Raw genomic sequence first — 57,671 nt, 5'->3', positions numbered from 1 at the left:
TCGGCCGCCTTGTTGCCGATCGACATGGTCAGGGTGGTGGAGCCGTGATAGGCGTTGTAACGCGCGATGATGTGCTTCTTGTGCGGCTTGCCCCGGCAGTTCTGGTAGTACTGGACCAGGCGATAGGCAGTATCGACCGCGGTCGAGCCGCCGGTGGTGAGGAACACATGGTCAAGATCACCCGGGGCCAGCTGGGCGAGTTTCTCGCACAGCTCGATGGCGACGGTGTTGGCCATGTCTGAAAACGGATTGGAATAGGCCAGCTTGCGCACCTGGTCGGCGATGGCCAGGGCCATTTCCTCACGGCCCAGGCCAATGTTGGTGCACCACATGCCGCCTACCGCATCGAGGAAGCGCTTGCCCTCGGTGTCACGGATATAGGCGCCCTCCCCGGCAACAATGTTCAGCGCACCCTGCTCGCGGTGCTCGTCGAACATGTGATAGCCGTGCATGTAGTGGGCCTTGTCGGCCTCCACCAGCGGATCACGGGCAAAAGGGGTTGCGACAGCGTTGTTTGACGTAGCCATGGTCTGTTCCTTGGCGATGGGAATTGGGGGGCATTCAAAAACCGGTCTTGACCGTGCTCCAGACCCGGGTGATCGCGCGCATATCCCGGGCGTCCTGGGTTTTCTGGGCAAACAGGCGCTCGCGGGTGGCGTCATCGGGATAGATCGCCGGATCGTTGCGGATGTCCGCCTGCACCAAGGTCGTGGCCGCTGCGTTGCTGTTGGCGTAGCGGATGTAGTTGGTCACCTGCGCCATGGTCTGCGGCTGCAACAGAAACTCGACGAAACGATGGGCGTTGGCGCTGTGCGGCGCATCTTTGGGCAGGTAAAGGTTGTCGAACCAGATCAGCGAGCCTTCCTTGGGGATGAAGAACGACAATTTGATGTCTTTTTTCGCCTCCTCGGCCCGGGCCTGGGCGATGGCGTAGTCACCCGACCAGGTCAGGGCCATGCACACATCACCATTGGGCAGGCTGGTGAGGTAGTTCACCGAGTCGAATTTCTTGATAAAGGGGCGGATGTCCAGCAGCAGCTTTTCGACGGCCTTGAGGTCAGACGGCGCCGCGCTGCGTGGGTCTTTGCCCAGGTACTTGAGCGCCAGCGGGATCACCTCGGTGGGCGCGTCCATCAGGGTCACGCCGCAGTCGGCAAAGCGCGAGACGATCTTCGGGTCGAACAGCATGGCCAGCGAACCGATCGGCGCATCGGGCATGCGCGCTTTGATCTTTTCGACGTTGTAGGTCACCCCGTTACTGCCCCAGGTATAGGGCGCGGAGTATTTCAGGCCCGGGTCATAACCTTGTAGCGCCTGCACCACTTGGGCGTCGAGGTTGTGCCAGCTCGGCAACTGTTGCTTGTCCAGCGGCTGGAACACCCCGGCCTTGATCAGTGGCGGCACCAGGGAGGCGTTGAGCATGACCAGGTCGTAGCCGGAGCGGCCGGTGAGCAATTTGGTCTGTACGGTTTCGTAGCCATCGAAGGTGTCGTAGATCACCTTGATACCCGTGGCTTTCTCGAAATCGGCCAGGGTGGTTTCGCCGATGTAGTCCGTCCAGTTATACAACCTGAGTGTATTGCCGGTATCCACTTCAGCGGCCAGGGTGGCCGTGGCGGTGGACGCCAGCAACACACTGCACATCACCTTCAGTGCCTTGCGCATAGCAACTCCGTCGTGTGACTGCTCAGGGTGAGCCGATGGACTTACTATCAGGTGATTCGCGGGTGGCGACCATAACCCGAATGGGTGGGTGGGCAAAAAGCCTCAAGCCAACGGATACAGCGCCTCATCAAACTGCGACAAGCGCACAAACGCCAGCGGCTGGTCATCCGACAAGTGCTGCAGACGCTGCTGATAACTTTGCAAGAAGTCTTTGCGCGCCTCCTCACTGATATACGGCACATGCCAGGCCACAAATGGCTCCAGCACATCAAAACCGACATACGCAAGGGTGCCACGCAGGATCGGCCGCAGCATATCCTCCAGCGGCCCATGGATCGCCCCTTCGCCGAACATGTGCTCGCGCCCGCCGAGGGTCACGGTCACCAGGGCTTTTTTGCCGACCAGGCCGCCCTGGTCGTAGAAGCGCTTGCCGCCATAGCAGACACCGGACACCAGCACCCGGTCGATCCAGCCCTTGAGGATGGCCGGGGCCGAGAACCAGAAGATCGGGAAGTTCAGCACCACCAGGTCAGCCCACAACAGCTTGTCCAGTTCCTGCTGGATATCATCGGCAATCGAGCCGCTCTTGACCCCCAGACGCTGCTCCAGAGCATAGACCAGGTACTCAGGGTTTTCCCGGGAGCCGAAGTCCTCGGCACTGGCCACCGGATTCCAGTTCATCGCATACAGGTCACTGACCTGCACTTGATGGCCCTGGGCCTGGAAGGTTTCCACGGCTTTGTCGCGCAAGGCAGCGGTGAAGGATTGCGGCTCGGGATGAGCGTGAACGATCAATACATTCATCAGGGGTTTCCTTAAACAGGTTGCAGCGTAGGAGGGGCAGCGCGGCTGGCCCGAAGCAGAATTTCACTATTCACACAGGTCATGCTCAGCACATCAAACCTGCACAGCCTTGACCTCGACGAACTCGGCCAGCCCCTCCTCGCCCCACTCGCGGCCGTTGCCCGACTGTTTGTAGCCGCCGAACGGCGCCTGGTAGTTGAATGCCGCGCCATTGACGAAGCACTGCCCGGCACGCAGTTGCCGGCCCAGCTGCAAGGCGCGCTCGCGGTCAGCCGCCCAGACAGCGCTGGACAAGCCAAACGGCGAATCGTTGGCCAAGGCAATGGCCTGCGCTTCATCGTCGTAGCGGATCAGGCACAGCACCGGACCGAAAATTTCCTCCTGGGCAATGCGCATGCGGTTATCAACATCGGCGAACAGGGTTGGCTGCACATAGAAACCCCGTTCGAAGCCCAGCGCACTGTCTCCACCACAGAGCAAGCGCGCGCCCTCTTCCTGGCCGATGCGAATGTAATCCTGCACCGTACGCCGCTGCGCCGCTGAACACATCGGTCCTAGGAAACTCTGTGGGTCTTGCGGATCGCCCATGACCAGCGTGCAGGTCTCGGCCAGAGCAATTTCCACGGCCTCGTCATAGCGGCTGGCAGGCAGCAGCATGCGGGTCAAGGCGGTGCAGGTCTGCCCGGAGTTGATCATCACGTCCTGTACGCCATAACGCACGGCGGCTTCGAGGTCAGCATCGGCAGTAATCAACAGCGGTGATTTGCCGCCCAGTTCCAGGCACACCCGTTTCACCGTCGGCGCGGCGGCCTGGGCCACGCGCACACCAGCGCCGGTGGAACCGGTGAAGGACACCATGTCGATCTGCGGATGCCGGGCCAGCGCCTCACCGACTTTCGAGCCGGGCCCGCTGACCAGGTTGAACACCCCGGCCGGCAAGCCGATGGCTTCGATCATCTCGGCCAGCAAGAAGGCATGCAGCGGGGTTTCCTGGCTCGGCTTGACCACCACCGTACAACCCGCCGCCAAGGCAGGAGCCAGTTTGCCGATCAACTGGTGCAGCGGATAATTCCACGGGTTGATGAACGCGCAGACACCAACGGCTTCGCGGTACACCAGAGAATTACCGACCTCACGCACTTCGTCCATCAGGCCGGCCAGTTCAACGTACTGCTCAAGCCCGACGATCGGCCCGTCCACCTGCACGCTACGACACCACTGCACCGGCATGCCCAGCTCAGCGGTGATGACGCTGGCCATCTCCTCGGCACGCGCTGTCAGTTGTGCGGCCAAGGCCTGGATGTAACCGGCTCGTACGCTCGACGGCGTGCGCGACCAGTCGGCAAATGCCTGGCGCGCGGCCGCTACGGCGCGGTTGACGTCCTCTTCATTGCCCAGTGGCACCCGACCTGTGACCATCTCGCTGGCCGGGTCGATCACCTCCGCCATGCCCTGCCCGCACGGCACCTGCCAGCGGCCATCGATAAACAACCGTGAATACTCACGCATGGGCCTTGGCCTCCATCAGTTCAGCCGCGCAGCGGGCAATGCGCTGGCAGGCATCGCGCAGCGGCTCGTCAGCCAGCACCAAGCCCAGACGGATATGCCCCGCCGCACTCGGGCCAAATGCTTCACCGGCCAGCACCGACACGCCATGACGGTCCAGCAAGCGGTTGGAGAAATCCTGAGCGCTAAGGCCGGTTTCGCGGATATCGACCATCACGAACATGCCGCCATCAGGCTTGAGTGCCTTCAGGCCCGGACAATCGGCCAGACACTGGCAAACCAGGTCACGGCGCTGACGGTAGGCTTCGCGCATTGCCAGCAACTCTGGCAACTGTCGCTCCAGGGCCACTACGGCGGCGTCCTGGATGAAATCCGGCGAGCCATAGAGCATACACAGTGCCAGGTTTTCCAGATGCGCGGCCAAGGCTGTCGAGCCCACCACCCAGCCTACCCGCCAACCGGTCATGGCATGGGACTTGGACAAGCTGTTCAACGTCGCCGTGCGTTGCGCCATGCCCGGCAGGCTACCGGGGCTGATGTGTTCGCCTTCGTACAACAGCTCGCTGTAGACCTCATCGGAAATCAGCCACAGGTCGTGGCCAATGCACAGTTCGGCCAGCGCCTCCCAAGTCGAACGCGGCAGGCTTGCGCCGGAGGGATTGTGTGGGCTGTTCAAGGCCAACGCACGGGTGCGTGGGGTGATGCGCGCAGCGACATCCTCGGGGCATACGCGAAAGCCGTTCTCCGAGCGCACCGGCACCGGTACCACGGTCGCGCCACAGGCACCGAACACGGCTTCGTAGGTGACATACATCGGTTCGGCGACAATCACCTCATCGCCAGGGTTGAGCACGCATTGAGCGACACAGAACAGCGCGCACTGGGCACCCGCCAGCACCGTCACCTGATCGGCGCTGACCACTTGGCCGCTACGCTGCTGGTGACGACGGGCGATGGCCTGGCGCAGAGCCAGTTTGCCGCGCACGTCCGAATAGTGGGTGTGGCCGTTGTGCAGGCTGTCGATGGCGGCCTGGACGATAGGCGCCGGGGTGTCGAAGTCCGGGTCGCCGACCGACAGCAAGAGAATGTCTTGCCCTTGCGCCTGCAGTTCGAGGGCGCGGTAGTGAATATCCCAGGCGGCGGCGCCGTCACCGGCAATGCGTTGGGTCAGATCGGAAAAGCGCATGGCAATCTTCCTGAATGAGGTTGGACGTCAGCGAGCGCAGGCGTGCTTGAGCTCGATCAGGGTCACGCTGTTGCGGGCAAAGCCTGCACGCAGCTCCTGTTGCAGTTCATCGAGGTTGTGAGGCTGGGCCACGGTGCAGCCGAAGGCCCTGCCCAACCCGGCAAAGTCGGGATTACGCGGCAGCACGCCGATCGGCTCGATATCCAGGTTGAGCATGTCGTCGCGGATTTGCCCCAGCGCGTCGTTGTTCCACAACAGCACGACCAGAGGACGGTCCAGTTCTTCTACAGCGGTGGCCAGTTCCTGAGCGGTGTAAAGAAAGCCACCGTCGCCGACCAGCACCAGGCCTGGACGGTCCTCAGTGGCGAACATGCCGCCAATCCCCGCAGGCAAGCCATAGCCCAGGGTGCCGTAACCGGTCGGGTGCAACCAGCTGCGCGGCGCCCGGCTGGCGAAGACATAGTTGCCGGTGTAGGCCAGCTGGGTCATGTCGGTGCTGATGAAGGCGTTGTCGGGAAGCTCGGCCGCAACCCGGTCGAGAATCGCCTGATGGATTGTCTGCAGCGGGCCATGTCCGGTCTTGACCGCCTGACGCAAGGCAGCTACCGAGGCAATGGCCACCTCGGGGTCACGCTTGATGTCCGGCAAGTGCTCCAGCAACGCGCCCACGGTGAGCCGCGCATCGCCCTGCAAGGCCAGTGCGCAGGGATAGAAATCGTTGAACTTGCGCGAGTCGATATCCACCCGCAACAGCTCGCCATTGAGCGGCAGGCGTTCACGCCAGAAGTCGGTGTCGGCCATCTCGGTGCCCACGGCCAGCACTACGTCAGCTTCAGCGATCAGGTTCCAGCCAGGTTCGACACACAGACTTGCACCAGCATTCAGCGGCGCCTCCGGGACCAGCAGACCTTTGCCGGCGACGCTGGTGAACAGCGGCGCCGCCAAGCGGGTACTCAGCTGTTGCAGCGCGGCGGCCGCCTGCAACGCACCGCCCCCGGCGATGATCATCGGCCGTTTGGCCGCCGCCAGCTTGGCCGCGGCCTGCTCCAGCACACTGCTGGCTGGCAGGCCGCGGCCGGGACGGCGAACTACCTCACCGCTCCAGTCACGCTTGACCGGCGCCGCCAGCACATCCAGCGGCACCGAAATATGCACCGGGCGTGGCCGTTCACTGTCAAACACCGCATAGGCGCGGGCAATCAGCTGCGGCAAATCCTCGGTGCTCAAGGCCACGGCGGAAAACGCCGTGATCGGCGCAGTCATGCCGCGCTGGTCCTGGGTTTCGTGCAGACAGCCCCAGCCCTTGCCCAGGCTGGCGGTGTGGTTAACGCTGGAGATCACCAGCATCGGAATCGAGTCGGCGTAAGCCTGGCCGATAGCCGTGGCGGCGTTGGTGACGCCCGGGCCGGTGATCACGAAACACACGCCGGGCTTGCCGCTGACCCGCGCATAGCCGTCGGCCATGAAGCCTGCGCCCTGCTCATGGCGGGTCAGGACGTGACGAATGCCGCTGCCGGGCAAGCCACGGTACAACTCCAGGGTATGCACCCCGGGAATGCCGAACACCGTGTCGACACCGTAGTTGGCCAACAGGCGGACCAGGGCCTGGCCGCCGGTCAATGGAGTGTTGTGCATATTGTGCTCCTTACGCCTGGCCGAGGCGAATCAACGCATCGACCGCGGTGGTGCCCTGGGCACCGACCATTAATGGGTTCACATCCAGCTCCAGCAATTGCCCGGCGTTTTCGCAGGCGTAGTCGGCTACGGCGCGGATTGCTGCGACCAGAGCGTCCAGGTCGGCGTGCTCGCGACCACGGAAACCCTGGAGCAGACTGGCGCTGCGCAAAGCGAGTACGGCAGCGCGAATGGCGCCGTCGGTGGTTGGCAACAGCAGGGTCTTACTGTCTTTGAGCAGCTCGACGAGGATGCCACCCGCACCGATCACCAAAGCCAGGCCGAAGTCGTTCTCACGCTTGATGCCGACGATCAGCTCGGCCAGCGGCGCGCTGGCCATAGGTTCAAGCAACACCTGGTCAAACGGCACATGCGGCGCATAAGCGCCAATTCGTGCGCGCATCTGATGCAGTGCGTGGTCCAGCGCTTGCGCGTCACCCAGGTTGAGCGCCACGGCACCGGCTTCGGTCTTGTGCGGCAACTGCGCACTCACGGCCTTGAGCACCAATGGAAATCCCACGGCCTCTGCAGCCTTGGCTGCCTGATCGGCGGCGCTCAATACGCCTGCCGGAACAGGCAAGCCGAAGGCCTTTAATGCCTGTTTGGAGTCCCATTCGTTGAGCAGTTCGCTGTCACCTTCGAGCACTTGCGGACACACCGGCACCAGCGCCGACTCGCCAAGATCGAGCAAGGCCTGACGCCGGCTTTGGTAGGCGGCGATCCGTCCCCAAGCCGCCAGTCCGTCCTCAACCCCTTGCAGCGCCGCGATGCCATGGCCGTGCAGGCGCTCGCGGGCACTGGCTGGCAGCAGTTCGGGGAAGGCCGAAGTGACAAAGCCGATCTTGCCGTGGCGCTTGAGCGCTGCGCTGTACAACTCAAGCAGAAGGTCGCATTCCTTGCGCTCGCCGGTGAACTCGGCCGGATAGTCGAGCACCAGCATTGCCGCGTCGGCGTCGCTACGCAGGGCACTGTCGAGCATGCGTTCAAGGGCCGCGCCGTCGCCCCAGATCGCCGTGGTGAAGTCCAGCGGGTTGACCAGGTTGGCGTAAGCCGGCAGCACCTGGGCCAACTCATCGACCTGACTGGCCGCGAGTTTCGGCAGGCCCAGGTCATTGCGTTCGGCGTAATCGGCGATCAGCCCGGCGTCGCCGCCGGAACAGGCCAGGGCAATCAGGCGGCGACCTTTGGGCAGGTTGCCACAGGCGGCAGCCTTGAGAGTTTCGGCAAAACTCACCGGGCCGCTGACGCGGATCACCCCCAGGCGCTGGAACAGGCTGTCATAGAGCGTATCGGAACCGGACAACGAGCTGGTATGACTCAGCGCCAGTTCGGCGCCGATCTGCGATACTCCGGTTTTCAGGGCAATGATCGGAATGCCCTTCTCCAATGCCTTGTGCGCCGCACGGGCAAAGCCTGGAACGTTTTTCAGCCCTTCAAGGTGCAGGCCGATGGCGGTCACCCGGGGTTCGTCCAGCAGCACATCCATCAGTTCGGCAATGCCCAACTGCGCCTGGTTGCCGACCGAGGCCATGTACGCCACCGGCAAGGAACGGTCGCTCATCGACAGGTTGTAGGCGAAGTTGCCGCTCTGGGTCAGGATCGCCACGCCCTTGTCTACTGTCTTGCCGCCGTGAGCCACCGGCCACAACGCGCTGCTATGCAGATAGTCGAGCAGGCCATAGCAGTTGGGGCCAAGCAACGCCATGTGCCCTGCGGCTTTGAGCAGTTGTTGTTGCAGCGCCTGGCCTTCGGCGCCAGCTTCGGCAAAGCCCGAGGCATAACAGATCGCCCCGCCGGCGTCGATGGCGGCCAGCTCGGCGACGCAGGTAAGCGTCAACTCCCGGTTGGTAGCGATGAACACCGCGTCAGGGCCGCACGGCAGCTCGGCGACACTGCGCACACAAGGGATGCCATCAATGCTGTCATGCTCAGGGTTAACCAGCCACATCTGGCCCTGATAACCGCCTTCGGCACAGCGTTTGAACGCCCGCGCCATGCTGCGCCCACCGACGAATGCCAGGTGACGCGGCGCCAGCAGGCGCTTGAGATTGTCACGAATCGACTGCGACATAGGAATTCTCCGACCCGATCAACGCAACAGAGGGCGCAACAGTTCGCGGGAAATAATGTGCCGCTGAATCTCCGAGGTGCCCTCCCAGATCCGCTCGATCCGCGCATTGCGCCAGATCCGCTCGACCGGACCTTCATCCATCAGGCCCATGCCGCCGAAAATCTGCACGGCCTCGTCGGCGACCTTGCCCAGCACCTCACTGGCAAACAGCTTGGCCATACCCGCCTCGCCATCGGTCATGCTGCCCTGATCCATCTTCCAGGCGGTATGCAGGGTCAACAGCTCGGCGGCGCGGATCTGCGTGGCCATATCGGCGAGCTTGAACGACACGCCCTGAAAGCTGCCGATCGGCTGGCCGAACTGCTTGCGGTCCGCCGCCCATTGCAACGAAACGTCCAGCGCCCGCTGGGCCTGACCGACACAGTTGGCGGCAACCAACACCCGCCCGGCGGTCAGCCAAGCGTTGGCCACTTCCCAGCCCTTGCCCACTTCGCCCAGCACTTTGCTGGCCGGTACACGGCAGTCGTCGAAGAACAGCTCGTAGGTGTGATAGCCGCGGTTACTCACGCACTTGGGACCGCGGCGAATGGTCATGCCGGACGTGCCACGGTCGACCAGGAAGGCGGTTACCGCGTTGCGTTTGCGGCCGTTGTGCTCATAGGTGTCGGTCACGGCGAAGACAATGGCGAAATCGGCGTGCCCGGCATGGCTGATGAAGTGCTTGCTGCCATTGAGGACGAAATCGTCACCTTCGCGTACAGCACGGGTCTTGATCGCATTGGCGTCAGAGCCGGCACCCGGCTCGGTCAAGGCAAAACAGTCAACCTTCTCACCCTGGATGCACGGCAGCAGGTAGTCATTGATCTGCTCACCCTTGCACGCCATAAGAATCTTCGAAGGACGCGCGACAAACACATGCACCGCCCATGACACCTTGGACAGTTCACGCTCGATCAGCGCCTGCGACAGGTAATCGAGCCCACCGCCGCCGACCTCCTCGGGCATGTTGAAGGCATAGAAGCCCGCGGCAATGGCCTTGCCACGAATCTGCGCGGCCAGCTCCGGCGACACCTCGTCGGCGCGATCCACCGCCTCCTCATGGGGCAGCAACTCTTTGGCGACAAAACTGCGTACCGCTTCCACCAACATTTCTTGTTCTTGGGTCAGTTGGAAATTCATGGCGTGTTCCTGAAGAAGGTCGTGTAAGTATTTATTTGCCAACAAATGTTGCTGCGCGCTTCTCGACAGATGCACGCAAGGCTTCAGCGCCATCCTCGCTGCGTCCGCACAACAACCCGGCGGCAAGCTCGGCCTGCAGTTGCTCGCTGAGCGTGCGCTGGGCGCCGTCACGGATCAGGCGCTTGGTCTGGGCGAAGGCGAAGGTCGGGCCGTTGGCCAGGCGTGCGGCCAGTTCTGCGGTAACAGCCAACAGCTGGTCATCGGCGCACACCTCGCCCACCAGCCCGGCGCCCAGCGCACGTTCGGCGCCCCAGAGTTCATCAAGGAACAACAGACGTTTGGCCTGTTCACTACCGATCAGCCGCGGCAAATGCCAGCTGGCACCGGCATCGGGGCTGTAGGCCATGCTGGTGTAGCCCGCCTTGAACCGGGCCGACGCGGCGGCCACCCGCAAGTCGCAACACAGGGTCAAATCCATCCCGGCACCGACAGCGGTACCGTTGATGGCGGCAATCGTCGGTTTGTCGAGGCTGTGCAGGCGTTGCATCAAAGCGTGGGCGGTCTCGGTCCAGCCATAGCTTTCCAGCGCGCCACGCGCCTCGGCTTCAGCCCATTCGGCCAGGTCCGCCCCGGCACAGAAACTGCGCCCGCTGCCGGTCAGCACCACCACGCGCACCGCAGGGTCGGCGTTGCAATCATCGAGCAAGGCATGGAGCTTTTTCAGGCTAGGGATGTCCAGGGCATTGCGCTGGTCAGGGCGGTTGAGGGTGATCCAGGCAACGCCGGCTTCGACTTTACTCAGCAGAGATGGGGAACCAGTCATGGGAGGCCTCGAATTATTGTGGTTGGCGTGAGGGGTAGGACTTGAGGCCATACTAAACGAGTGTTCAACAAGGAGACAATCGGGAGAGAATAGTGATGTAACAGATGAAATTACACACATAAATAACTGTTTTTATTAGTAATAAATTAGCTATCGCATCAAGTGATCTAACCGCTGTTACAACTTCGCACAACTGATAACTCTGCCGCCGAAAGCAAGAGCGAAGCGAATTGTGCTTTTGATACTGATCTGCTTTTGATCTTGATCCACCCGCCCCGTTAACCAGTAGGGCTGAGTGGAGGTGTCGTAGAGTTACTTGCAACTCGTCGCTCGCAATGCCCCGTAGCGGCACCGGAGCGAAGAGACCCGAAGCGCAGCGTAGGGCCCCTGGTGGGGCGAGAATTTTTGGTTACTTTTTTCGACTGAAAAAAGTGACCCACCGTTGAACGGAAAGGTGATTCAGCGCCACGTTGGCAAATGGATATGTCCACAAATCTGAGGGCCTCATCGCGGGGCAAGCCCGCTCCCACCGGGTAGATCAGCACCCACAGACTAGCCAGCGCCTGGTCCTAGGACCTATCCTACGCAATCTGTCGGCCTCAGTAGCTTGCCCGGGGAAGGTCTTCACACTAGGCTCGCTCGGTCACTGAATATTCGGTGATCGGGTTTGGCGACCCGGGAAAAGATACTGACAGAAAGCTTCCATTTTTAATGGCGGCTATGTGTGGGAGGGTTTCGGCCCTGCCGGTTTTTCCAGTGTCTTCCGGTTCGCCAACCCGCACATGGCTGCCACCCAATCGTTTGGCGACGGTGCAGTGGTGGCTCCTTCAAAGACCTGGAGTTGACCATGAAAAAGCCCGTCCCCGATCCTCCCAGCCTGCACCTCATTGAAACGCTCGAGACCGACGTCCCCTGTTGCCCGGAACATCCGCCTTTGTTCAGCGTACGTGCTGGCGTCAGTGCTGAAGATGCACTGGTGCATGCGTTGCTGTACCTCAGATGCGCCCGTACCACCGTTATCGAAGCCATCCACCACACCAGCAAGGAGGGACGAGGCTTTGTCTAGTCCACCCAGCATTCGGTGGAGATGGCCATGGCGCTGCTTGATGCATTGCTCGATGGGATAGAAGAACGACAGTTGGAAGCCAAGCAGTTTGAAGTGCAATCAACGCCACAAGCGTAAATCTGTCCCATTGGGACGGTGAGTCAACTGACGTCATCGCGGGGCAAGCCCGCTCCCACCGAGCGAACCCGGTGGGAGCGGGATGCGTTAAACCGACGGCGCCAACGCCACCTGCCGCTTGCGATTGATGAAGAAGTACGCCGCATAACACACTGCGATAAACCCAAAGCCCCAGTACAACGAAGGCCGCTGCGTCTCATCCAGCGCCAGGAACACAAACAACGAGCTGCACAGGGTGATGCACAACAGCGGCACCAGCGGATACAACGGCGCGCGGTACTTGAGCTCGCTGAGCTTGCCGCCCTCGCGCAGGAACGCCTTGCGGAACCGATACTGCGCCAGGGCGATCACGATCCAGGTCACCGTCCCGGACATCCCGCTCACCGCCATCAGCACCATGAACAGCGTGTCGGCAGCAATGAAGCTGGTCATCAATGACACCAGGGCAAAGCACAGGGTGATGCTCAGCGCCCGCAGCGGCACGCCACGTTTGCTCAACGGCGACAGGCTCTTGGGCGCCATGCCGGTCTTGGACATCGCCCAGAGAATCCGCGTCGAGGCATACAGCCCCGAGTTACCCACCGACAGAATCGCGGTGAGGATCACGAAGTTCATCAGGTCCGCCGCATACGGAATGCCGACCATGTCGAACACCTGCACAAACGGGCTTTCCATCAAACCGGCCTGCTGCCACGGAACAATGGCCGAGAGCACCACAATCGCCAACACATAGAAGATCAATACGCGGAACACCACGTTGCGTACAGCGCGTGGGATGCTCTTTTCCGGCTGGTCGGTTTCACCCGCCGCCACCCCCATGATTTCGCAACCCTGGAAGGCATAGACCACAGTCATCATCACCGCGAACACCGCCGACAAGCCGTTGGGGAACAGCGAATCGCCAATCAGGTTGCTCATCATCGGCGCCGGCGCACCGCTGGTCAGCGGGATGGCACCGAAGATCACCAGCACCCCGACAATAATGAAACCGAGGATCGCCGCCACCTTGATCCCCGAGAACCAGTACTCGGCCTCACCAAAGGCGCGGGTGGCCAGGGCGTTGAGGCCGAACAGCACCACCACGAACAGCGCTGACCAGTACCAGATCGGCACTTCGGGGAACCAACGCACCATCAGCATGCCCGCTGCGGTGAACTCCAGGCCCACCGTGGTGGCCCAGCTCATCCAGTACACCCAGCCGATCATGAAGCCAGTGGCCGGACCAATGTATTTGGTTGCGTGTGCCTGGAACGAGCCGGACACCGGCATCTGCACCGACAGCTCACCCAGGCAGACCATCACCAGGTACATCAGAAAGCCCGCCACCAGATAAGCCAGGATCGCGCCCACCGGCCCGCCCTGGTTGATGGTCACCCCCGAGCCCATGAACAGGCCTGTGCCAATCACGCCGCCCAGCGACAGCATGAAAATGTGCCGGCTCTTCAGGGCCCGGGTCAGGTGAATGCCTTTACGTTCGGTAGATTCGCTCATGTCGGCACCTCAACAGTGGCGCAGGGGCGAAAGGGACAGGCGATAGCGCGGGGACAGATCAGCTTTACGGCAGTTCATTATTATTATCTCCAATAAGCTTCGAAGACCGCGTGCAGTGCGGTTAGCGTCGATTATTGGAAAGCGATGTAAGGTGCAGTTGTACGTAAAGATCGAAGATGTAAAAAGTCGTAAGTTATTTGTACATCAATGCTGCAGCCAGCGTTCCAGGGTCTGTTGCGCATGCTGGGTTTTCACCTGCAGCGGCCCCTGCAAGCGCTCGACGGCCTTGATATCGCGGGCCATCGCCGCTTCTTCAAGGCTGCGCAGCACACGGGCCAGGCCAGAGAAACCGAGGGAGTCGCTGCTGCCGGCCAAGCGATGAGCCAGGTGGACAATTTCGGTACAGTCGCGCGCCGCTATGGCCTCGGCCAAGGCGCTGCGGTGCTGGACAATCAGCGTCTGCAAGACCTCCAGCAACCCCTGCACTTTCTGTTCGCCCAGCAATTGGCGATGGGTTTGCAGCAGTGAGTGGTCAAGGTCCGAGTCATCCGCCAAGTCCTCCGCCAACGGCCGCTGCGCAGCCAACGCCTGGCGCAGACTTTCCAGCTTCAAGGGCTTGGCCAGCACGCCATCCATACCTGCTTCGAGAAAGCCCTGTACCAATGCCGGCTGGACACTGGCGGTCAGCGCCAGAATCCGCGTGTGTCGGTTCAACCCAGGGGTGTTGCGAATCTGCCGACACAGCTCAACGCCGCTGATACCGGGCAAATGCACATCGAGCAGGATCAGGTCGAAACGCCGCTCGCTGCACAGCGCCATGCCCTGCCCGGCCTCCTCGGCCAGCCACACCCGGTGGCCATCACGCTTGAGCAAGCCCTGGACCACTTCACGATTCAACGCCACATCCTCGACCACGAGGATCTCCAGAGCAGCGACCGCCTGCGTTGCTGGCACGGCCTGGGTTGCCTGCTGCCCCGGCGCCAGGCGCAGGTCGAACCAGAAGCAACTGCCCTGCCCCTCGACGCTTTGCACACCGATACGGCCGCCCAGCTGCTCCACCAGATGCTTACTGATCGCCAGCCCCAGGCCGGTTCCGCCATAGCGCCGCGCCACAGCTTCGCTGGCCTGGGTGAAACGGTCGAAAATTTTCGCCTGCAGCGCCTCGGCAATGCCAATGCCGTTATCGGTCACACTAACCCGCACCTGCTGTTGGCCGTCGTGCTCAGCCTGCACCTGGACCTGCACACTGACCTGCCCGCCTTCGGTAAATTTGATCGCATTGGCCAGCAAGTTACTCAGCACCTGACGCAGGAACTGCTCGGCGCCCTGCTGGCGTTCGGCTAACTGCGGATCAATGCGACACTCCAGGGTGCTGCCGTTGGCCAAGGCCTTGGGCTCAAGCAGGGTGATGACCTCATCGCACAGTTGGCGCAGGGAAAAATCCACGGCTTCGGGGCGACTTTCGCCTTCTTCCAGCCGGGCGAAGTACAACACTTCGTTGAGGATGCTCAGCAGGCCTTCACCGGCTTTGTACAAGGCCTCCAGCCGTTTACCGTCCTGCGCCTGCAACCCAGCACCGCGCAGCAGTTCGGCCATGCCGAGAATGCCGTTCAGCGGTGTGCGTAGCTCATGACTCATGGTCGCCAGGAAGCGCGATTTAGCCAGGTTCGCCGCTTCCGCCTCATCCTTGGCACGCATCAGGCTGGCGGTGCGCCGCTCGACCATTTTTTGCAGTTCGTCGCGTTTGTCCTGCAAGGCCAGGCGATCCACTTCTCGGCGTTCGATATCGCTGAGGATTGCCCGGCGCATGTCGTCCAGGGCATGAGCCACGGTGTCGATCTCATCCAAACGGGCTGAGCGGCGCTTTTGCAGGCGCAGTGGCTCCTGCCAGTCACCGGCGCCAATGCGCCGGGCGAATTCGGCCATGACCTGCAGATGGCGAGTCACCAGACGATAGAACAGGCCCGACAACGCCACCGCCAGGCCGCAGAGGAACACGCTCATCCACAACAGGCTGGTCAGCCCGGTGGCGAAAAGTCGCCGATGCACCGCGCCCAGGTCGATGCTGACCTCAAGCTCACCGAGATGGCGCAACGGCCCGGACGGTGGCTGGTAGTCAAGGGCAAAGCGCTCAATGCGCAACGGCCCCGCCGGGTTGGCGTCCCCCTGCAGCACGTTGAAGTCGGCACTGCTCAGCCGCACCCGAGCGACATCGGAAAAGTCCACCAGGCCGCGCAATTGCACGCTGATCTGCTCCTGGTTAAGGTCCCAGAGACTGCGTTCAAGGCTGGCCAGGTAGCCAACCCGGATCAGCGCCATGCGCGCATCGATATCGCGCATTTCCCGGCGGTATTCAAAGTACAGCTGCACGGTACTGGCCAGCACCGTGAAGCACAGGCTGAACAACAGGATGAACAGCAACAACCGGCGCAACAGGCCGTCAGCATGCAGGCGGATCATCGCGCGTCTGCCGGCAGGTTGGTCATGTCGCGGTAGGTCACTTCGCTCTGGTGCAGCCAGCGCTCGATCTCGCCGGCGTCGGTCATGCGCTGCAACTGCTCATCGATTTGCGCCATGTGCTGACTCAATTTTGAGTGACGCGAGACGGCGACACGCAGGTAGTCCACGCTAAGCGCCGCCGGCAACGCCTGGATATCCTCGGCACCGGCCAGGTGTTCGATGAACAATTGGCCGGTGCGGCGCTCCTGAATAACGAAGTCGATGCGCCCGCGAATCAGCTTGCCGAAGTTCTGCTGGCTGGACGACACCCATTCGATGTTCTGGTGTTTCGCCACAAACTGGTCGAACTGCGGACCGTAGCTTTCACCAAACATCAGGCCACCACGATAGCCGGCCAGGTCTTGCAGGCGCTCAAATTTCACTGGCCGTTGGCGATTGACGAACACCGCCACTTCTTCGCGCAACACCGGCACGCTGGAGAAACGCATGCCCTGGTCGCGCTGGTCACTGTTGTAGGCCAGCACCACGTCCACCCGGCCTTCAGCGGCGTCCAGCAGACAGCGCTTCCAATTGCCCAGCACGACCATCTCGACCTCGTAGCCCAGGCGCCCGAACAACTCGCGCACAACGGTGGGCGCCAGGCCACGCACTTGTTTGCCGTCACTCCAGGACACCGGCGGATACACCGGGTAGTCGCAATAGCGGATGCGCTCGCCAGCCTGCAGCAGCGGGGTCAGTATCAACAATAGCAACCCCAGCCAGCGCAGCATGGCGATCAGGCCGCCACGCTGGCGGTAAACAGGTAACCGGCACCGTGGATGGTGATGATCAGCTGCGGTTCGGCCGGGTCGTCGTGCAGCTTGCGTCGCAAGCGACCGACCAGCACGTCGATGGAACGGTCATTGGGCACCCATTCACGGTTGCGGATCTGATCCATCAACTGGTCGCGGCTCAAGGTGTGGCCACTGTTGCGCAGGAACACACTGAGCAACTGGAACTCACCATGGGTCAGCAGGGTTTCGCCGCCCTGCGGGTCGATCAGGCGGCGGCGGTCGGTGTCCAGCGCCCAGTCGGCGAACTGTTTGAGCGCCTGGGTACTGGTCGCTGCCGGCTTCGAGGCCTGGGCATGGCGCACACGGCGTATCAGGTTTTTCGCCCGGGACACCAGTTCGCGCGGATTAAGCGGTTTGATCACATAATCGTCAGCGCCACACTCCAGGCCAACGATACGGTCGATGTCGTCGTTGCGCCCGGTAATGAGGATGATGCCGACTTCCGAGCGCACCCGCAGCTCGCGGGTCAGGGTCAGGCCGTCCTTGCCCGGCAGGCGGATGTCGAGCATCACCAGATCGACGCTGTGGCTGGCCAGAAAACTGTCGGCCTGCTCGGCGGTTTCAGCGCAGTGGACGTCGTAGCCTTCCTGGGACAGGTAGGCGTGCAGCAAGTCGCGAATCAGCGGATCGTCGTCGACGATCAGTACCCGAGGCGTCATTGCGTGTTGTCTCTTATAGTCGTTGTTATGTCACTCGCGACAGCAGCCTACCGATTACTGAACAACCGATCAACAGCCCTCGGTCAGGGTAAAGCGTCGGCGTCCACCCGCTTGCAGACCATCGACCCAGGCCTCACAGATCTGCACACCCTGCTCCGGCGTAAAGGTCCCGGGATTGAGCCCGGATTCCAGCCACAAGCCGTCGAGCAAGGCGCTGAGGCTGATGGCAGCGAGGTCGGCATCGAAGGCCGGCCAGCCCTCCTCCCGCGCCAGCTCACTCAGCAGCCGGCCCAGTTCATTGCGGTACTCACCATAGGAGTGTTCGTGTACCTGGTTGATGGCTTCGGCGGTCTTCACCGCGCCCCAGAACGCCAGCCAGGCATCGAGTAGTTGCGGGTCGAGCAGTTCGGCGCAGAACGAGGCGCGAAAGAACGCCGATAGCCGCTCGCGGGCATTGGGTGCGGCCTGGGCCATGGCTTCGCGGATCAGGCCCATGACCCGCCCGGTGACCGCCATGTAAGCTTCGGCTACCAGTTCATCCTTGCCCGAATAGTGGTGACTGATCAGCCCCACCGATACCCCTGCCTCGGCCGATATCTTGCGAATCGAAGCGCCCTGGAAGCCGTGCCGTTTCAGACACACCAGCGTTGCTTCGACCAGGTTGGCCTTGCGCAACTCCGGGACCATACGGCTATAACGGGCTTCTTGGGTCATGGGCGGTTCTCATGGCGTGCGGGGTCTTGTTGAACAACTGTACAACAAGTCTGGCTCAGTCGCGATAATCCGGCGCCACTCTCTGCACCAGGCGCAACAATGCCGCCCACGCCAACTGCATCCCGTCCGGGTCACTCAGCTCGCCTTCCTTCAACGCTCGAGCCGGCTCGTTGAACTGGCGCTCGGTATGCGCGCAGACCGCATCCGGCGGCAATACGATCTCACCGGCCGCTTGCGCCACCAGCTGGATTTCGCAGGCTTTCTCCAGGTAATACATGCGCAGGAACGCCTGGCTAACGGTCTCACCCACGGTCAGCAAGCCATGGTTACGCAGCATCAACACCGGTTTGTCGCCAAGGTCAGCGACCAGGCGCTGCTGCTCGTCCATGTCCAGCGCCACCCCTTCATAGTCGTGGTAAGCGACCTTGCCGTAGAACTCCATGGAGATCTGGTTGACCGGCAGCAACCCGCACTTGAGCGCAGCCACGGCGCAACCGGCCTTGGTATGGGTGTGCAGCACGCACTGGGCATCTTCACGAGCGCCGTGAATGGCGCTGTGGATCACGAAGCCTGCAGGATTGACCCGCAATGGCGAAGGCTCCACAGCATTGCCTTGCAGGTCAATCTTCACCAGGTTGGAGGCGGTGATTTCATCGAACATCAACCCGTAGGGATTGATCAGAAAGTGATGCTCGGGGCCGGGAATACGCACCGAGATATGGGTGAAGATCAGATCGGTCATGCGAAAGTGCGCGATCAGCCGGTAGCAGGCAGCCAGCTCCTGGCGCAAGCGCAATTCGGTATCAGTCGGATTCATTTTTATTGTTCTCAGGCAAATGGCCGGCCAGACAATAGGGCTGGACACCCGGCGGTGTCCAGCCACCGGGAATTACTTGCTGGCCCAGGCGTTGAAGCGCTCTTCAAGTTCATCGCCGTGATCGACCCAGAACTCGACGTTCATCGCCAAGGCGCCTTCGAGGTTCTGTTTCGAAGTCGGCACCCAACTGGCCAGCTTGGGATTGAGCTGCGCAGCCGCCTCGGTGTTGGTCGGGCCGTAGGGGATCTGATTGACGTAACGCACCTGGGTGTCAGGCTGGTTGGCAAAGGCAATCAAGCGCTTGGCCTGGTCGACATGCTTGGAACCTTTGATGATCGCCCAGTAATCCATGCCGTACAGGCTGCCTGGCCATACCACCGCCAGTGGGCTGCCCTCTTGTGCAGCGACAGCGATCCGACCGCTGTAGGTCGAGGTCATCACCACGTCGCCGGCGCTGAGCCATTGCGCCGGTTGTGCACCGGCCTCCCACCACTGGATGTAAGGCTTTAGTTCGGTGAGTTTGGCAAAGGCCCGGTCGACACCTTGCGGGGTCGCCAGCACCTTGTAGACGTCTTCGGCTTTGACGCCGTCCGCCATCAATGCAAATTCCAGGTTGTACACCGCACGCTTGCGCAGGCCACGCTTGCCGGGAATCTTCTGCACGTTCCAGAAATCGGCCCATGACGCCGGTGCCTGGGCCAGTTTGTTGCGGTCGTAGGCAATCGCCACGCTCCATACCAGCACCGCAGATCCACATTCCTGAGCGGCGTCGGGAATCAACTGCTCGGCGCGGCCGAGCCGGGTCCAGTCGAGGCGTTCATACATGCCCTCCTCGCAGCCGCGCATCAAATCCGGGGCCTCGATCATCACCAGGTCCCAGTCGACGTTGCCGGTATCGACCATTACCTTGATCCGGGCCATTTCGCCGTTGTATTCACTCTGGATCAGTTTGCTGCCGTCCTGGGCACTGAAAGGCTGGAAGATCGCCGCATCCTGGGCTTTCTGACCGGCGCCGCCGTAGGCGACGACCACCATGTCCGGTGCTGCCTGAGCGCTGCCAAGGCCAAGGGCAAGCAGCCAGGGCGAGAGTTTGAGCAGGTTCTTCGCTTTCATTCGTGGTTCCTCATGCTGGTACCACGCCAGGCGCGGTCCGTTTTCTTGTTGTTGTGAGGTGTGCCCCAGGACTCGGGGTGAATCGAAAACTAGTCAACGGCAAGTAAAAAAACAAGTTGATTTTTTACTATCGGTACACTTCTATAGAAAAATAAAAACAACAACCCGCTGGAGCCTGCACCGCATGTCGACCTTCACGCACCTGTTCGAGCCGCTGCAAATCCGGGGCAAACGCCTGAAGAACCGCATCATGTCCAGCGGCCACGACACCTCGATCCCCACCGACAACCTGGTCAACGACCGGCTGATCGCCTACCACAAGGCCCGCGCCGAAGGTGGCGTCGGCCTGATCGTGCTGCAGGTGGCCGGCGTGCACGACAGTGCGCGCTACACCTCGCATGTGCTGATGGCCACCGACGACGCCTGCATCGAGGGTTACCGCCAGCTGGCCGAGACCTGCCACGCCCATGGCACCGTGGTGCTGTCGCAGATCTTTCACCCCGGCCGGGAAATCATGGAGTCCAGCGACGGTCTGCTGGCGGTGGCTTACTCTGCTTCGGCAGTGCCCAATGAACGCTTCCGGGTAATGCCACGGGCCCTCGACCAGGCGATGATCGACGAGATCGTGCAAGGCTATGCCGATGCCGCCCGACGCCTGCATCAGGCCGGACTCGATGGTGTCGAGGTGGTTGCCAGCCACGGCTATCTGCCAGCGCAATTCATCAACCCACGAGTCAACCGCCGCACCGATGGTTACAACGGCGAGCTTGAACAGCGCTTGCGCTTTTTGCGTGAAGTGATTGCGGCGGTACGCGCCGCCACCTCGCCGGCGTTCATCATCGGCCTGCGCATCAGCGCCGACGAGCGCGATGCCGAAGGCCTCACCGAGGACGAATCGCTGGCGGCGGTACAGGCCCTGCAATCGGTACTCGACTACGTACATATCGTCGCTGGCACCTCGGCCTCGCTCGGTGGCGCGGTGCATATCGTCCCGCCCATGGCCATCGAAGCGGCTTACCTGGCCCGCGAAGCCGGCACCTTCAAAGCCTGCCTGTCGGTTCCACTGTTCGTCACCGGACGGATCAATCAGCCGCAGGAAGCCGAACTGATCCTTGCCCGTGGCCAGGCCGACGTCTGCGGCATGACCCGCGCGCTGATCTGCGACCCCGAGATGCCCAACAAGACCGACAGCGGCCACGCCGAAGATGTGCGCGCGTGCATCGCCTGCAATCAGGCCTGTATCGGCCACTTTCATCGCGGCCTGCCGATCTCCTGCATCCAGCACCCGGAGACGGGGCGTGAACAGCAGTTCGGCCAGTTGCAAAAAGCACCGCTACGCAAGCGCATCATGGTCGCCGGTGGTGGCCCGGCCGGTATGAAAGCGGCTGCAGTGGCCGCTGCACGCGGGCATGAGGTGACCTTGTACGAGGCCAGCGCGCAACTGGGTGGCCAGGTGCTGCTGGCGCAATTGCTGCCGCGCCGTGCCGAATTCGGCGGCGCCAGCACCAACCTGCAACGTGAGATGCAGTTGGCTGGGGTCGAGGTGGTGCGCAACACCCGCGTCGATCGCGCCCTGGTGGAACGAGAACAGCCTGACCTGGTGATCGTCGCCACGGGGGCCGAACCTTACTGGCCGGCCTTCGAACGCGCCGGTGAGCTGCAGGTCGTCGATGCCTGGCAAGTGTTGCGCGACGAGGTCACACTCGGGCGTTCGGTGCTGGTAGTGGACTGGCGCTGCGACTGGATCGGCCCAGGCATCGCTGAACGCCTGGTGCGCGCCGGGCATCAAGTGCAGTTGGCGGTCAATGGTACCCACTGCGGCGAAAGCCTGCCGTTGTACGTGCGCGACCAGATGGCCGGTGAACTGCACAAACTCGGGATTGCCATCACCGCCTATGCCCGCCTCTACGGCTGCGATGACAACACCGTGTACCTGCAACACACCGCCAGCGGCGAACCGATGATCTTCGAGGGCATCGACACCCTGGTGTTGTGCCAGGGTCATCAGCCGGTCGACACCCTGGTGGACGAACTCAACGGTTTGGTGGAAGTAAAACGAATTGGCGATTGCCTGGCCCCACGCACCGCCGAAGAGGCCATTTACGAAGGATTGAAGGTCGCCTGGATGCTCTGAGCCTGTTTATACTCCGGGGCTTTGTAGCGTGCGGTTCGGAGCACCCCATGAGCAACAGCAGCAAGATGCCGCCCGCCGGCGCCGTTCCCAGCCAGGAAGGTGCTGCTGCCCCGCAGTTTCTTGGCACGCGTATTCGCGGCCTGCGCAAACGCCGGGGCATGACCCTGGCCGAGCTGGCCCAGCAGAGCGAGCTGACCGCTGGCTACATCAGCCAGCTGGAACGTAACCTGTCTTTTCCGTCGATTCCGGCGCTATTCAACATTGCCCGCAGCCTGGGCGTGACCATCCAGTGGTTCTTCGCCAGCGAAGCCAGCACCGACCCTGAAGACAACGGCTACGTGGTACGCAAAAACAGCCGCCTGAGTGTTCACTACGAAGATGGTATCGTTGACCAGTTGCTGAGCCCGCAGCCTAACCGCGAACTGGAAATGCTCCACTCGCGCTTTCCGCCGGGCACCTACAGCCAGCAAAGTTACAGCCATGAAGGCGAAGAAGCCGGATATCTGCTATCAGGCAGTTTCGAGCTGTGGGTGGGCGAGCGCCACTTCCGTCTCAACGAAGGCGACAGCTTCAGTTTTTCCAGCCAGGAACCGCACCGCTACGGTAACCCTGGTGAGGTCGATGCCGTGGTCATCTGGGTAATCACGCCACCGACCTTCTAAACCCAAGACAAGAACAATAAAGGCTTGCCATGACCGACCTGATTATTCGTGACCTTAACAACGGCTTGTTGACCTTGACCTTCAACCGCCCAGACAAGCTCAACGCCTTGAACAGCGCCATGTACAGCGCGCTTGGCGAGCTGCTGCTGGCGGCCAGCGATGACCCGCAGGTCGAGGTCATCGTCATCACCGGTGGCGCCCAGTGTTTCAGCGCCGGCAACGACCTCAAGGATTTTCTCGACAACCCGCCCGTCGACATGGACAGCCCGGTGTTTCGCCTGATGCGCATTGTCATGGCCCTGGACAAGCCACTGATTGCCGCCGTTTCCGGCGCCGCCATCGGGATTGGCACCACCCTGCTGCTGCATTGCGATCAGGTGCTGGTAAGCCGCACGGCCAAGCTGCGCATGCCCTTTGTGCCGCTGGGCTTGTGCCCGGAGTTTGGCTCCAGCCTTTTGTTGCCGCGCTTGCTGGGGCACGCCCGGGCTGCCCGGCTGCTGTTGTGCAATGAGCTGCTGAGCGGTGAGCAGGCCGTGCAATGGGGCCTGGCCAATGAGCTGCATGAGGATGGCGAGCAATGCCTGAGCGCCGCCCGGCAATTGGCGCAACGCCTGCAAAGCCTGCCGCAGGAAGCGTTGCGGGTCAGCAAGCGCTTGCTCAAGGATACGCACCGGACAGAACTGGAAGCCTGCGTGCGTCGCGAGGGCCTGCTGTTTATCGAGCGTCTGCATACGCCTGAGGCGAAGGCGGCGTTGCGGGCGTTGGTGAAGGATTGACCTGCACGCACCGATCGTACGGTGAAAATCCATGGGAGGCTCTGGCGCACAGGCCGGGAGCTGCTAGCTTTGTTGAGGATACCTCACAGGTGTCATCGCAATCATTGCCAAGGAACGAAAGCCAATGAAATCCGCACTACGTGCAACCTTACTCTGCTCTGCACTTATCGTACTGGCCGGTTGCGCCAGCTCCAGGGTCGACCCCAGCGAATATTCCGGATTTCTCAAAGACTACAGCCACCTGAAGGAGGCCGAGAGTATCTCCGGCGCACCGGTAATGCGTTGGATCTCCCCCAACTTCAAGGCCTCCAACTACAAACAGGTATACATCGAGCCCAGTCAGTTCTACCCCAAGCCGCAGCCCACGGACGTGATCTCCCCACAAACGCTGCAGCAAATCACCCACTACTACGACGCGGCGCTCAAGCGTGAGTTGGGAGCGGTCGTAGCGCTGGCCACAGGTCCGGGCCCGAATGTGCTGGTGGTGCGCCCGGCGATTACCGCAGTGGCAACCAGCAACGAAGGGCTCAGGCCTTACGAAGTGATCCCGATCGCCCTGCTGGCGGCAGCCGTCAACACCGCCGCCGGTGGTCGAGACCAGGATGTCGACATCGCCACCGAAGCGGCAATTCTCGACGGCGGCAACAACACGGTGCTGGCCCAGGTGGTGCGTAAAGGCGCCGGCAAGGAGCTTGAAAACGACACCACCAAGCTGACCGTGAAAGACGTCCAGCCGGTACTCGACGGCTGGGCCTCGGACATGCGCCGCAGCTTCGTCAAGTTCAGAAGCGAGTCGCGTTAGTCACTCAACTGACTGTCGATAGCAATGCTGCCGCTGAGCAGCTTGTGCAGCGGACAGGCGTTGGCCACACCCAGCAAACGCTCACGCTGGGCCGCATCGAGATCACCGTGCAGTTCAATGACACGCTTGATCTCGGTGCTCATCGGTACGGTTTTCTCTTCCTTGACGATATCGAGCTGCACATGCACATGCTGCAGCGGCCATTGCTTGCGCCGGGCGTACATTGACACAGTGATCGCGGTGCACGCCCCCAGCGCCGAGAGCAGCAACTGGTGGGGATTGGGGCCGGCGTCGCGGCCACCGAGCGCCTGGTTTTCATCCGCCAGCCACTGGTTCACACCCGCGGACAAGTTGACGGTATAGGGGATCTCACCCAGCTCGGCGTGAACGGTCGAATCGGTCATCTGCGGTGGCTTCCTTTGCGATGGTCAAGCCAAAAGGGCCTGACGCAAGTGTGCTCACACTAGCGTCAGGCCCTTCGCAGGGGAAGATGCAATCGCGGCCTGCAGTGTCCTGCGCTTAGAACAGCGGCGCAGCAACCTTCAGGTCAGGCGAAGAACGAGTAAAGAATCGCCGACAGGGTAATCAGGCCGATCAGCACGACGAAGACATTCGACACCTTGCCCGAATATTTGCGCAACGACGGCACCTTGTGGATGGCGTACATCGGCATCAGGAACAACAGGCAGGCGATAATTGGCCCGCCAAGGTTCTCGATCATCCCCAGGATGCTCGGATTGAGGGTGGCCACGGCCCAGCAGGTCAGCACCATGAACAGCGCGGTGAGTTGTTCCAGACGCTTGGCTGGCAGTTGCTTGCCGCGGCTGCGCAGACTTTTCACGATCATGCCCTGGAAACCTTCGCTGGCACCGATGTAGTGACCGAGGAACGATTTGGTGATCGCCACCAATGCAATCAACGGCGCGACAAAGGCAATGACCGGTGTCTGGAAGTGGTTGGCCAGGTACGAGAGGATCGAGATGTTCTGTTGCTTGGCCGCCGCAAGATCGGCCGGGCTCAGGGCCAGCACGCAGCTGAAGCAGAAGAACATCACCGTCAACACCATCATCACATGCGCACGGGCCAAGATACGACTGCTCTTCTGGTCGGCCTGTTCGCCGTAGCGGTGCTTTTGCTCAACGGCAAAGGCCGAGATGATCGGTGAATGGTTGAACGAGAAGACCATCACCGGGATCGCCAGCCACAGGGTCTTGAAGAACAGGTCCAGCGGCATGCCTGCGGACGCCTGGGCGAAGAACGCGCCGTTCCAGCTGGGGATCAGACTCAGGGCCAGCAACAGCAGTGCGGCAACAAAGGGATAGACCAACAGGCTCATGACCTTGACGATAATGCCCTGGCCGCTGCGCACCACGATCATCAGGCCACAGATCAACAGCAACGCCAGCAAGGCTCGCGGTGGCGGGGTCATGTGCAACTGGTGCTCCATGAAGCTGCCCAGGGTATTGGTCAGCGCCACGCTGTAGACCAGCAGGATGGGGAAAATGGCCAGGAAGTACAGCAAGGTGATCAGCTTGCCGGCGCCGACACCGAAGTGCTCTTCCACTACTTCAGTGATATCTTCACTGGCGCCGCGCTTGCCGGACAGCACAAAACGGGTCAGGCCACGGTGCGCGTAATAGGTCATCGGGAACGCCAACAGCGCCAGCACCAGCAGCGGCCAGAAGCCCCCTACCCCGGCGTTGATCGGCAGGAACAGGGTACCGGCGCCAATGGCGGTGCCGTACAGGCCCAGGACCCAGGTGGTGTCGTGGCGATTCCAGGTTTTGCTTTGCGCGGGCGCAGCCGTGCGCGCACCCAGGTGGGTGGTGGTGTTTACATCAGTCATCGATATTGCCTTGTAGTTGTTTTTGTTGCTTATGAATAACTTGCCCCGCGAGGGTCTAACTCAACACTCGACAAAAGCGACCGCCAGGCCGCCGCGCGAAGTCTCCTTGTAGTTGGCATGCATGTCGGCACCGGTATCGCGCATGGTGCGGATCACCCGGTCCAGGGAAATGAAATGCTCGCCATCACCGCGCAAAGCCATTTGCACAGCGTTGATGGCCTTGACCGCCGCGATGGCGTTGCGCTCGATACACGGCACCTGAACCAGACCGCCAACCGGGTCGCAGGTCAGGCCGAGGTTATGTTCAAGGGCGATTTCAGCAGCATTTTCCAGCTGCATCGGGGTCGCCCCAAGCACTTCGGCAAGACCTGCCGCCGCCATGGAACACGCCGAGCCCACCTCGCCCTGACAGCCCACTTCAGCACCGGAAATCGAGGCGTTCTTCTTGCACAGAATGCCCACAGCAGCAGCGCTGAGCAGAAAGTCGACAACATCGTTGTCGCAGGCATCAGGGTTGAACTTCATGTAGTAATGCAGCACCGCCGGAATAATCCCGGCAGCACCGTTGGTGGGCGCGGTGACCATACGTCCGCCCGCAGCGTTTTCTTCGTTGACCGCCAGGGCGAACAGGTTGACCCACTCCATGGCGCTCAATGTCGAGCCGATCACATTGGGCTTGCCCAGCTCCTGCAGGCTACGGTGCAGCTTGGCAGCGCGACGTTTGACCTTCAGCCCACCGGGCAGGATGCCTTCGTTACGCAGGCCGTTGTCGACGCACTCACGCATCGCCGCCCAAAGCTTGAGCAAGCCACTGCGCACCTCGGCCTCGGAGCGCCAGGCCAATTCGTTGGCCATCATCAACTCACTGACGCGCAACTGGTGCTGCTTGCATAACGCCAGGAGTTCAGCGGCGCTGTCGAAGTCGTAGGGCAACATGACCTGCTCGGCGCTGTCGCCGGCAGCGCCAATCTGCGCGGCCTCGACAATAAAACCACCGCCGACCGAATAGTAAGTCTGCTGCAGCAATGAACCGCTTGCGCTGCAGGCTTCCAGGGTCATGGCATTGGGGTGATACGGCAGGCTTTCGTCGAGCAGCAGCAAGTCGCGACTGCAATCGAAGGCAACGGCATGACGACCATCGAGCAGCAGCACCTGGCTGTCCTGCAACTGCGTGATGAGCGGCTCGATACGCTGCGGATCAATCTGGTCGGGCCACTCGCCCATCAACCCGAGCAAGGTGGCACGATCTGTAGCATGCCCCACTCCGGTGGCCGACAACGAGCCATACAGACGAACCTCTACCCGACTGACGTGCTCCAGCAGGCCCTGCTCACGCAGGGCCCGGGCAAAGGTCGCAGCCGCCCGCATCGGCCCCACGGTATGGGAACTGGAGGGCCCGATGCCAATCTTGAAAAGGTCGAAAACACTGATAGCCATGCTAATGCCTGCACGCTCAAGCGACAAATGTCACCCTGCGGCGCTATGAAAAAAATTTAAGGGTTTCACGAAGTTGCGCGATACTGCCCGGTCACCGTGGCATTGACCAACGAAAATTTCTAAGCAAGCCTTTAGCAGAACTAAACGATGAGACGGCAAATGAATGGCCAGATGTATGTCTGGTTGCACGTGTTTTGCTGCGCGGCACGGCACCTGTCGTTCACCCGCTGCGCCGAAGAACTGCACATCACCCCCGGCGCGGTGAGCCAGCAGATTCGTCAGTTGGAAGAGCGCCTGGGCTTTCGTCTGTTCCTGCGCCGCGCCCGTGGCGTGGAACTGAGCGCCGAGGGACAGCGCCTGGCACAGACGGTCAGTGAAGCCTACGGCAGCATCGACGCCGAATTGCTGCGCCTGGACGCTGGCGAAATCCGTGGCACCCTGCGCCTGCGTTCGATTCCCTCGTTTCTGGCCAAATGGTTGACTCCACGCCTGCCCCGCTTGCAGCAACGCTACCCGGATATCCAGTTGCGTCTGGTGGCCGAGGACAGCACTCAGGCTTTGCATGAAGGCGACTTCGACCTGGCCATCGACCTCAACGACGGCAGCTATCCAGGCATGCACTCAACGCCGCTGCTCGATGAGCAGATTTTCCCGGTGTGTTCACCGACCCTGCTGCGAGGCCGCCCGCCCCTGCACGGCCCAGCCGATCTTGCGCACTATCCATTGCTGCACGACATCACCGCCTGGCGGGGCAGTTCGGAATATGCCGAGTGGGAGTTCTATCTGGAAGGGATTGGTGCGGGCGGCCTGGACGTGCGCCGCGGGCACACCTTCAACCGCAACCACTTGACCATTGAAGCGGCGATTGCCGGTATTGGTGTTGCCATCGCACGGCGTACCCTGCTCAATGACGAACTGGAACGCGGCGCCCTGATCGTGCCGTTCGGCCTGCCGATCGCCAATCACAAGCGCTACGTGCTGCTCTACCCACCCGCTGGTCTGACGCATCCGAGCGCCCGGGCAGTGCATGACTGGCTGGTTGAGGAAGCTGAAAGCTTCCGGGCCTTACACGCCGCTGTAAGCCACTAGTAGGCATGCTTGCCTGTGAAGGCATTCAGCGTACGCACAAGAATCACAAAATCGAGCCAGAGCGACCAGTTGTTGATGTACTCGATGTCAGAGTCCACACGCTGGATCATTTGCTCGATGTCTTTGGTTTCACCTCTGAATCCACGGACCTGCGCCAGGCCTGTCATGCCGGGTTTGATATTGTGCCGGGCAAAGTAGTCGACGATGTCCTGAGAGTACAGAGTATCGTGTTGAAGCGCGTGTGGCCGTGGCCCCACCAGGGACATCTCGCCCATCAACACATTGAATAGCTGCGGCAACTCGTCCAGGCTGGTTCGACGGATAAAGGCGCCCACCCGGGTCAGCCTCACATCATTTTTCTGTGCTTGTTTGACAACGCCACCTTCCGCTTCATGGACAAACATGCTTCTGAATTTCCAGATGCGAAAAGACTCCCCGGTCCAGCCCATGCGCTCCTGCCTGAAAAACACCGGGCCCGGGCTGTCGAGCTTGATGGCAACGGCAATAGCCAGCAGCACGGGTGATGCAAACAGCAAGATAAGTGCTGCCAGGACTTTATCTTCCAGGTTCTTCAGGAACAGGCTCGTTCCCGTCAACGGTGTTTCAGACAAGGTCAGCACGGGAATGCCGGAAATTTCACGCACACTGTGATTGATCAAACGCAGTGAAAAGATGTCGGGCACCCAATTAACCGCAATGCACTTGTCGAGCAACTTCAAGTACACATCATTGATGACTGCAGACCCGCTTAGCGGCGTGACCAGATAGACAGTTCTGATCGCATGCTGCACGACGATTTCATCAAGATCGGAAACATGTCCCAATACTGACAAACGATTCTTTCCTTCTGCGTAATCGCCGTCATCCCCCTCACCGGTCAAGACACAGCCAACAATCCGCTCACCAAACCACGGGTTGTTACTTATTTTCTGATGCAGAAAATGAGCCAGGTCGCCGGCCCCGATAATCAGGGCATTTTCCAGGCGATAGGCGTGCGCAAAAAAGCGCTTTTGCACCTCGCGCACGGCGAAGTGCAGAAACAACTGAACAAAATAGCCGATGACAAATAGTTCACCCACCAGCAGGCGTGAATAACTCTCGCTCTGCTTGGTAAGAAATGCCATGACCACGAGAAAACAAAACGTGGCCGACCACGCTTTAAATAGTCTGAATGCCTTGATGGAAAGACCGACGTTGCTGCGGTAAATAGCGTAGTGGTCGTAAATGACGGCCAATGCACCAATCAACAGCAACATCATGATGACGTAGTCAGAGGTGATGTAACCGATCTGGTCATTGATCAGGTACCAGGCAACGCCGGTCACCGCAATTCCGTCGAGACCCGCCTGGATGGCGTTGCTGACACTGCTTCTTCGCTGGAGTAGGGAGCGGCTACTTCTGGGTTCGAAAACCATTGCTAGACCTCATCAATTGAGATACCACACGCTTTCCCAATATTTCCCAGCCCTGAAGAAGCTTGTGATATCACTGTAGCAGTACCAGGCTATCATCGCTGACTGAGTCATCCCTGCCGTTCATTTTGGCTGAATCAGACGATCCGCCGGGCAGAGGTTTTCCCTAGGAAGGCCGGGGCGTGTTCTGTGACCCCCCCTCCGCAGCCCTGGTGCAGAAAAGCATCCGCAACAGGAACAGTGGATTGCCCACCACATAGCGCAAAAATAGCCGCTTTGGTTCTCTCATCAACCTGTAGACCCACTCGCACCCTAGCCTGCGTAGCCATCGTGGGGCCCGCGTTACCTTGGCGCCGAGAAAATCCAGGATCGCCCCGCCGCAGATGATCAGACAGGGCACGCCGACGGCTTTGAGCCGAGCGGCAACGGCTTCCTGCCTGGGCATGCCCATCCCCAGCACGATCAGCTCAGGCTGCGTTTGCCGGGCAAGGTTGATGTAGGTCTGCACCTGGGCAAAACCATGATGAACCGATACCACCTGCACACCGGACAGGGCTTCGCTACGCTGCGCCGCCTGACTCAGGAACGGCTCTTCAGTCCCCCAGAACGCCACCCGGCGGCCCTTGAAAGCGGCCAGCAGTTGGGGAATGAAGTCCGTGCCATTCATGTTCAACCCGGGATCCAGGCCCAGGCGACGGTACAGAATCGCCATGCCGACACCATCACGTAACAGCACATCAGCCGTCGACAAGGCCTTGAAGTACTCGGCATCGCCCGCCACCAGATTCATGGCATGCGCATTGACGAAACCAAGTACTGTCGGTGCTTGGGGTGCAGACAACGCTTGCAGCAATCCCTGCTTGTCACTTGCGCTACTGACCACCCGCAATTTGCCGATAATCGTTTTCCAGGTTTTCTGCGCGGCGCCACCTTCCATTAGCTGTCATCCCGTTTCGAGCGCACCCATTCGACCTGGCGCTTGATCAAAAACCCCAGATACAGGGGTATCTTTTTCGCCGCATAGAACGGTGCATACAGCAACACAGAAAACCCGATCAGTTCACGGCAGAACCGATTCCATGCCAACAGCACAGCGGCAACCAGCAGAGCCATCGCCCCCGTGGCGATCAACACCGGCAGCCACACACCGAACAGCAGAAATGCCAACCATGAGGCGCTGAACACAACCACCAAGGCCAAGGCCAGCAAGGCCAGCGGCGGAACCATCAGATCCACCGTCATCGCCAGCAGGTGCCAGTTGCGCCGGGTGATCGACGCGCCCAGCAACTTCGGCGCATCCCCCAGCAGCACTCCCAGATGACCACGTTCCCAGCGCGCGCGCTGAGTAGTGAGCCCTTCAGCGCTGCGTGGAAAAAAGCTGGTGACCTGTGCATCCGGACAAAACAATGGCGGCTTGCCGTTGCGGCAGAAATCCAGGCCCATTTTCAAGTCTTCGACCAGGTGACCGCTGGCCAGATCGACCAACGCCAGATCTCGCCAGCCGATCGCCATTCCCGTCCCCATCAATTGACAGGGCAAACCCACCCGCGCCCAACCGCGTGGCCGCACCAGGTTCTTGACCCGCCAGGCGAACTCGGCAACCTGCACTTTCAGCCCTGCACCGGCAGGTGCACGCATCAGATCAAGTGCCTGCACAGGCCGCCCACTACTGGCACAACTGCGCGCCAGATGGTCAATGCCCCCCTCGCTCAGCTGGCAATCGGCGTCGATGACAATCACCACCTCTGGCGCAACCCCGGCCAGATGACGCACACCAAAGTCCAGCGCATAGCCCTTGCCACGCCGTTGCTCATCCCACCGCTCCACCACCTCTGCGCCAGCCGAGCGGGCCAGCGCGGCAGTGTCGTCATTGCAGTTGTCGGCAACCACCAACAGCCGATCACCTTCCAGCAGTTGTGGGAGAATGCTGTTGAGCGTCGGCACGATGCCCGAGGATTCGTTGTGCGCGGGTACCAACACCGCCACTCGCGGCCGCGTTCCATTCACCTGTAGCATAGATCGCGCAGGCAGGCAGGCCAGCAGTACCTGCGCGAACAGCACCAACACCGGCAACAGCGTGATTAGCGCTACTGCCCCCAGCAGCCAAGCCAGTAAAGTAATCATGCAGATGCCTTAAAGTAGCCGGCCAGCCTGGCCGCTTCACTGTCGATATCGTGGCGTTGCAGCACGCGCTGATACGCCGCTTCCCCCATGCGCTGCAAGGTGTCGACCGGTTGCGCAAGGCAGTCGGCCATGGCTGCGGCCAACTCCTCCACCGCCCCGGCAGGAAACAACCAACCGTTCTCACCCTGGCGAACCAACTCGGGAATGCCCGCCACATAGGTCGTCAGCACCGGTCGGCGCAAGGCCATGGCCTCCATGATGACCACCGGCAGGCCTTCGGCGAAACTCGGCAGAACCAGGGCGCGGGCGGCAAGGATCTCATCGCGTACCTGGGCACTGCTGATCCAGCCGGTGATGCGCACCTGTGCCTGCAATTCATGCCGGATGATCAGCGCTTCGATATCGGCGCGCATTTCCCCGTCACCGGCCAGAACGATCTCGAATACCACCGACTGGGCGGCCAACAGGCGCGCAGCTTCAAGGAGCAACAGCTGGCCCTTTTGTTCACACAAACGCCCGACGCAAACCAGGCGCGGCACATTGGGGGCTATGACTGCCGGCACTTCATGAAACATGCGCTCCAGGCCGCAATGCACCACCTTGACCTTGGCCCAGTGCTCATGCGCCACCCAGCGAAACAGCTGGCTGCGCCCGTAGGAGCTGACCGCCGCGACAAATGCCGCGCGCCGGACTTTCTCACCCAGATAAAGAAACTGCGGTTTGTCGAACTCCTCCGGGCCATGCACGGTAAAACTGTAAGCGGGCCCACCGAGTGCGTTGGCCAGCATCACCACCTCGGTTGAATTGGTGCCGAAATGCGCATGCACGTGCTCAGCGCCATACGCCTGCAGCCACTGCACAACACGGCACGCTTCGGCCAGATAGGCCAGATGATAGGGCCACGGGCGATCGGCACGCAGGCCCATGCGCAGGGCCAGCCACAGGGCCGAAAAAAAATGTCGCGGGCGCGTACGCAACACGTGCAGCAACGGCACGAGCAGGCCCTTGATGCCGTCTTGCAGCACGTAGCGGGTTTTATCCCGTTCAGACAGGTCCTCGGCATCTTGCAACTCAGCGTCCCAGCCACGCAAGGCAATGCGTTGAATCTCAATGCCCTGGCGTTCCAACGCCAGAATTTCGCGGCGAATGAAGCTATGGCTGACCTTGGGATACTGATTGATGAAATAAGCAATGCGCATAGGAGCCCGACTGTTTACCCGCGTTATGAATGATCAGACCTGCCCCGCCAGCCATCTACCTCAGGCTGGCGATCACCGACGGCTGGCCTGCTGCCGATGCCTCCGACAGCGAGGCCTGTTTGAGCACGTCTTCATAGATCCCCTGAAGCTCCAGGGCCTGGTCGCTGCACAACTTGATACTGGCTTTGAAGGGGTTACGATGTTCAAGGTAGCGCTGCTGGTTCTCGAGCACATCGGACAGTGCCTGGCGCAAGTACTTTTCATCTGTGCTCAGCGGGATGATGGTGCCATTGACGCCATCGACGATATCTTCAACCGTTCCGCCCCCCTGAGTGCTGATCACCCAGACGTCACGGGCAAGCGCTTCGCGCACCGACAAACCGAAGGTTTCTTTCAACTGCGTCGGGAACAGCAGAACATCGATCCCGGAATAGAACGCGTCCATGTTGGCCTGGGCATAGCCAGGAATGAAGGTGACGGTTCCGGGAATCTTGATGCTGTCTGGTTTGAATGAACGCAAGCCAAGGTGCAGTTGGCTGTCCACCACCTTGAGCTCATAGTCTGAGCGGTTGAGCGAGGCAAAGGCACGGGCCAGCAAGGTCACACCCTTGATCGAGACATTGCCGCCGACATAGCCAAACCTGAGGGTCTTGCCCGGTTGCTTACGGTAGTTGGCCGCAGGCGCCAGGATGCCATTGTTGTTGACCCGGATCTTCGAGGCATCGAAGCCGTTGGCGATATACAGGTCCCTGGCAAACTTGCTCGGCGCCAGTAATAGGTCGGCGTTTTTCAGCATGTTTGCCAGCCACTGCTGGCGGTAATCGTTCAGGACCGGATCGTCTACGCACTTCGCGCAGACTTCAGTGGAAATCCTGGTTTGCCCGCAGTATTGCCCATGGTTATTGATCATGAACTGACGACCACAGATCCACCAGGTGTCATGCAACGTCACCACAAAAGGAATGCCCGCCTTGCGGCAACTTTCCGCCAGCTGCGCCCCGAGTCCTTGCACCGAATGCAAGTGCACAAGGTCTGGCGCAACGCTGCTGAGCATGGCCTCGAAGGTCGGGGTTGTCGCGGGGTTCTCAAAGTATTCGGAGCGCTCTTCGGGTAACCCCATGCCGATTACCGCAACCTTGTTGACCTCATACCTGAACAAGCCGTAGGGCGCTGCGTTGGCGACTGGCAACGAGGTGAAAACGAATGGCTGCAGTTGCGATGCCTGCGCCATCAACCGCGTCATCTGCTCCGCAATAATCGTGGCACCGCCATAACTTCTCGGGGCGAAGAATATGTTTGCCGACAGCACTCGCCTGGCGCGAGTCTTCGCCTGCGCAGGAAAGATCCGGCTCAGCGGCTGCCAACTCTTGCTGTCGGATTCAGCGTCCGGGGTCTGCTCGACCAGCGTCACATGCCTGGCGCCAGCCTCAGTCATTGCCAGGGCCAAGGTGGCCGTCGCAGCGATGGCCCGGTCACACGACAGCAGCGCCTGTTGATACAGCGCCACGGCCGTCAGCAGGTTTGCGATGGTGGCGGCGCTCAATGCGTTCAGATCATTGCCCTGGCGATACGCCTGCGGATCGAAAATCAACTCATCGGCGTCCCAGTAGGACGTGACCTTGAGCCGCCTGGCCTCCTCGATCAGCTGCAGTACATCGGCGAAAGCAGGCACCCGAAAGAAGATCACCGCTGAACACATCTGCAGTGCATTCAGACAAGCGCCGTGGTCACGCCAATCCACAACTCGGCATCGGTAACCGAGGCCTTCAAGCGCTTGCTGGATCTGCGCCACCCGCGGTTTGGGGCGTTGCGACAGGTCAGCCTCGCCGATCAACAGCACTTCATTGGTGAACAGATCGCTGGCCGGTACGCCAGGGTTACCCAGAGGCAGGCTTTTCTGTGCATCCGGTGCTTTCCACAGCAGACCCGGCCCCTGCTTCAACAACTCCTGCCAGACTTTTCTCAGGGTTGGATACAACCCGGCTTTCTGCACGTACGCCCGAAAGCGCTGGTCTACCCGTGGTTCGGTTACAAGGTGTCGGAGCAACGCTGCAGCCCTTGCCATCAAGGGCGAGATGGTCGATGCGCTGTGGACTTCCTGTACTGCCAGTGCGGCGCCCAAACGCTGCCGGTGCAGTTGCAGCTGCCTTTGCCCATCAGTGCCTGCCAGTGCAGTTTCGATATGGGCAAAAACATCATCCAGTAACGCCTGGCGTCTGCGGTACATCGCGCGTTTTTTCGCGGCGATGTCATCCGCCGCACGCATTGACCGGGCCAGGGGGATATTGAAGAAGTCCTCGCGAGCCGAGGGCGTTGCGCCATTTTCCAGCCAGATGACATCGTAGTTAGCCGCCAGATCCTGGGCTTTTTCAGCACCAAAATAAGGATGACGATGGTGCCTGTACGCGTCGCCGACCGCGTAAATCCTGGTAGCGCCCACCGTTCTGGCAACGCACTTGATGGCTTCGATCAGAAAACTTCTGGGCCGCAGCCCCTCAAAGTCCTTGGTCAGGTCCCGGTAGATACTCAAGGATCTTTCACTGTCTACGCCTTTGTGAATGCCCTGGACCGCGCCGATGAACAGACACAGTCCATCCGTGGTGCGAGACAAGGTGAAGGCGATTGATGCCACGCGCAAATCGCCTTGAAACACGTTCAGCACCAGCTCCCCTTCGCGCTTGAACCAGATCGGCCGATCCAAAACCAGGGTACAGGCGCTGGAGTAGCCCGACAGGTCACACAGGGTCAGACGTTCGTCACGCCCCAGCAGCAACAGCGCCGGAAATTGTTTGCTGATCGCTTCATAGTGCGAAGCCACCGCAGCAAGGCGTGCAGGGGCATTCCAGCACTTGCTGATATAAGGCCACTGCACCACGCCAATGCAATCACCCTCCAGTTTCTCAAAGCCGTCGTCGCCCAGCGCATTCGACATGCGCCGCAGAAACGAGCGCAAGTCTGACCATTCCCGGGTCATCAACAGCATCAACTTGAACTTGTTGTTCAGCGCCCGTAAAGAATATCCGGGCTGCAACGTGAGCACACTTTTCAATATCGATCGATAAATCATAGGTTTCTCACTTGTATTCGATCAATACCGCTTTGCCGGCACCGAATCTGTTCAATAGAAACTTAACCTGCCCCAGCATCTCGGGGAACTTGCCAAGCACCAGGAACACTGCCTGCAGCCAGTTTTCGCGCGCCGACCTGACACCCCGGCGTGCCAGGCGCACGGCCTGCAGCGGGTAGATCAACAACAGCAACAGCCCCCAGCCTCCCAGCCATGCACTCGCCGCAATGATCGCCAGCGGGATCGCCAACCCCCAGATCCAGATGCGCCGTGATTCTCGCTGCCAATGTCGTTCCGGTGCCGCCCCATGCAAAAAAGCACCTTCAGCAAAGGCATAGCCGCCACGCAGGCTGCGCTGCCACCACTGGCTAAATCGGGTCATGGCGGCATCATGCAGGGTCATTTCTTCGGCCAGGCGCCAGATCTTCCAGCCAGCGGCGCGCAGACGCACACACAACTCAGGCTCTTCTCCGGCAATAAGGCTGGGGCGAAATCCACACACCGCGGCAAAGGCATCAGCGCGCATCAGCGCATCACCGCCACAGGCCCTGGTCTCACCGATTGGCGTGTCCCACTCCAGATCACACAGCAAGTTGTACACCGAACGTTGCGGAAAACGCTCGCGGCGCCGACCACACACCACCGCAACCTCAGGATGCGCATCAAGGAACGCTTGCGCCTTGCTCAGCCAGCCGGCGGCAACCTCACAATCACCATCGACGAACTGCACAAGGCGCAGCCCGGGCAACAGGCGTTGCAGGCAGGCAAATCCTTCGTTGCGCGCGCGTGCGGCGGTGAAGGGCTGCGTCATATCCAGCGCCACCACCTCAACTGCGCGCTGCTGCGCCATCTGCACCGAACCGTCCACCGAACCCGAGTCGACGTAAACGACTTTGTCCGCGCCACCGTCCAGCGAAGCCAGGCAGCGCTCAAGCCGCTTGCCTTCGTTACGACCGATCACCACAACGCCAATGCCTTTGACCATAAACCTCACTCGACAGCCTTCGACGCAACCATCATTCGCCGCGACAAACAATTGGCTGACTCAGGTGTACTCCATTACTTCAGTGGGCTTTCTCATCTTTATAGTCGCTGGCACGCCAACGGCCAGTGAATTGTCCGGCACATCAATCAATACCACTGCGTTGGAGCCAATCACGACGTTGTTGCCAATGCGAATGTTGCCCAGCACCTTGGCGCCCGCGCCGATATCAACGTTATTGCCGAACACCGGCGCCGTGGGTTCATTGACATTCTTCAGGCCGACCACCACGCCGTTGCGAATCCGGCAGTCATCGCCGAACTGTGCATAACCGCTGATGACAATGCCGCCAAAATGATCGATGACAAAGTTGCGGCCGATCACCACCTCGCACGGCAACTCGATGCCTGTGATGATCTGCACCAGTTTGAACAGCACCTTGTAGACGAAGGAGAACAATTTGCGCAGCAATGCCGGACGTACGCCGTAGCGCCAGCGTCCAAAGCGATACACCAACATTACCCAGAAGCCCTGGGCCCCCCAGTCACCACCGTGTGCACGCAAGTCTGCACGTATATTTTCAAACATGAACTCACCTACCGTGTGGGTTGGCTCGCGAAGCGGGTATCGAGCAACAGCGACCAGGTGGCACGGGTATGCCGCCAGCAGGCGCTGATGGCCGCCCAGCCTCGGCCTTTCAAGAGCGCCTTGAGTGCCAGCAGCAGATCACCCAGACTCACCAGTGACATATGCAAGGCCAGCCCGGGTACGCCGTGATGTTTGCGGAAATACAAGAGCTCGCTTTCGATTTGATAGGCTGAAATCTGGCGGCTGGCCGCCTCCAGTTCGGCGACCGACCTGGAGCTTTCTCCGCCAATGTGCACGACGGTGGTATGCGGATAGAAAACCACCTTCCAGCCCGCCGCTTTGACTCGCTTACAGTGGTCCACTTCCTCGTAGTAAAGGAAATAGCGCGGGTCAAACAGGCCAACCTGATCGAGCACTTCCCGACGCACCAGATAGAAGCACCCTGGCAGCCAGTCGCACTCACGGATCGAACCATGATCCCAGCTCATCTCGTCGACCATCTTCAACCACGGGAAAAAGCGCCTCAGCCCGGTGCGGGCAACAAACACATTCAACGGCGTTGGAAAGTAGCGGCAGCTGGGTTGCAGATCACCCTCGCGCCCTACCAGACGAACGCCCAGGACACCACAATCAGGGTGGGCGTCCATGTATTCGATGGTTTTGCCCAGGGTGTCGGCGGCCACAAAGGAATCGGTGTTGAGCAGCAGCGCATACTTGCCTTGCAGGTGCTCAAGCAATTGATTGTTGGCACGACCAAAACCGACGTTTTTTTCATTGCTCAGTAACACCGCCTCAGGGCACACCTCGGCCAGGCACTCCAGCGAGTTGTCGACCGAGGCGTTGTCCACCACCAGATAGCTGGCAAGCTGCTCGCTATCGGCCTGGCGCAGCGCGTCAAACATCGGCTGCAACAAGGCGGCGGTATTGAAGTTGACCACCAGCACGTCGACAGGCTTGCTAGCCATTGTTTCCATCCCCGAAAAAGTACTGTCGCCTTGCCGCCACAAGGGTTGGCTCCAGCGCTGGGTCGAAAGCCCCATTGCGCTGTCTGACCAAGTCCATCCACGGATAAGCAACGCAGCGCTCCTCAATCCTGTTTACCAGTTCTTCGGTGGTGCAAATGACCTTTGCCGGATTGCCCCCGACCACCGTGCCGGGCGGAACATCCTTGGTAACGACAGCACCCGCGGCGACAATCGAGTCAGGCCCGATGGTCACGCGCGGCATGACAATCGCGCCATGGCCGATAAAGCAATTGTCATGGATATCGATGTAACCAACCGAGTCGAGGTGCTTTCCGTAGCGCACCTCAATCAAGGCCACCACCGCGTCATGGCCGATCAGCGTGCAATCGGACAGCCCCACATAACTGCCGATGCGCACCATCGTAGGGTCAGTGATATTGCAACCGCTGCTGATATGCACATGCTTGCCGACGGAATGAAACTTTCCCCATCGTTTTAAGTAGACGCCCCACTCGCAGGCATTGGGGTTGCACAACTTCCTGTAGATTGGGCTGCCACGCCCGGTTGAGTTGACGTAGTAGGCCATTGCGCTGCGTATCCATCCAAACATGCTGCGACCCTCGCAAGTGAAGCTATCTCGGACTGTCCCTGAGTCGAATCCGGTCTCGTTCTTGTTGGTGCTGACCGAATTGCACTCCCCACTATCAACCGCGCTGTTGCTCGTTTTTCAAACCTGTAATGCTTTACTGCTTGATTCAAACAACTTCAGGGCTCGCCGACTTCATCTTGTCTTTGAGATGATCCGCCAGCCTTAACGCAAACTGCAGAAGAGGCATCGTCGGGTTGGAGGCACCGCCCTTGGCAAAAATGCTACTGCCTGCAACATAAAGATTTTCAGTGCCAAATACCTTACAGTTTGCATCGACAACACCGGCCTCAGGTGAAGCCGCCATCCGCGTGGTACCCATATGGTGGGCATGCGGAATTATTTTCAGTGGCACGGCGGTGTCATAGACGTAATCGTTGAGCTTGACGAAACCCAACCCCATCTCGGCAAATTGCTTGGCCATTTCGCTGCCGATGCACTTGATGGTGTGCCTGTCGTCAGGGCTTACGGCCCAATTGACATTGACCTTGGCCACACCCAGTTGGTCTTTTTCGTCCAGCAGCGAGATACGACTTTGCACGTTGGGAAACTGTTCGATCATCGTGCTGATGACGCCATCGCCTGGGCAACTGAATTTGGCAATGAATTCAATTTTACTGGCGATGCCCATATCACAAGCGAGGTTTTCGAGAAAGTGTTTGACCTCGGCCGTTCGACCGTAAGTGCGCACATCCGACAGCACCGAAGTGGCTACATTACCTTTACCCGAACGGAACGCCGCGACAAAGGCATCCGTGGTGTAATACTCGCGCGGCTCGGTATCTTGTCCCTCTTCTAATATGAAGGTGCCCATATCGATATTCAGGTGCTCCATGAGACACCCGCCCACCAGACCGTTGCTGTTTGCGATCCCCGCTGCCCGCAGCGACTCGCTATTGAGTAATTGCCGGGCATTCTCGATGGCACCCGTTGCCAGGATAAAATTGCCTGCCACCAGTCGCTCTCGGTGCAGGTCGTAGTCCGACACCCGCACAGCCGCCAGGCGCCCTGAAGCCTGATCGAACTCAAGATCGACACAGTTGCAATTGATAAAGACATCGAGCCCCGGCGTCTCGTTGAGCGCCGATGCATACTTTTGTGCAAAACGCGTCGGCGGACTGAGCAGGAAGCGGTCAGCATCGAACTCGCCCCCCTTCAAACCGGTGTTGCGCGCCTGAAAACTTGCCCCTTGCGCAAGATCGACGATATCCATCGCCGCCGGCAGATAGCGCTCGATTTCCGCGTACGCGATGGGCCAACCAGGCAGGTTGCCAGGTGGCGAGATCGCAAAGTCTGAGGACTCAAACGGACGGCAGCGCCCAGCCCAGTGATTGGAAGTGCCGCCCAGATAGCGCAAGCGCGTTTCCTCAGCGTACATCTCAAGTCCCGTCGATGTGCAGGCGTAGGACGCTTGTGAGCGCGGTGAGTACTCGTGCCCTCCGCCCTCGACAAGGACTACACTCCACCCGGCCTGGGCCAGTTGCAGGGCCAGGGTGATACCGGCAGGCCCCGCACCGACGATGCAAAAATCGTAGGCATCGCGCAGTTCTTTTTGCGACTGGTAGTCCTTGATCATGTTGGCTCTTTCCGAAAATACTCAGAGGGCAACACCCAACCGTTGATGACGACAAACCCGGTCTTTTCGGCAGGTTTGCGTGCAACGCCTGCAGAGAAGCCGAACACTGCCCCGCCAACGCCCAACACCACACAACTGCCCAGAAAGCCCCTGCGACCTAATAGTGGAGTACAAAACTGAAGCTTCCCCATGATCCCAAGACCTATGCCATTTGTCGTTTTGAGAGAATTAACCGGGCACGCCTCAAAGCCAGTTGAAAAAGCGCGTTGCCAGCGCGCCGCATAACACCCCGACGGCCACAATCGGGAGCACCGCGAGCTCGCGCTTGAGGTCGAAAATGCCTAGCTTGCGGTTGACGTAGACAATCAGCACCAGGGTCGGGAAGGTATGCAAGGCCACCCCCCAGATCGCGTAATTCACCCCACCTATGGCCAGCAACAACGGTAGCAGCCCCCATAGCGAGACTAGCCGGATAATGTTGTCTATCGCCTGGTATTTCGTCAGTCCCATGGCAAGCCAGACCTGATGCGCCAAGGTGTAACGCAAGACCAGAAACGACAGCGACAATATCGCAAGGATAGTGCCTGCACCGGCATACCGCTCATCGTACATCCAGCCAATGAGCATCGGGCTTGCGCTCAGCAGCACACCGCAGGCAAACAGCGTGACCAGGTCAACCAGCAATTTGAAGCGCATGTACAGCGCCTTCAGGCGTTCGCTGTCACCCTCTCTGGCTGCTTCACTGAAGGCTGGCAGGGCCACGGCGCCGAACAACTTCATCAGGCCGGTCTGGATCGACCCGAGAATCAGCACGGCAATCGAGTACACGCCCAACTCCGCCGCGGTCATGCTGGCACCGAACCAGATGCGGTCGCCATACATGGCCAACACGCCCACTACCGACGACAGCAGTATCCAGCGTCCAAAATTGACCAGCTCGGTCAATGCCGAGCGATCCCACTGCAGGCGATTACGCGGCCCCTGCAGCGCCACGTGGCCAAGGACAGTGCTGGCCAGGGACGCCACCACGCTCGCGATCACCAGCGACCAGATCGAGCGGGTGAAATAGCCGATCACCAACATCACCACCAAACCGACGACCTGCGACGCCAGATCGATCAGCACCACGCGCTTTTGTTGGAAAATTCGCACCGCGACATCTATCTTTGTCGATTGGAAGCCGAAGATGATTGCCGACAGGCCGGTTACCGCCAGCACCAACGGCAGTTCCGGTGCGGCATAGGTGGAGCCGGCCGGCCACAGGTTGCCGAGCTGGGTAAGCCAGGCGCCGAGGGCCAGCAGCAGGGTCAGGGCAAACAGGACAAAGCCGCGGATAATCTGCACCGTCCAGGCGGTATTGAGGAACAGCGGATCGTCGCCACGTCGGCTCTGGATAATGTTCTGCCGTAAACCGACATCCGATAGCAGATGAAGGAGCACTGAAACAGTGGTGGCAATGACCATCACACCGAACATTTCCGGTACCAGCAGCCGGGCAATGATCAGATTGCCGCCCAAACGAAGGACTTGTGATAGCAGCAGCGACAACACGTTCCAGGCCCCGGCCCAGATTGCGCGTCTTTTGAGGCTCACCGGTGCTGACACATCAATCGACGGCATGAACTCAATCTCTGACTGAATGGCTAGAAGTCACTATAGTTTCAATTAGCCATGATGCTAGCCGTCATCCACCAAGGGACAGGTGCCCATCGCCAATGCCTGAACATTTTCGTGCGCTTATCGTCATTCTGTTTCTGGCTGGCATCGTTTTCATCCTTGCGCGCCGGCCAGCCACAGACCTGATTCCGTACCGCGACTTCAAGCGGCGACGCAACCTGTGGTTCGTCGTGACCCTGCTGGCTTTTCTCTCCCACAGTTTCTGGTTGTATGCCGGCGCTGCGGCAATCATTCTGACGCTCGCAGGACGACGCGAACGCAACCCCATGGCGCTGTTCTTCCTGCTGCTTTTTGCGATCCCGCCGGCGTCGGTACAGATCCCCGGTTTCGGGGTCATCAACTATCTGTTCGAACTCAACCACGTTCGCCTGCTGACACTGTCTGTGTTGCTGCCAGCTGCCCTGTACTTGAGCAAACAGAGCGATACCCTGGCCTTCGGCCGCACCTGGCCCGACAAGCTATTGGCTGCCGGCCTGGTGCTGATAAACCTGCTGTACCTGCGCGAAACCACCCTCACCGACACCTTGCGCCAGGCGTTCTATCTCTACGTCGACGTGTTCCTGCCGTATTACGTCGCCAGCCGGGCACTGAGGGAATTGAGTGATTTCAAGGACGCCCTGCTGGCCTTCGTGCTCGCTGCTTTCGTCTTGGCGCTTATCGGCGTTGCCGAGTTCACCCGCCACTGGTTGCTGTACAACGCGCTGACTGATGCCATGGGTGTGCAGTGGGGCATGTCCAACTACCTGAGCCGTGGCAACTCATTGCGCGCCAGCGCCACAACCGGACAGGCCATTGCCCTGGGTTATGTCATCAGCGTGGCGATCGGCTTTTTCCTGTTCGTGCAGGGCTATGTACGCAGTCGCTGGCAGCGTTATCTCGGCGCCCTGCTACTGTTTGCCGGACTGATAGCACCGCTGTCGCGTGGCCCGTGGATCGGTGCCGTGATCATCATTGCGGCGTTCATCGCTACCGGCAGGGGGGCGGTCAGACGCCTGACCCTGCTCGCCCTCGCAGGTGTGCTGGCAATTCCCTTGCTGACCTTGGCACCCGGCGGGGAAAAGGTCCTCGACCTGCTGCCCTTCGTGGGCAACCTGGAAAAAGAGAACATCACCTACCGCCAGCGTCTGCTCGAGAACTCGTGGATCGTTATCCAGCGCAACCCCTTGTTCGGCTCGTTCGATTATCGCAACACCCCTGAGATGCTATCGATGATTCAAGGCCAAGGCATCATCGATATCGTCAATACCTACGTGAGCCTGGCGCTGCGCACCGGCCTGGTCGGGCTGGCGCTTTTCGTGGCGTTCTTTCTCAGCGTTTTGCTGGGGATCCGCAAGGCAATGCGCGCGTTCCCCGACAAGGGCGATGAACAGCGACAACTTGGGCGGTCACTGTTGGCAACGCTGGCCGGGATACTGGTGATCATTTTTACCGTCAGCAGTATCACTGTGATCCCCGTGGTGTACTGGTCGGTAGCCGGCGTGGGCGCGGCGTATATCCATATGGTACGCAGGCTCAGCTACACCCAGAGCGCAATCGTTTCCCGTGCTGGCCTTCAACCCAGGTAATGTCAATGACTTCACTTGTTCTGCGCCCCTTCATGCGGGCTTCGGCATTCGTTTGCCTGGCCATCTTGCCGCTGGCCAGCGGGGCAAGCGACTGGACCGTCAGTGTAGAAGAGCAAAATGGACTTCCCGTCCTGACGCGCGGCGGTGGACCGGCGATGGTTTCCAGATTCGACTTCTGGGCTGCCGACTGGGGCTGGACGGGTTTTCCCACCGCGTTCAAGGTCAATGCGCCCTACCGCTATACGCTGTCGGGCCGCAACAAAAGCCTGGACTTCGATCTGCAGGCCGATATCCAGAAGCAGTCATCACAGACATTGACCTGGACCTTCGACCTCAATGCACACAGCCAGCAGTCGAACGTTGAGGGAGGCGGCATCGTTTTCCAGTTCGACCCGGAGCTGATTGCCGGGGAAATGGGTGATCCTGTTCTGCTACCCGACAATCGCGGCTGGTCCTGGGGCAAAAGCCAGGGCCGGCGCCTCGAGATGCGCTTCGAGCCGGCGTTGGCGAAGGTGTATTTCGAGCAGGGCAACCGTGCACAAGTGCGTGCGTTCTTCTACAAGGGTTCCATCCCCGCCGGTCGCCAGCAGTTCAAAGCGGTGTTGAACCTGACCGGTGACATTGCCCTGGGACAGACCCCGAGTGAACGTTTCGGCCTGGCAGCCCCCGCCACATGGCCAGACGGCCAGCTCGACTGGAGAACCTCGCCGGTCGATCTGTCATTTCTCAATGCACCAGAGAAACCGGCCGGCAAGCGCGGCTTCGTCAAAGCTTCCGGCGAGCAGTTGCTGTTTGCCGATAACACCCCGGCGCGTTTCTGGGGCACCAACGTGTCGGCGTATGCGATCTTCAATACATCCGACGAGGAGATCAAACAGCAGGCCAAACGCCTGTCGGCACTGGGCTTCAATCTCGTACGCCTGCACCACCATGACTCGCCATGGGTCAGCCCGAACATGTTTGGCAAGGCTGACGCCATCCAGGATAGCCAACAGCTGAGCGCAGCATCGCTGAAGAAAATCGACTTGTGGATCAAGTGCCTCAAAGACGAAGGCATTTATGTATGGCTCGACATGCACGTGGAGCGCGCCCTCACTGCCAACGACAACATCTATGGCTTCCAGGAACTGCCAAAAGACGAGAGAGGAAGAGCCGGCCTCAAAGGCTATGTCTATGTGAACATCACGCTCCAGCAAGCGATGAAGCGCTTTACCGAGGATTACCTGTCCCATGTAAACGCTTTCACCGGCCTTGCCTATAAAGACGATCCGGCGATAGCCGCAGTATTGATCACCAACGAAAACGACATCACCCAGCACTTTGGCAATGTCCTGATGCCGGACAAAGATGTCCCCAAGCACAGTGGACTCTACATGGGCGAGGCCAGGGCCTTTGCCAACCGCCACAACTTGTCGGCCGGCCAAACCTGGCGCGCCTGGGAGTATGGCCCGTCGAAACTGTTTCTCAACGATCTGGAGCGGCGCTTTAACGTCGATATGATCGAACACCTGCGCAGTATCGGGGTGAAGGTACCCATCGCCACCACCAGCACCTGGGGTGGCAATGGTCTGAGCGCCTTGCCAGCCCTCACTGCAGGCGACGTGATCGACGCGCACAGCTACGGCGGCGCCGGACAGCTGGAGAAGAACCCGCTGACCAGCGACAGCATGATCAACTGGCTTGCCGCGGGCCAGGTTGTGGGTAAGCCGCTGACGGTCACCGAATGGAACACAGAACCCTTCCCCACCCCCGACCGCCATTCTCTGCCGCTATATATTGCCGCTACCGCCAGCCACCAGGGTTGGGATGCGCTGATGCAATATGCCTACAGCCAGCAAGCATTCGACGCCGGGTGGATAAGGTCGGGCAACTGGAACGCCTACAACGACCCGGCGATGATCGCCACCCTCCCCGCTGCGGCCTTGCTGTACCGTCGCGCAGACGTACACGAAGCAACAACCCGCTATGTCTTCGCACCAACACCTGACACCCTGTTCAACCAGCCCATCACCGCGAACAACTCGGTGCTGCTGCGTACCGCCATCGAGAAAGGCAAGCTGCAAATCGCCATGCCCGAAACAGCGGAGCTGCCATGGCTACAGCCAGGCACCATCGCCCCGCAAGCGCAGGTGTTGCATGACCCTGGCCAGTCGCTACTGGACGTCGGCGCCAGGGAGTCATCCAGCGACACCGGTGAACTCAAGCGCAACTGGCAACAAGGCCTCTACACCATCGACACACCGCTGACACAAGCCACCACCGGCTGGCTTGGTGGCAAGTCGATCAGCCTCGCAGAGGTTCAGGTACAGGTGAAAAATGCCTACGCCAGTGTCGTGGTCCAAAGCCTTGATGCAAAGCCGCTCAGCCAATCGCGGGAGCTGCTGATTTCGTTGGGCACCCGGGCGATCCCGAAAGCCGATGACATGACGCCTTTTCATGTCGAACCTCTCGAAGGCAGCTTGAGCATCAAAGCACCTGCGGGCTTGAAACTGTTCGGCTACCAGGCACGTGGGCCAATGAAGGAGCTTGTCGCGACCTATCAGGATGGGCGTTACCTGATCACCTTCGACGCTCAGCAAATGTCCAACTGGCTGTTCTTGAAATAGGCCAGTTCGCCTTCTACAGTCACAAGTGACTGCACCGCTCGCGCACCAACAGATGCCAGGAGGTTTGGATGAAGTTTTTGGTTGTCGGCGGCGCAGGCTATATCGGCTCGCACATGGTCAAGCACCTTTCAGGCGCCGGTCATGAAGTGCTGGTCGCCGATAACGCCCCCACTCGACGCAATGTCAGATGGGTCGAACTGGACATCGCTGACGGCCGAGCCCTGGATACCCTGTTCGCCGAATATAAGTTTGATGCAGTACTGCACTTCGCCTCCTTTATAGAGGTGAGCGAGTCTGTCACTGACCCTGCCAAGTACTACCAGAATAATGTGGCGGCAACGCTGACACTGCTGCAGGCGATGGTACGCGCAGGTATCAACCTCCTGATTTTTTCCTCAAGCGCCGCCGTCTATGGCAACCCGCAGTATGTCCCGATCGACGAAGATCATCCCAAGGCGGCGATCAATCCCTATGGACGCAGCAAGTGGATGGTGGAACAGATACTCGAGGACTTCGACCGCGCCTATGGGCTGAAATCAGTCTGCTTACGCTACTTCAATGCCGCCGGAGCAGACCCTGAGGGAGCGTTGGGCGAATGCCATTTACCGGAAACCCACCTGCTGCCTTTGATCCTCCAGGCCGCTGCCGGACGACGCAAAGATATCACTGTCTTTGGTCGTGATTACGACACCCCCGACGGCACCTGTATTCGTGACTATGTCCACGTCAGCGATCTGGTTTCAGCCCACTCGCTGGCCGTAGACTATCTATTGAAGGGTGGCGAAAGCAGCGCGTTCAACCTTGGCAATGGCCTGGGTTTTTCAGTGCAGCAAGTGATAGATACAGCCTGCACCGTGACCGGTCGCCAGATCATCACCAACGAAGCCTCGCGCCGCGCCGGGGATCCGCCCCGGCTGGTGGCGGATGCCAGCAAAGCCAGCGCCGTACTGGGCTGGCAGCCGCAATTTGCATCGCTCGAACAGATCGTCAGTCATGCCTGGCACTGGGAACTGCAATACCCCTGGTACTGATACCTGCCTTATACCCCCCGGTGGGAGCGGGCTTAGCTTTTACCCACCCTACCTAATAGTAAGTACGCGGTTGCGGCCCCGCCTTGTTCAATACCGTACCGATCAGATTGGCCGTCGCCAGATGGTACATACAGTCTTCGATCTCTTTCTTGTTGTTCGAACCGTTAGCCACCACCAACAGCACACAGTCGAACTTGGGCAATACGTTGATTGCGTCGTCGGAACTCAACAAAGGTGGCAAGTCGAAAATGCAGATACGCGAATCGTAGCGCTCGCGCAGCTCGCCAATCAGATTGCTCACCTTCGGAGACGACAGCATCTCGGTGGAGAGCGGAATGGGCTCGCGTGTCGGCAGCACCACAAAACGCGGCAATGTCGGGTTGACCATGACTTCTTCCAGCCCGGCCTTATTGGAGAGCAGCTCATTGAGCGACTTTTCCATCGACAGTCCCAGACTTGCCCCGACCCTGGGGCGGCGCAAGTCAAAATCCACCAGCAACGCCGTCTTGGTGGTGTGATGGGCAATACTCATTGCCAGATTGATTGCCAGTACCGTCTTGCCCGCTTCAGGTGTCGGTGAGGTAATAGCGAGCGTGCGCCAGCCATTTTCTTCCATGCTCTGCAGCACCTGCGTGCGCAGCAGGTCGAACGACGAACTCAGGTTCGAGTTCTTGTTGTAAGCCACAATCCGATTGCGTTCCAGGTGCTCTGCGCGCAACGGCACGACCCTGGTTTGCACATAATCGAACTGGCCTGGCACTTCCGCTTGCCCGGCCGGCGGCAAAACGTCCGCTGCCTGCGAGGCATCCGCGGTGACCGGATGAATATTCTTTCCAAAAACCGAGGTGATCCTGTCCATCACTGCTTTCCCTATTCAAATCTAGCCATAGCTTTAAATAGCAGAAGATCCAAAGGCATGTAGAACACGTGCACCAGCACCATCAGAATAGCAACCAGCACTAGCCCAGCGAGGAGCAGCAGCTTTCGCCACTTCTTGCGCTGCGCCAGGTCGGCCTGCGTGGAAATATAAGGAATGGCCACCAACACGCGCCGACCCACCACACTCTCCAGCGCTCCTACACCGCGCACGCGCTGATTCAACATTTCCAGCAGCATCACCAACGCAGCACCACCGGCCGGCGCCAGCACCAGCCCCAACGCAGCAATTTTCTTGCGGTTCGGTTTTACCGGTTTCTCCGGCATCAATGGCGGTTCCAGCAGCACAAAGCGTTCGGCTTTGTTCTCCTGTTCCAGGCTTTCGGTAATCTTCGCCCCCATTTCCTTGGCACGGATTTCCTCGTACTTCTTGCGAGCGTTGTCGTGATCACGCATCAAGGTGACCAGGCCACGCTCGACTTGCGGTGCTTCAAGAATTTCCGCCTCATAGCCCTCCATCTTCTTCACCAGTTCGCGCTTTTGCTCGGCCAATGAAGCAATGCGTTCCTGGGCAGCACCAATCCGGGTCCTGACCCGGGCAACATCCAGGCTCACCGTAGAAGCCGGAGCGCCACGCACGCCGGAGGCTTCAAGCGCCCGAATCTTGCGTTTGACGGCAACCACATCCGGGTGCGCGTCGGTGTATTTGCTCAGCAGCCTGGTGTACTCCGCCTTGAGGCTGGGCAAGTCCTGAGGTTGATCAGCTGCGGATTTTGCACCTTCTGCCTTGGTGGTCAATCCGGCATTGGCGGCAGACAACTCCAGCTCAAGATAGCGCAGCTCTTCCTGCGCAGCTTTGTAGTCGCGATCGACTTCCCTGAACTCGAGCTCCGAACGTGACAACATCCCCATGCGCAACGCCTGATGCTCGGGCAAGGCGTTGGCATGGCTTTGCTTGAAGTCGGCCAACTGGTTCTCCAGGCTGGCCAGCTCGGCGCCCAGCTTGTTCGCTTCCTGAGTCAGGAACACGGTTGTTTCACTGGCACGCTCGGTGCGCTGCTTGATGTTTTCATTGAGAAACAGCGTGACCAGTTCGTTGGCAACCTCTTTGGCAACCTCCGGGCGCTTGTGCTCAAACGACACGTTGAACGCAACCGTCGCCTCTCCACGTCCTTTGATGAACGTACTGAGCGTGGCCACCACAATTGAGTTGCGCATCAGGTCGATCTTGTCGAACTCGCTGAAGCGCCCGCCCTTGTCGGCAAACAGGTTGTACTTGTCGATGATCCGCAGCAGGTTCTCGCGGGTCATTACCCGCTGGCGGATGACTTCGATACGCTCATCGGCATAACTGTTGTTGTTCGCCGAAACCAGCTCCGGGGAAATCTGCTGCGATTCCACCAGAATGGTACCGGTCGACTGATAGATCGGCGGGACAGTAACCGCAACCACAGCGGTCACCGCAAGAATGACCACGATACTCACCCCCAACAGCAGGGCCCGGTCCTTGATAATGGCTATGTAATCGTTGAGGGACAGCTCGTATTCAGATTTCATAGGGGCCACTCTGCCGAAGTTCAGAGGTCAGGAAATCTATAGGTCAGGGTCATACCAATGATCGTGCCTACAGCATCTGGCAAACCGTCTTGCTGGCGTTCCTTGTACATCAACAATAGGCGCAGATCGCAAAAAGGCGAAAGTTCTCGACTCGCCCAGGCGCCATAAGTCTGCAACGTGTTCGGCGTTTGCCCTTTACTGTCCTGCCAGGACGCATCAAGGCCCACGCGGCTGGTCTCGTTAACCGCGTAGCTCCAGCCACCGCGCACCGAGTCGATCTCGGTGAAACCACCCTCGGCGCTGGCGACAGTGCTGCGTTCGGCATCGAGACTCAGACCGGTTCGCTCCCCCGTGTAGTAAAGCGAAAACCCGCCTTCCCCGCGGCGACCACCATCATCACCGGAGACTTCATTGACGCCCAGGTGCACATCGCCCTGCAGACGCTCGGAGAACTGGTACTTCAACCCGACTATCGGGCTGTAGCTATTCGAGGCGCTCGCCAGGGTTTCATCCTCCGGCTCATAGCGCTTGGCACCAATGCCGGTGTACAGATCGGTACGCTCACTCCAGGCGTAGGTCCAGGTCAGAACAGTCGCAAGCTCTTCATAATCGGTGAGCGTATCGATGTCGTAGCTGGCGCTGGAATACTTGGTTTCGTTGGACAACGTGCTGCGCTCAGTCAGCGCGCGATTCCAGTTCCCTGTCAGCACGTACAGCTTCTGCGTGCCATCGGTGGTGGTGACCACACCGGTATCCTGAACAGCAGAAGACAGTGTCGAACTTTCATTGTATTGCGCCGACAGACCATAGCCGCCCGTTTCGGTCTCTCGCTGCCAACCCAGATTCACGTTGGGGTCCTCACGGTTATCGACGACATCCGTGTCAGACGAGCGCAACACCCGCACCCCGAGACCCAAGCGCAACTGGTCGCGATCGAAGGTGCCGACGAGGCTGTAGTCGGGGGCGATGATCGTACGCGTCACACCCTCCTCCCCAGACGTCAAGAGCAACGGGTTGCTGTCGTATTCGACAGTTGTCGGCAATGCTGCCGAGGACTGCCAGGTGGAGGCTTGGACCATGCCCGGAAACGGCAGGATCAGGAACGCTGTGGCAACGCCGGTTATTCGCAATAGAGGCACAGTAATTCTTATTAGGTCGGGCAAGTTAAGGTACGACCAGCGTATCGCCGGCCTGGAGCTGGATATTGGTAGACATATCGCGCCCAGAAATCAAATCTTTATAGTTCACGGGCAATATTTGTTGGCCACGGACCACCTTGATGGCGCTTTCGTCGGCGAATTTATCCAGACCGCCTGACATGCTCAGTGCCTGTAGCACCGCCGTGGGGCCTGCCATCTGCACCGGACCGGGCTTGGCCACTTTGCCCTGAACATAGAGAAGATTGCCGGCAGCGTTTTTGACGACAACACTGACAGTCGGATCGGGGATGAATTTTTCAAGTTTGGCAGCGACTTTCTGTTCGACAGCGGTGGCATCGAGCCCCGCCACATCAACGCGCCCTGCCAAGGGGAAGGTGATACTGCCATCGGGAAGTACGTTGACCTCCCCTTGCAGCTTTTCATCTCCCCAGACGGAAATAGACACTACGTCGCCGGGATTGAGCAGGTAAGGAGAGTTTTTATCGATAGCATTGCCAGCACCAGACCAGACCACCAGCACGCAGAGCACAGAAGTCATCAAACGTAGCATGAGGATCCCTCCGGCCAAGCGGCCAAATGAGCACTAATTGAGAACAGCACACAAACTCTCGCTCTCTCGCAGCCCTACAACCCGCTGCGCTGGCTTCGATCATCCCCGAAGCCCGTACCGCGTCCTTCGTTCAGCGCGCCCGAAGGCGACAGTCCAATGGAATATAGCAATGGTTTGAGAATAAACAAGCCGTTAGCGAATCAGGCGACACTGTATTAATACAATAGTATTAATCGTGGCACTCAATAACTTCGCTTACACTTTTCGTCTGTTGGCGACCGCAATAAAGCCAATCACTGCAAACGCAAAAAGCCAGCCCGCCGTGCCAATGGGCACGACACTAGTTTTATTCACATAAGAATCAGCAGCCCCCGCCGCACCGCTCATAAGCGCCAACAGAAAAATCGACTTGATCAACAGTGTCGAGCGCATAATCCCCTCCAGAAAGGCCTGGTATAAAAAAGAAACCAACAACGTGCGGCGGGTGAAAGATTCTTGCGTTGTTGAATTGAGCTTATGAGCACAATGACACTACGTCAACGATCCGACACCATAATAAATCTCAATGGGAAGCGTCGCATCGCGTCAAAATGTCGTCAGCGGATTTATTTAGTACCGATCTTATTCGACCAAGCGCTCTAGACCGCAATTCTTCCGGGAATGCGGAGCATATCCGGTCTGTTGAAGGTCGAAAAAATCAACCGTCGCATCCCCAAAAATTCGTTTGATGAAGGCGACAGGCAACCGGCACCAGCACGAACCTGGCACCGAAAAAGAGATACGTGTTTCAACGCTGAAAAATTAAATACGAATATCTCTGCTTCGCAACTATACGAATTGCATCGGGACTCAAGCATGCACCGCTATGTCGGAAACAGATCCAGCGTGCGCTCAACCTCTCCAATATCGATTTTGAAGCCATCGCCTTCCGGCGTTCCGACCACAAAGCCGAAATGCTGATTGTCGCGATCAGTGAGGAACTTGTAGTAGCTAACAAAACGGTTCGGTGGCTGCAGTACCAACAACGATCCACCCGGCTGCAGTACATTGACCCCATGTACCAATTGGCTTCCCTCAACCCCCATCACTACTTTCGCCCCGGCACAGGTTGCGACGATGGTCGGAACATCCGTTCTCAACGGGTCGAGAATGCGAAACCCCCGGGTTTTGTGCAAGTGCTCAGCGAGCGCGATTTCATTGCGCAACAAACGCAAGTCTCCGTCCCCGCCGCGAAGAATGAAGACGCCAGGGTGAGCGGCATAGCTCACGTGCGAGAGCAATTTCTCCCCCATCGCACGGTAGCGCAAATGCCGGCTGCGGTTATTGCTCAAATCATCGAACAGCACCAGCTCACGAAAAAACGCACTGTGTAAGCGAACCGGCTTCATGCCAAGCCAGTGCTCATAGGCAGGAGCCTGGGAAAAGAGTGGGAACCTGGCGGAGGGCGCGGTGGTCACCGGCACCCCTTCGTTGCAGGCGAGGGCATAGGTCACGCAGTCTTCCATCAACCATGTACCAAACCAGGTATTGCCATTTTGCGTGCAGTAAGCGGCCCCACGCTGGATCTCGGTGTCCACGACTATTCGTGGGAACTTAGTGGGGTTCAGCGACAACCACAGACTTGCGTTGCCCTTGTACAGAGCCCCATCAATCAGCCAGACATCCTTTATCAAGTGGCCACGTGTCGGGCCATGGTCCATCCTCAGGCGCCCGTGCATGGTACGGGCAGGATGCTCGAAAGGAAAAAAACGCGCCTCCCATGCGCTGACACGCTCCAACTGATCGGGTAGAAAAAAAGCCGGTGGCGAAACCGTCGTTTCACCTGGGGCAATATCCCAGCTTTTCGCCGCTACATTTTTCAGGTTGATTTCTGCTCTGCCTGCAAACAGTTTTCTCGCCATGAATTTATAGGCGGAAAGTGAGATTCTTTTTTGTTTTCCAGCGCTCGACGCACTGAAATTCGAAAGATTACTTTCCATGAAGATTACTCCCCTCAGGGCACGGTCAATCGACAGGCGCACAGCGCCCGCGATGACCTCACCCTGAATATTGCTTAGTTGGAAGGAATCCGTTCCATCATTGGCGGTGACTGTAAGTTGGCGTAACGACTACGCAACGTTTCCACAAACAGTTCACCCGAACTTTTGCCACCGTAGAGGTAAATTTTGTGCAACCCGCCAAACACCATCTCATGATAACGATCGGCAACTTCGTCATCGCTCGCACCGTCCGGCAAACCCAGATGGAGCGTCAACTTGTCACCTTCAACAGCAAATAGCGGCGTGTCCCACAAGAACCTGGCCGTGCCTGTCTTTGGTAACCGCACAAACATGTAAGCGTGATTACCCAACGAATCGATATCGCCGCCGCGCCGCCGTTTCCACTTCAACAGCCCGTCATCTGGCCGTGCCAGACAAAGGCCTATATCGTAATAATCAAAACCATTTTCCACGGCCCACTCAAGGGCCATGTAAGTGTTGATCGAGTTGGCTTCTTTGAGTTTTTTCGCATCGGAAAATACCGCTTCGCAATAGCCGAAACGCAGCGTACTCCAGTAGCGTTTTGTGCCCCGCGTGATTTCGCAGCCAAGGTGACAGCCAATCACCTCATCTCCCTGCATGATCAGGTCGAGCCGGCCGACGGTCTTGGCCAGGCGAAACACCGTCTCGGTGGAAAACTGTGCAGCATGCTCACCTTGCCTGGCCGTGGCATAGGCTCGCAGCAGGTGCTTGTCGGCCATCGCAATTTCTTCATCCGACTGTGCCTGTTTCATCCAGTACAACGGCCGGTGCTTGCGAATGCTTCGACGCAGCTCGCTGTCATAGCGGGCGGTGATCTCTTCCAGGGAACGCCCCAGCAGCGGTACCACAGCACTCAGATAGTGAGGGACACTCAACGCCCCGGAGGTCGGCATTTCACTGACCACCACCACATGACTCGATTCGGCCGGTATCGCCTGATCTTGCGCCACAGGTGAATCCCTCAGCGACTTCCCGCCGATGAGCACCTTGGCCACATCCCGGTACTGCTTCCTGCCGACATACAGAATTTCGAATGGGCTTTCCTGCTGCAGCCTGAACCTGGTGATCTCCCAGCGCCAGAAACACGCCCGCCCGAGGATATCGTGCAACTTGTTTAACGCAGTTCTAATCTCATAACGCCTTGCCGGTGATACATGCTTTCGGACAACTGCCACCCATTTCGCTTTCATTTCTTCGTCCTGTGATGTTGTTGCCTGGTGGCAGATCAGTAAAGCATCAAGTAGCGCCCAAATAGATATTCTTAAACGGCATGAAGCCCATAATTAACGATGCGATATATTCACATTCAGTAACAATTAAAGATGCTAGGTAGTGACTTTGCAAGGGGAATACCGAGGAGCTGCGCATGTATTTTATGGCGCCAATTTTCCCTCGGAAAACGCCGCCTCCGTCGTCATAACGTGGGCCACATCCTCAACCAGCGCCTTGGCCATTCCGCTCAGGTAATGTGCCGCCCACACTAGCGTGTCGTCCTGTTCGACCGCGGCTTGCAAGGTGAGCTTGTGGACGCAACTCATCATCACAGCGGACTGTTCCAGTACATAGTCCAGATCATGCCCTGCAATCGTGCGGAACAAACGGTCTTCGACCCGCCCACCGATGCCTTCGCCGAAACTACCGGCACCGCAGGTTTTGAGCGGCCCGTATTTGTCTTTCGAATGCTTACTGTCAGTCATCACCACGTCCTCATCATCTGCCCGGGCGGTTGCGGATGCAGCAATACTGTCTGCTGGGCCACGGTCAGCGCGCAGACGAGATACTCCGAGACCTGAACAAAGAGGTCTTCGAGGGAATGATCATGGGGATGGAGGGGTGGATCGGGGACGATCTTGAGCATATACACCTCGGAAGTCAGTGAAACTGCTACAGACCTGCTGTCAAACAGGAGGGTGGCAGCTGTACGCGGGTTGACAGACCGAGGACTCCCGAACTCGGCGCACACGAGGTGCCCCACGTACAACCGCCATGAAGCGTGCACGTGTCGGGAGAAGTTTGTCAGCCTGTCAAAGCCGGTCGTTGAGTGCCAACGACCGGCAGAGACTAGGCTGCACTCCAGAGCAGCGCAACGGCTCAAAGGCGCCGCAAGTATCTTTGGGAAATGGACTACAAGGAAGAGGGATAATCTGAAAAGGTGCTGGATAAATCATTCGCCCTCGATCGCGGGGCAAGCCTGCTCCCACAGGCTAATAGTTGTCATTAACAACAATTGACTACCTTGGCCACCCTCGCCTCCCGCCTCGTGAGTGCCACTGAAACAGGAGCATCGGAGGTGCCTGGCGCGCAGAATACGAGCAACCCCATGCTTGGTCCGGCGCGCAGCTGGCTCGGCGCCTGAGCCCAAACTACCAGGCGCTGACCGATGACGAGCTCACCAGGGCTCTGCAGGTCAGCGGCATCAGCCAAGAGCAGGTGCTCGTACTCGACCTCTTGAACACCGCTGATTCAATCAAGCACCGGTTGGCGTAGCAACTGACGCTCAGCCAGCCAGGCCTGTAAAGCCTGCGCTGGCATCGGTCGCGCCATCAGGAATCCCTGGCCCTGGTTGCAGCCGGCATTGCGCAGGAAATCGTACTGGGCCTGGGTCTCGATACCTTCAGCGGTGATGTGAAAGCCCAGGGCGTGGCCCAGGTCAATGATCGCCCGGGTGATCGCCACCGCGTCATCATCCATCGGCAAGTCTTTGATGAAGGCGCGGTCGATCTTCAGGTGATCGATAGGTAAGGACTTGAGGTAAGCCAGCGACGAGTACCCCGTGCCGAAGTCATCCACCGCAGTCGCCACGCCCATGGCCTGTAGCTGGGCCAATGCCGCACAGGCCTGCTGCTGGCTTTCCATCAGCAGGCTTTCGGTGATCTCCACCTCCAGCAGGGTGGGTGGCAGGTCATAACGTTTCAGACTGCGCGACAGGCTGGCGACGTAGTCACTGCGTTCAATCTGCAAGGCTGCAACGTTGATCGCCAGTGGGCCCGGCAGGCAGTCGGCGGCGCGCCAAGCGGCAATTTGCTCGCAGGCGAGCTCAAGAACCTTTTCACCCAGTGGAATGATCAGACCGGTGCGCTCGGCCAGCGGAATGAACTGCGCCGGCGACACCAGGCCATGCTCAGGATCGCGCCAGCGCAGCAGT

49 protein-coding genes and 1 pseudogene (2 of these 50 cut by a window edge) are annotated in these 57,671 nt (G+C 59.6%); 9 read left to right on the top strand and 41 right to left on the bottom strand.

The features are described from left to right. The 9 genes from C6382_RS04335 to C6382_RS04295 all read right to left on the bottom strand — a co-directional run. A protein-coding gene (locus tag C6382_RS04335) for an aminotransferase (protein WP_107023305.1) crosses the window boundary here: on the bottom strand, positions 1 to 527 show its 5' portion. Its footprint begins 892 nt before the window's first position; 527 of the gene's 1,419 nt are visible here — the first part of the coding sequence; its start codon is at positions 525 to 527; the stop codon falls past the left edge of the window. A gap of 34 nt (positions 528 to 561) precedes the next feature. Further along, a complete protein-coding gene (locus C6382_RS04330; protein WP_107023304.1) occupies positions 562 to 1,665 on the bottom strand; it encodes a polyamine ABC transporter substrate-binding protein in 1,104 nt (367 codons plus the stop codon). Positions 1,666 to 1,767: 102 nt separating this feature from the next. Next, complete coding sequence (locus C6382_RS04325) at positions 1,768 to 2,469, bottom strand: NAD(P)H-dependent oxidoreductase (RefSeq protein ID WP_107023303.1); 702 nt, start codon at positions 2,467 to 2,469, stop codon at positions 1,768 to 1,770. Positions 2,470 to 2,562: 93 nt separating this feature from the next. Continuing rightward, a complete protein-coding gene (locus tag C6382_RS04320; RefSeq protein WP_107023302.1) occupies positions 2,563 to 3,978 on the bottom strand; it encodes an aldehyde dehydrogenase family protein in 1,416 nt (471 codons plus the stop codon). Beyond that, positions 3,971 to 5,161 carry a pyridoxal phosphate-dependent aminotransferase gene (locus tag C6382_RS04315; RefSeq protein WP_107023301.1) on the bottom strand — a complete coding sequence of 397 codons (1,191 nt, stop codon included), beginning with the start codon at positions 5,159 to 5,161 and terminating at the stop codon, positions 3,971 to 3,973. The genes C6382_RS04320 and C6382_RS04315 overlap by 8 nt, the downstream gene beginning before the upstream one ends. A 27-nt stretch (positions 5,162 to 5,188) precedes the next feature. After that, a complete protein-coding gene (locus tag C6382_RS04310) occupies positions 5,189 to 6,796 on the bottom strand; it encodes a 5-guanidino-2-oxopentanoate decarboxylase (RefSeq protein WP_107023300.1) in 1,608 nt (535 codons plus the stop codon). A 10-nt stretch (positions 6,797 to 6,806) separates the two neighbouring features. Beyond that, a complete protein-coding gene (locus tag C6382_RS04305; protein WP_107023299.1) occupies positions 6,807 to 8,906 on the bottom strand; it encodes an acetate--CoA ligase family protein in 2,100 nt (699 codons plus the stop codon). A gap of 18 nt (positions 8,907 to 8,924) precedes the next feature. Then, on the bottom strand, positions 8,925 to 10,085 hold the full coding sequence (locus C6382_RS04300) for an acyl-CoA dehydrogenase family protein (RefSeq protein ID WP_107023298.1): 1,161 nt from the start codon (positions 10,083 to 10,085) through the stop codon (positions 8,925 to 8,927). Between the two features lie 31 nt (positions 10,086 to 10,116). After that, complete coding sequence (locus tag C6382_RS04295) at positions 10,117 to 10,908, bottom strand: enoyl-CoA hydratase/isomerase family protein (protein WP_107023297.1); 792 nt, start codon at positions 10,906 to 10,908, stop codon at positions 10,117 to 10,119. A gap of 847 nt (positions 10,909 to 11,755) precedes the next feature. On the opposite strand from C6382_RS04295, the gene C6382_RS04290 reads away from it, so the two are divergent. Then, positions 11,756 to 11,974 carry a hypothetical protein gene (locus C6382_RS04290; protein ID WP_256588967.1) on the top strand — a complete coding sequence of 73 codons (219 nt, stop codon included), beginning with the start codon at positions 11,756 to 11,758 and terminating at the stop codon, positions 11,972 to 11,974. A gap of 204 nt (positions 11,975 to 12,178) precedes the next feature. Here the strand turns inward: C6382_RS04290 and C6382_RS04285 are convergent, their stop codons facing one another. From C6382_RS04285 to C6382_RS04255, 7 genes are all read right to left on the bottom strand, one after another. After that, positions 12,179 to 13,582 (bottom strand): amino acid permease, encoded by a 1,404-nt coding sequence (locus tag C6382_RS04285; protein ID WP_107023296.1) that lies wholly within the window; start codon positions 13,580 to 13,582, stop codon positions 12,179 to 12,181. A 204-nt stretch (positions 13,583 to 13,786) separates the two neighbouring features. Then, on the bottom strand, positions 13,787 to 16,042 hold the full coding sequence (locus C6382_RS04280) for an ATP-binding protein (RefSeq protein ID WP_107023295.1): 2,256 nt from the start codon (positions 16,040 to 16,042) through the stop codon (positions 13,787 to 13,789). Further along, complete coding sequence (locus C6382_RS04275; protein ID WP_107023294.1) at positions 16,039 to 16,812, bottom strand: ABC transporter substrate-binding protein; 774 nt, start codon at positions 16,810 to 16,812, stop codon at positions 16,039 to 16,041. The genes C6382_RS04280 and C6382_RS04275 overlap by 4 nt, the downstream gene beginning before the upstream one ends. A 5-nt stretch (positions 16,813 to 16,817) precedes the next feature. Further along, positions 16,818 to 17,534: a response regulator gene (locus C6382_RS04270; protein ID WP_107023293.1), complete on the bottom strand. Its 717-nt coding sequence runs from the start codon at positions 17,532 to 17,534 to the stop codon at positions 16,818 to 16,820. Positions 17,535 to 17,603: 69 nt separating this feature from the next. Beyond that, complete coding sequence (locus C6382_RS04265) at positions 17,604 to 18,248, bottom strand: TetR family transcriptional regulator C-terminal domain-containing protein (protein WP_107023292.1); 645 nt, start codon at positions 18,246 to 18,248, stop codon at positions 17,604 to 17,606. 55 nt (positions 18,249 to 18,303) lie between these two features. Next, positions 18,304 to 19,065 carry a class II aldolase/adducin family protein gene (locus tag C6382_RS04260; protein WP_107023291.1) on the bottom strand — a complete coding sequence of 254 codons (762 nt, stop codon included), beginning with the start codon at positions 19,063 to 19,065 and terminating at the stop codon, positions 18,304 to 18,306. A gap of 72 nt (positions 19,066 to 19,137) precedes the next feature. Beyond that, positions 19,138 to 20,178: an ABC transporter substrate-binding protein gene (locus tag C6382_RS04255; protein WP_107023290.1), complete on the bottom strand. Its 1,041-nt coding sequence runs from the start codon at positions 20,176 to 20,178 to the stop codon at positions 19,138 to 19,140. A gap of 184 nt (positions 20,179 to 20,362) precedes the next feature. On the opposite strand from C6382_RS04255, the gene C6382_RS04250 reads away from it, so the two are divergent. From C6382_RS04250 to C6382_RS04235, 4 genes are all read left to right on the top strand, one after another. Continuing rightward, positions 20,363 to 22,312 (top strand): FAD-dependent oxidoreductase, encoded by a 1,950-nt coding sequence (locus C6382_RS04250; protein WP_107023289.1) that lies wholly within the window; start codon positions 20,363 to 20,365, stop codon positions 22,310 to 22,312. Between the two features lie 65 nt (positions 22,313 to 22,377). Beyond that, on the top strand, positions 22,378 to 22,974 hold the full coding sequence (locus C6382_RS04245) for a cupin domain-containing protein (protein WP_178082749.1): 597 nt from the start codon (positions 22,378 to 22,380) through the stop codon (positions 22,972 to 22,974). Between the two features lie 29 nt (positions 22,975 to 23,003). Next, on the top strand, positions 23,004 to 23,750 hold the full coding sequence (locus C6382_RS04240) for an enoyl-CoA hydratase (RefSeq protein ID WP_107023287.1): 747 nt from the start codon (positions 23,004 to 23,006) through the stop codon (positions 23,748 to 23,750). A 124-nt stretch (positions 23,751 to 23,874) separates the two neighbouring features. Beyond that, positions 23,875 to 24,552 (top strand): DUF3313 domain-containing protein, encoded by a 678-nt coding sequence (locus tag C6382_RS04235; RefSeq protein WP_107023286.1) that lies wholly within the window; start codon positions 23,875 to 23,877, stop codon positions 24,550 to 24,552. Here C6382_RS04235 and C6382_RS04230 read toward each other — a convergent pair. From C6382_RS04230 to C6382_RS04220, 3 genes are all read right to left on the bottom strand, one after another. Continuing rightward, positions 24,549 to 24,956 (bottom strand): OsmC family protein, encoded by a 408-nt coding sequence (locus C6382_RS04230; protein ID WP_107023285.1) that lies wholly within the window; start codon positions 24,954 to 24,956, stop codon positions 24,549 to 24,551. The two genes, C6382_RS04235 and C6382_RS04230, sit on opposite strands and share 4 nt — an antisense overlap. A gap of 143 nt (positions 24,957 to 25,099) precedes the next feature. Continuing rightward, positions 25,100 to 26,398, bottom strand: coding sequence for a serine/threonine transporter (locus tag C6382_RS04225; RefSeq protein WP_107023284.1), 1,299 nt, complete (start codon positions 26,396 to 26,398; stop codon positions 25,100 to 25,102). A 60-nt stretch (positions 26,399 to 26,458) separates the two neighbouring features. Further along, entirely contained in the window at positions 26,459 to 27,835 is a 1,377-nt protein-coding gene (locus C6382_RS04220; protein WP_107023283.1) for an L-serine ammonia-lyase, read from the bottom strand. A gap of 147 nt (positions 27,836 to 27,982) precedes the next feature. Between C6382_RS04220 and C6382_RS04215 the strand changes: the two genes are divergently transcribed. Next, positions 27,983 to 28,924, top strand: coding sequence for a LysR substrate-binding domain-containing protein (locus C6382_RS04215; RefSeq protein ID WP_107023282.1), 942 nt, complete (start codon positions 27,983 to 27,985; stop codon positions 28,922 to 28,924). Here C6382_RS04215 and C6382_RS04210 read toward each other — a convergent pair. From C6382_RS04210 to C6382_RS04155, 12 genes and pseudogenes are all read right to left on the bottom strand, one after another. After that, positions 28,921 to 30,339, bottom strand: coding sequence for an undecaprenyl-phosphate glucose phosphotransferase (locus C6382_RS04210; RefSeq protein ID WP_107023281.1), 1,419 nt, complete (start codon positions 30,337 to 30,339; stop codon positions 28,921 to 28,923). The two genes, C6382_RS04215 and C6382_RS04210, sit on opposite strands and share 4 nt — an antisense overlap. A gap of 163 nt (positions 30,340 to 30,502) precedes the next feature. After that, complete coding sequence (locus C6382_RS04205; RefSeq protein ID WP_107023280.1) at positions 30,503 to 31,273, bottom strand: WecB/TagA/CpsF family glycosyltransferase; 771 nt, start codon at positions 31,271 to 31,273, stop codon at positions 30,503 to 30,505. Beyond that, positions 31,273 to 32,460 (bottom strand): glycosyltransferase family 2 protein, encoded by a 1,188-nt coding sequence (locus C6382_RS04200; protein ID WP_107023279.1) that lies wholly within the window; start codon positions 32,458 to 32,460, stop codon positions 31,273 to 31,275. Before C6382_RS04200 ends, C6382_RS04205 begins: the two co-directional genes overlap by 1 nt. Beyond that, positions 32,457 to 33,659 (bottom strand): glycosyltransferase, encoded by a 1,203-nt coding sequence (locus C6382_RS04195; protein WP_107023278.1) that lies wholly within the window; start codon positions 33,657 to 33,659, stop codon positions 32,457 to 32,459. The genes C6382_RS04200 and C6382_RS04195 overlap by 4 nt, the downstream gene beginning before the upstream one ends. Before the next feature lie 55 nt (positions 33,660 to 33,714). Then, on the bottom strand, positions 33,715 to 35,094 hold the full coding sequence (locus C6382_RS24575) for a glycosyltransferase family 4 protein (protein WP_371919564.1): 1,380 nt from the start codon (positions 35,092 to 35,094) through the stop codon (positions 33,715 to 33,717). Between the two features lie 702 nt (positions 35,095 to 35,796). After that, positions 35,797 to 36,726, bottom strand: a pseudogene (locus C6382_RS24570) (DUF535 family protein); the annotation flags it as partial. Between the two features lie 7 nt (positions 36,727 to 36,733). After that, entirely contained in the window at positions 36,734 to 37,711 is a 978-nt protein-coding gene (locus C6382_RS04185) for a glycosyltransferase family 2 protein (RefSeq protein ID WP_107023276.1), read from the bottom strand. Positions 37,712 to 37,771: 60 nt separating this feature from the next. Beyond that, entirely contained in the window at positions 37,772 to 38,296 is a 525-nt protein-coding gene (locus C6382_RS04180) for a serine O-acetyltransferase (RefSeq protein WP_107023275.1), read from the bottom strand. Between the two features lie 8 nt (positions 38,297 to 38,304). Continuing rightward, positions 38,305 to 39,261 (bottom strand): glycosyltransferase family 2 protein, encoded by a 957-nt coding sequence (locus C6382_RS04175; protein ID WP_107023274.1) that lies wholly within the window; start codon positions 39,259 to 39,261, stop codon positions 38,305 to 38,307. Then, positions 39,254 to 39,871: an acyltransferase gene (locus tag C6382_RS04170; RefSeq protein WP_107023273.1), complete on the bottom strand. Its 618-nt coding sequence runs from the start codon at positions 39,869 to 39,871 to the stop codon at positions 39,254 to 39,256. The genes C6382_RS04175 and C6382_RS04170 overlap by 8 nt, the downstream gene beginning before the upstream one ends. A gap of 145 nt (positions 39,872 to 40,016) precedes the next feature. After that, complete coding sequence (locus C6382_RS04165; RefSeq protein ID WP_107023272.1) at positions 40,017 to 41,483, bottom strand: FAD-dependent oxidoreductase; 1,467 nt, start codon at positions 41,481 to 41,483, stop codon at positions 40,017 to 40,019. Positions 41,484 to 41,726: 243 nt separating this feature from the next. Then, the gene (locus C6382_RS04155; RefSeq protein WP_107023270.1) at positions 41,727 to 43,103 is read right to left on the bottom strand and encodes an oligosaccharide flippase family protein; all 1,377 of its coding nucleotides are present in this window, start codon (positions 43,101 to 43,103) and stop codon (positions 41,727 to 41,729) included. A 95-nt stretch (positions 43,104 to 43,198) separates the two neighbouring features. Here C6382_RS04155 and C6382_RS04150 point away from each other — a divergent pair, with 95 nt between their 5' ends. The 3 genes from C6382_RS04150 to galE all read left to right on the top strand — a co-directional run bounded on the left by C6382_RS04150 (position 43,199) and on the right by galE (position 48,362). Next, positions 43,199 to 44,725 (top strand): O-antigen ligase family protein, encoded by a 1,527-nt coding sequence (locus tag C6382_RS04150; RefSeq protein ID WP_107023269.1) that lies wholly within the window; start codon positions 43,199 to 43,201, stop codon positions 44,723 to 44,725. Positions 44,726 to 44,730: 5 nt separating this feature from the next. Then, a complete protein-coding gene (locus C6382_RS04145; RefSeq protein WP_107023268.1) occupies positions 44,731 to 47,331 on the top strand; it encodes a cellulase family glycosylhydrolase in 2,601 nt (866 codons plus the stop codon). Positions 47,332 to 47,399: 68 nt separating this feature from the next. After that, positions 47,400 to 48,362 carry a UDP-glucose 4-epimerase GalE gene (gene galE / locus C6382_RS04140; RefSeq protein ID WP_107023267.1) on the top strand — a complete coding sequence of 321 codons (963 nt, stop codon included), beginning with the start codon at positions 47,400 to 47,402 and terminating at the stop codon, positions 48,360 to 48,362. 52 nt (positions 48,363 to 48,414) lie between these two features. Here galE and C6382_RS04135 read toward each other — a convergent pair whose 3' ends face one another. The 10 genes from C6382_RS04135 to C6382_RS04095 form a co-directional block, all read right to left on the bottom strand. Next, a complete protein-coding gene (locus tag C6382_RS04135; RefSeq protein WP_107023266.1) occupies positions 48,415 to 49,221 on the bottom strand; it encodes a CpsD/CapB family tyrosine-protein kinase in 807 nt (268 codons plus the stop codon). Between the two features lie 11 nt (positions 49,222 to 49,232). Next, entirely contained in the window at positions 49,233 to 50,795 is a 1,563-nt protein-coding gene (locus tag C6382_RS04130; protein WP_107023265.1) for a Wzz/FepE/Etk N-terminal domain-containing protein, read from the bottom strand. Positions 50,796 to 50,815: 20 nt separating this feature from the next. After that, a complete protein-coding gene (locus C6382_RS04125) occupies positions 50,816 to 51,934 on the bottom strand; it encodes a hypothetical protein (protein WP_107023264.1) in 1,119 nt (372 codons plus the stop codon). A gap of 25 nt (positions 51,935 to 51,959) precedes the next feature. Then, positions 51,960 to 52,505: a polysaccharide biosynthesis/export family protein gene (locus C6382_RS04120; protein ID WP_107023263.1), complete on the bottom strand. Its 546-nt coding sequence runs from the start codon at positions 52,503 to 52,505 to the stop codon at positions 51,960 to 51,962. A gap of 255 nt (positions 52,506 to 52,760) precedes the next feature. Continuing rightward, a complete protein-coding gene (eppA, locus tag C6382_RS24130) occupies positions 52,761 to 52,937 on the bottom strand; it encodes an EPS-associated small membrane protein EppA (RefSeq protein ID WP_178082739.1) in 177 nt (58 codons plus the stop codon). Positions 52,938 to 53,368: 431 nt separating this feature from the next. Continuing rightward, on the bottom strand, positions 53,369 to 54,484 hold the full coding sequence (locus tag C6382_RS04115) for a glycosyltransferase 61 family protein (RefSeq protein ID WP_107023262.1): 1,116 nt from the start codon (positions 54,482 to 54,484) through the stop codon (positions 53,369 to 53,371). A gap of 74 nt (positions 54,485 to 54,558) precedes the next feature. Next, complete coding sequence (locus C6382_RS04110; protein WP_107023261.1) at positions 54,559 to 55,716, bottom strand: hypothetical protein; 1,158 nt, start codon at positions 55,714 to 55,716, stop codon at positions 54,559 to 54,561. A gap of 183 nt (positions 55,717 to 55,899) precedes the next feature. Further along, positions 55,900 to 56,223, bottom strand: a complete 324-nt coding sequence (locus C6382_RS04105; RefSeq protein WP_107023260.1) for a DUF3077 domain-containing protein — start codon at positions 56,221 to 56,223, stop codon at positions 55,900 to 55,902. Beyond that, the gene (locus C6382_RS24000) at positions 56,223 to 56,384 is read right to left on the bottom strand and encodes a hypothetical protein (RefSeq protein ID WP_158262097.1); all 162 of its coding nucleotides are present in this window, start codon (positions 56,382 to 56,384) and stop codon (positions 56,223 to 56,225) included. Before C6382_RS24000 ends, C6382_RS04105 begins: the two co-directional genes overlap by 1 nt. A 605-nt stretch (positions 56,385 to 56,989) precedes the next feature. Continuing rightward, positions 56,990 to 57,671, bottom strand: the 3' portion of a protein-coding gene (locus C6382_RS04095) for a bifunctional diguanylate cyclase/phosphodiesterase (RefSeq protein ID WP_107023258.1). It continues 1,559 nt past the right edge of the window; 682 of the gene's 2,241 nt are visible here — the last part of the coding sequence; the start codon falls outside the window, past its right edge; the stop codon is at positions 56,990 to 56,992.

The organism is Pseudomonas sp. BBP2017 (genome assembly GCF_003024385.1).
GTDB lineage: Bacteria > Pseudomonadota > Gammaproteobacteria > Pseudomonadales > Pseudomonadaceae > Aquipseudomonas.
This window is presented reverse-complemented; position numbering and strand designations above follow the sequence as displayed.

What these genes read in the sequence shown, in the direction of transcription:
- C6382_RS04330 (WP_107023304.1), bottom strand. Translation starts at nt 1,665, where the DNA reads ATGCGCAAGGCACTGAAGGTGATGTGCAGTGTGTTGCTGGCGTCCACC.
- C6382_RS04325 (WP_107023303.1), bottom strand. Translation starts at nt 2,469, where the DNA reads ATGAATGTATTGATCGTTCACGCTCATCCCGAGCCGCAATCCTTCACC.
- C6382_RS04320 (WP_107023302.1), bottom strand. Translation starts at nt 3,978, where the DNA reads ATGCGTGAGTATTCACGGTTGTTTATCGATGGCCGCTGGCAGGTGCCG.
- C6382_RS04315 (WP_107023301.1), bottom strand. Translation starts at nt 5,161, where the DNA reads ATGCGCTTTTCCGATCTGACCCAACGCATTGCCGGTGACGGCGCCGCC.
- C6382_RS04310 (WP_107023300.1), bottom strand. Translation starts at nt 6,796, where the DNA reads ATGCACAACACTCCATTGACCGGCGGCCAGGCCCTGGTCCGCCTGTTG.
- C6382_RS04305 (WP_107023299.1), bottom strand. Translation starts at nt 8,906, where the DNA reads ATGTCGCAGTCGATTCGTGACAATCTCAAGCGCCTGCTGGCGCCGCGT.
- C6382_RS04300 (WP_107023298.1), bottom strand. Translation starts at nt 10,085, where the DNA reads ATGAATTTCCAACTGACCCAAGAACAAGAAATGTTGGTGGAAGCGGTA.
- C6382_RS04295 (WP_107023297.1), bottom strand. Translation starts at nt 10,908, where the DNA reads ATGACTGGTTCCCCATCTCTGCTGAGTAAAGTCGAAGCCGGCGTTGCC.
- C6382_RS04290 (WP_256588967.1), top strand. Translation starts at nt 11,756, where the DNA reads ATGAAAAAGCCCGTCCCCGATCCTCCCAGCCTGCACCTCATTGAAACG.
- C6382_RS04285 (WP_107023296.1), bottom strand. Translation starts at nt 13,582, where the DNA reads ATGAGCGAATCTACCGAACGTAAAGGCATTCACCTGACCCGGGCCCTG.
- C6382_RS04280 (WP_107023295.1), bottom strand. Translation starts at nt 16,042, where the DNA reads ATGATCCGCCTGCATGCTGACGGCCTGTTGCGCCGGTTGTTGCTGTTC.
- C6382_RS04275 (WP_107023294.1), bottom strand. Translation starts at nt 16,812, where the DNA reads ATGCTGCGCTGGCTGGGGTTGCTATTGTTGATACTGACCCCGCTGCTG.
- C6382_RS04270 (WP_107023293.1), bottom strand. Translation starts at nt 17,534, where the DNA reads ATGACGCCTCGGGTACTGATCGTCGACGACGATCCGCTGATTCGCGAC.
- C6382_RS04265 (WP_107023292.1), bottom strand. Translation starts at nt 18,248, where the DNA reads ATGACCCAAGAAGCCCGTTATAGCCGTATGGTCCCGGAGTTGCGCAAG.
- C6382_RS04260 (WP_107023291.1), bottom strand. Translation starts at nt 19,065, where the DNA reads ATGAATCCGACTGATACCGAATTGCGCTTGCGCCAGGAGCTGGCTGCC.
- C6382_RS04255 (WP_107023290.1), bottom strand. Translation starts at nt 20,178, where the DNA reads ATGAAAGCGAAGAACCTGCTCAAACTCTCGCCCTGGCTGCTTGCCCTT.
- C6382_RS04250 (WP_107023289.1), top strand. Translation starts at nt 20,363, where the DNA reads ATGTCGACCTTCACGCACCTGTTCGAGCCGCTGCAAATCCGGGGCAAA.
- C6382_RS04245 (WP_178082749.1), top strand. Translation starts at nt 22,378, where the DNA reads ATGCCGCCCGCCGGCGCCGTTCCCAGCCAGGAAGGTGCTGCTGCCCCG.
- C6382_RS04240 (WP_107023287.1), top strand. Translation starts at nt 23,004, where the DNA reads ATGACCGACCTGATTATTCGTGACCTTAACAACGGCTTGTTGACCTTG.
- C6382_RS04235 (WP_107023286.1), top strand. Translation starts at nt 23,875, where the DNA reads ATGAAATCCGCACTACGTGCAACCTTACTCTGCTCTGCACTTATCGTA.
- C6382_RS04230 (WP_107023285.1), bottom strand. Translation starts at nt 24,956, where the DNA reads ATGACCGATTCGACCGTTCACGCCGAGCTGGGTGAGATCCCCTATACC.
- C6382_RS04225 (WP_107023284.1), bottom strand. Translation starts at nt 26,398, where the DNA reads ATGACTGATGTAAACACCACCACCCACCTGGGTGCGCGCACGGCTGCG.
- C6382_RS04220 (WP_107023283.1), bottom strand. Translation starts at nt 27,835, where the DNA reads ATGGCTATCAGTGTTTTCGACCTTTTCAAGATTGGCATCGGGCCCTCC.
- C6382_RS04215 (WP_107023282.1), top strand. Translation starts at nt 27,983, where the DNA reads ATGAGACGGCAAATGAATGGCCAGATGTATGTCTGGTTGCACGTGTTT.
- C6382_RS04210 (WP_107023281.1), bottom strand. Translation starts at nt 30,339, where the DNA reads ATGGTTTTCGAACCCAGAAGTAGCCGCTCCCTACTCCAGCGAAGAAGC.
- C6382_RS04205 (WP_107023280.1), bottom strand. Translation starts at nt 31,273, where the DNA reads ATGGAAGGTGGCGCCGCGCAGAAAACCTGGAAAACGATTATCGGCAAA.
- C6382_RS04200 (WP_107023279.1), bottom strand. Translation starts at nt 32,460, where the DNA reads ATGATTACTTTACTGGCTTGGCTGCTGGGGGCAGTAGCGCTAATCACG.
- C6382_RS04195 (WP_107023278.1), bottom strand. Translation starts at nt 33,659, where the DNA reads ATGCGCATTGCTTATTTCATCAATCAGTATCCCAAGGTCAGCCATAGC.
- C6382_RS24575 (WP_371919564.1), bottom strand. Translation starts at nt 35,094, where the DNA reads ATGACTGAGGCTGGCGCCAGGCATGTGACGCTGGTCGAGCAGACCCCG.
- C6382_RS04185 (WP_107023276.1), bottom strand. Translation starts at nt 37,711, where the DNA reads ATGGTCAAAGGCATTGGCGTTGTGGTGATCGGTCGTAACGAAGGCAAG.
- C6382_RS04180 (WP_107023275.1), bottom strand. Translation starts at nt 38,296, where the DNA reads ATGTTTGAAAATATACGTGCAGACTTGCGTGCACACGGTGGTGACTGG.
- C6382_RS04175 (WP_107023274.1), bottom strand. Translation starts at nt 39,261, where the DNA reads ATGGCTAGCAAGCCTGTCGACGTGCTGGTGGTCAACTTCAATACCGCC.
- C6382_RS04170 (WP_107023273.1), bottom strand. Translation starts at nt 39,871, where the DNA reads ATGTTTGGATGGATACGCAGCGCAATGGCCTACTACGTCAACTCAACC.
- C6382_RS04165 (WP_107023272.1), bottom strand. Translation starts at nt 41,483, where the DNA reads ATGATCAAGGACTACCAGTCGCAAAAAGAACTGCGCGATGCCTACGAT.
- C6382_RS04155 (WP_107023270.1), bottom strand. Translation starts at nt 43,103, where the DNA reads ATGCCGTCGATTGATGTGTCAGCACCGGTGAGCCTCAAAAGACGCGCA.
- C6382_RS04150 (WP_107023269.1), top strand. Translation starts at nt 43,199, where the DNA reads ATGCCTGAACATTTTCGTGCGCTTATCGTCATTCTGTTTCTGGCTGGC.
- C6382_RS04145 (WP_107023268.1), top strand. Translation starts at nt 44,731, where the DNA reads ATGACTTCACTTGTTCTGCGCCCCTTCATGCGGGCTTCGGCATTCGTT.
- galE (WP_107023267.1), top strand. Translation starts at nt 47,400, where the DNA reads ATGAAGTTTTTGGTTGTCGGCGGCGCAGGCTATATCGGCTCGCACATG.
- C6382_RS04135 (WP_107023266.1), bottom strand. Translation starts at nt 49,221, where the DNA reads ATGGACAGGATCACCTCGGTTTTTGGAAAGAATATTCATCCGGTCACC.
- C6382_RS04130 (WP_107023265.1), bottom strand. Translation starts at nt 50,795, where the DNA reads ATGAAATCTGAATACGAGCTGTCCCTCAACGATTACATAGCCATTATC.
- C6382_RS04120 (WP_107023263.1), bottom strand. Translation starts at nt 52,505, where the DNA reads ATGCTACGTTTGATGACTTCTGTGCTCTGCGTGCTGGTGGTCTGGTCT.
- eppA (WP_178082739.1), bottom strand. Translation starts at nt 52,937, where the DNA reads ATGCGCTCGACACTGTTGATCAAGTCGATTTTTCTGTTGGCGCTTATG.
- C6382_RS04115 (WP_107023262.1), bottom strand. Translation starts at nt 54,484, where the DNA reads ATGGAAAGTAATCTTTCGAATTTCAGTGCGTCGAGCGCTGGAAAACAA.
- C6382_RS04110 (WP_107023261.1), bottom strand. Translation starts at nt 55,716, where the DNA reads ATGAAAGCGAAATGGGTGGCAGTTGTCCGAAAGCATGTATCACCGGCA.
- C6382_RS04105 (WP_107023260.1), bottom strand. Translation starts at nt 56,223, where the DNA reads ATGACTGACAGTAAGCATTCGAAAGACAAATACGGGCCGCTCAAAACC.
- C6382_RS24000 (WP_158262097.1), bottom strand. Translation starts at nt 56,384, where the DNA reads ATGCTCAAGATCGTCCCCGATCCACCCCTCCATCCCCATGATCATTCC.